Source organism: Mesorhizobium sp. M7A.F.Ca.CA.001.04.2.1 (assembly GCF_003998485.1).
Taxonomy (GTDB): domain Bacteria; phylum Pseudomonadota; class Alphaproteobacteria; order Rhizobiales; family Rhizobiaceae; genus Mesorhizobium; species Mesorhizobium ciceri.
Genome location: NZ_RZQT01000029.1, coordinates 1 through 55951, shown reverse-complemented (window position 1 = coordinate 55951; position 55951 = coordinate 1). Strand labels below are relative to the sequence as shown.

Sequence of the window (55951 nt, the reverse complement as noted above, 5' to 3'; positions counted from 1 at the left end):
ATCGGTTTCGAAGCCGCCGCATTCTGGGGCACGGCTTTGCTTAATCGATTGTAGTGGCCGGGCGGCTTTACCGACGCCTTGCCTTTCGCACTGCAGCATCATATCGCTCCAAGGACGGACCGGCGGAACTTTCCGTTTCGCCAATCTTTCCAATCTCCTGCAACCGGAGAGCGATGCATGACCAAATGGGTTTTCACCTTTGGCGATGGTGCGGCGGAGGGCCGTGCCAGCGACAAGAATCTCCTGGGCGGCAAAGGCGCCAACCTGGCCGAGATGTGCAGCCTGGGGCTGCCGGTGCCGCCGGGCTTCACCATCACCACGGAGGTCTGCAACGCCTACTACGCCAACGGCCGTATTTATCCGGCCGGGTTGGAAGCCGATGTCGCGGTCGCGCTCGATCACATCGGCCGGCTGACCGGTCGTCGGTTCGGCGACCCGTCGAAACTGCTGCTGGTGTCGGTGCGTTCCGGCGCTCGCGCCTCGATGCCCGGCATGATGGACACCGTCCTCAATCTCGGCCTGAACGACGAGACGGTCGAGGCGCTGGCCGCCGATTCCGGCGATGCGCGCTTTGCCTATGACAGCTACCGCCGCTTCATCCAGATGTATTCCGATGTCGTCATGGGTCTCGACCACGAAGTGTTCGAGGAAATCCTGGAGGACCAGAAGGGCGGGCTCGGGCACGAGCTCGACACCGAACTGACGGCGCTCGAATGGCAGGGCGTCATCGCGCTCTACAAGGCCAAAGTCGAGGAAGAGCTTGGCAGGCCGTTTCCGCAGGATCCGCACGAGCAGCTCTGGGGCGCGATATCAGCCGTGTTCTCGAGCTGGATGAACAACCGCGCCATCACCTATCGCCGCCTGCACGATATTCCCGAAAGCTGGGGCACGGCGGTCAACGTCCAGGCCATGGTGTTCGGCAATATGGGCGAAACCTCGGCCACCGGCGTTGCCTTCACGCGCAACCCGTCGACCGGCGAAAAGATGCTCTATGGCGAGTTCCTGGTGAACGCGCAGGGCGAGGACGTCGTTGCCGGCATCCGCACGCCGCAGAACATCACCGAAGCGGCGCGTATCGCAGCAGGCTCGGACAAGCCGTCGCTGCAGAAGCTGATGCCTGACGCGTTCCAGTCCTTCGTCACCATCTCCGATAGTCTGGAGAAGCACTACCGCGACATGCAGGATCTCGAATTCACCATCGAGCGCGGCAAATTGTGGATGCTGCAGACCCGCTCCGGCAAGCGCACCGCCAAGGCGGCGCTGAAAATTGCCGTCGAGATGGCGCGCGACAGGCTGATCACGAAAGAGGAAGCCGTTGCCCGTATCGACCCGGCCTCGCTCGACCAGTTGCTGCATCCCACCATCGACCCCAAGGCCGCGCGCGACGTCATCGGCATCGGACTGCCGGCCTCGCCCGGTGCCGCTACCGGCGAGATCGTCTTTTCCTCAGGCGATGCTGAGGACTTGAAGACGCAGGGCCGCAAGGCGATCCTGGTGCGCATCGAAACCAGCCCCGAAGACATCCACGGCATGCATGCGGCGGAAGGCATCCTGACCACGCGCGGCGGCATGACCAGCCACGCCGCGGTGGTGGCGCGCGGCATGGGCAAGCCTTGCGTCTCGGGTGCCGGCTCGCTGCGTGTCGACTACAAGGCCGGCACGCTGATGGCGATGGGCTCTACCTTCCGCAAGGGCGACATCGTCACCATCGACGGCGGCAATGGCCAGGTGCTGAAGGGCGCCGTGCCGATGCTGCAACCCGAACTTTCCGGCGATTTCGCCGCCATCATGGAGTGGGCGGACGCGGTCCGCCGCATGAAGGTGCGCACCAATGCCGAAACGCCGCTCGACGCGCGCATGGCGCGCTCCTTCGGCGCCGAGGGCATCGGCCTTTGCCGCACCGAACACATGTTCTTCGACGGCGACCGCATCGTCGCCATGCGCGAGATGATCCTGGCGGACACCGAAAAGGACCGGCGCGCCGCGCTGGCCAAGCTTCTGCCCATGCAGCGCTCGGACTTCCTCGAACTGTTCGAGATCATGGCCGGCCTGCCGGTGACGATCCGCCTACTCGATCCGCCGCTGCACGAATTCCTGCCCAAGACCGAGGAGGAGGTGGCCGAGGTCGCCGCCGCCATGAAGGTATCGCCGGACAAGCTCAGGCAGCGCACCGAGGCGCTGCACGAATTCAACCCGATGCTCGGCCATCGCGGCTGCCGCCTGGCCGTCTCCTACCCCGAGATCGCCGAAATGCAGGCGCGGGCCATTTTCGAGGCGGCCGTGGAGGCCGGCAGGAAGGCCGGCGCCCTGGTGGTCCCCGAGATCATGGTGCCGCTCGTCGGCCTTGTGAAGGAGCTCGACTACGTCAAGGCGCGCATCGATGCGGTTGCCAAGAGCGTCATGGAGGAAACCGGCGTCAAGATCGACTATCTCACTGGCACAATGATCGAGCTCCCCCGCGCCGCGATCCGTGCCCATGTCATCGCGGAGTCAGCCGAATTCTTCTCCTTCGGCACCAACGACCTGACCCAGACGACCTTTGGCATCTCGCGCGACGATGCGGCCTCGTTCCTGGAAACCTACCGCCAGAAGGGCATTATCGATCAGGACCCGTTTGTCTCGCTCGACATCGAGGGCGTCGGCGAACTGGTGCGCATGGCCGCGCAAAAGGGCAAGGCGACGCGGCCAGACATCAAGCTCGGCATCTGCGGCGAACATGGCGGCGATCCGGCCTCGATCCGCTTTTGCGAAGAGGTCGGCCTCGACTACGTATCCTGTTCGCCCTATCGCGTGCCGATCGCCAGGCTGGCGGCCGCGCAGGCAGCGGTGCTGGTTGCGAAGACAGGCCGCGCATAGGGTCCATCCAGCTTACCGTTTTGTAAGGCAATTCACGCGAACGTGCTGGCGGCGTCGTGTAATCTCGACATTGTTCCTGCCCAATTTGCGGCCGTCCGCAAATTGCTCCCGGAAACAGATGCTGCAGATTTCTCCCGCGCCGCTCCGCTCGATCCTGGTCATTCAAACCAAGTTCATAGGAGATCTCGTCCTCGCCTCGGCGCTCGCCAAGAACCTGCGGCTCGAGTTCCCCGGCGCCAGCATCGTCTTTCTGTGCGAGGCTCGCTTCGAAAGCTTCGTCATGGCCCATGGTATCGCTTCCGAGGTGGTCGCATTCAGGCGCGACCGCATGCGCGGAACGCCGTTGGAGCGCGGGAAGGAGCTTTACGCGATGGTGCGGGCGTTGCGCCGCTTCCGATTCGACCTGACCATCGACCTGAGCGATTCGAAGACGTCGCGCATCGTCACCGGGCTCGTCAACGCCAAGACCCGTGTCGGTTACAATCCTTCCGAAAGACCTTTGCGTATGCTGGAGCGGCAGCCCGCCAACGTCTTTGCCAAGCCCTACGGCTTTGATGGCGAGCATTTCCTGTACCGCTACCTCTCGCCGCTCGAAGCGCTCGGCATTGAACTTCGCACGGTGATTCCGAACCTTCAGCCGCTGCCATTGGAGACGGCGAAAGCATTGGCGCTGCTGGATAAGCACCATCTGCGGCCAAATGCCTTCATCGCCGTGCATGCGGGTGCAAGCTTCGAGGGGCGACGTTGGCAGCCGGAGCGGTTTGCAGCAGCGATCGTCGAGATTGCCGGCGAGACCGGCCTGGACGTCGTGCTGGTGGGCGGCCCGGACGAGCGCGAGATCGCCGAACGCATCGTCGCCAGGACCGCGCCGTCGGTCGTCAATCTCGTCGGTGACCTTTCGCTTGAAAGCCTGCTGGCGGTGCTGAAACAGGCCCGGCTGTTTCTCGGCAATGAGAGCGGCCCGATGCACATGGCCGCGGCCACCGGGACCCCGGTTGTCGGGCTGTTCGGTCTGACGGAGCCGTCGCGCTGGGGTCCCGTTGGCGTGCCCAGCATCTCGCTCCAGCCGCCGATGCCTTGCGCCTGCATGGCCGAGGACCTTTGCCGCGCGCCGGATCCCAGCAAGGCATGCTGCGTCTGGGGCCTGGAGGTCAAGCCTGTGGTCGACGCGGTGCGCGAGGTTCTTTCGCGCACCGAAATGCAGCTGGAATGCGTCATCTGAGATCATGGGTCGCATGCACGACTCTCGACGCGGTGGAATGACCCCTTCGCCGCAGGCACGGTCACATTGTCGCGTGGAGCGCTTTTCTGCTATGCATCATCCTGATTTCCGCCTTCATGCGGGTCTTTGGGATGCCTGCTTGAAATGACGGGTCAGGAAATCGGTTTGATGCGCCTGCTGCAAAAAAATCTCTGGATGATCGCCATGTCGTTGGCGATGGCATCCGCCGGCCATGCCGCGCCGCTCGTCGAGCCGACGCTGCACATCAGGCCGCAGGCGAGCGGCGCCGGCCGTGTGGCACTCACGCTCGATGCCTGCGGCGGACAGACCGACAGCCGGATCCTTTCGGCGCTGGTGGACAACAAGATCCCCGCCACCATTTTCGTGACCGGCATCTGGCTGAAGCGGAACGCCGCCGCCGTCGAGATCATGCGGGCGCATCCCGATCTGTTCGAACTGGAAAATCACGGCGGTCACCACATCCCGGCGGTCGACACGCCGCGGAAAATCTACGGCATCCGCAGCGCCGGCAGCCCGGATGCGGTGCTGGCCGAGGTCGAATCGGGAGCCGCCGCTCTTGCCGGGACCGGCGAGCCGGCGCCGAAATGGTTTCGTGGCGCAACCGCCGAATACAGCCCGTCGGCAATCGCCATGATCCGCAAGCTTGGCTTCAAGGTCGCGGGATTCTCGATAAACGGCGACGGCGGCTCCTTGCTCGGCGCCAAGGAAACCGCGCGGCGCATCGCGGCGGCCAAGGACGGCGACGTCATTATCTCGCACATCAACCAGCCGACCCATGCGGCAGGCGAAGGCGTGGTGCAGGGGCTGCTGGCGCTCAAGGCCAAGGGCTTGACCTTTGTGCGGCTCGACGATGCCGAGGGCATCGGCAATAACGGCACCACGGAGTGAGTGGCCAGCCGAGCGTATCCCGCTTCGGCGTTGGCTCAGTCCGGTTTGGCTTCGATCGTGACCTTGCTGGCGTAGAATGCGCCGTGGTTGCCGATTTCAGCCATCTCGTCGAAAGGCCGTTCATAGGCCCACATGGCGTTCTGGCCGGTCTCGCCGGCAGGCAGCACGCTCCAATAGCTTGCATCGCCCTTGTAGGGGCAATGGGTCGAGTGGTCGGTGCGGCCAAGCTTGCCGAAATCGATGTCGGCGAACGGAATGTAGAAGGCCGCCGGATAGGGAGCTTCGGTCAGCACCTTGGCCTTCGCTGTTGAAGCGATGACCACGTCTCCGGCGCGCACGGTAACGGTGCCGGCATAGGGCTCGATGGTGATGATTTTGTCCGGGTTGCGTTGGAAACCGGGTGCGGGGTTGGCGATCTGATCCATGCGGCGGCTCTCCTTGCGTCGACTTTGAGATGTGTCGCGCAAACGCATTGTTCAAGGCCTGCCGTCGCCATGCAACACGCAAACACCTCCCCAGGCCGGCACTGCCGGATCGCGCCTCCGAATATCCTCGATACTTGTCGTCAGCTGTCAGGCAGCGGCCTTGAACACGTCCATGAGACCGGCATAGGCGGCAGCGATACCGGCGACCGGGTTGCTGCTTCTCGATACGGTCTCGACCTTCAGGGAACCACCGCCGGTCGGCAAGGTGAGCAGCAGGAACTGGCGGTTTCCGCCATCGCCGACTGACGCGGCTGCGACGTGCTGGTCCTCGCCCTGGTTCTGGACGCACATCTTGAACAGCAACGTGCCGCCGACCGCTTCCAGCGCGCCGCCGACAACTTCAACAAATTCATCTTCGGAAACAGTCTTTGTGTCCGGCACCAGATCGGCCAGACTTTCGGCAAGCGTACTCTCGAGAGCCTTGTCGTCGAGCTGCGCGTCCATGCGAACCTCTTTCAGTCGCCAATCGCACCCCTTTGCCCGTTAACGAAGCTTAACGCCGACGATGGCCGGATTGTGGCGGTTGTTCCCAATGCAGTGCTCGGCCGTATTGGCGGCTGGACAATCCGTCGGTTCGCTCCACAATGGGACAAAAAGCACAACGCAAAAGCGTGAGGGAGGACCGAATGCTGGGACTGATGCAGGAATGGCCGCTGCTTTGCCATAAGCTCATCGACAATGCCGAGCGGCAGCATGGCGTGCGCGAGATCGTGTCACGCTCGATCGAGGGGCCGATCGTGCGCACCACCTACGCCGACATCCATCGTCGCGCCCTGAAGGTCGCCCAGCGGCTGGAGCGCGACGGCTATGGGTTGGGCGACCGCATCGCGACGCTGGCCTGGAACCCCGCCCGCCACATCGAGGCCTGGTACGGCATCATGGGCATCGGCGCCATCTACCACACGCTCAATCCGCGGCTGTTTCCCGAGCAGATCGTCTGGATCATGAACCATGCCGAGGACAAGGCAGTCTTCGTCGACCTGACTTTCGTGCCGCTGCTCGAGAAGATCGCCGGCGCCGTCAAGTCGCTGAAACAGGTGATCGTGCTGACCGACAAGGCACACATGCCGCAGACGACGTTGCCCAATGTGGTCGCCTATGAAGAGTGGCTTGAGGAGGCGGATGGCGACTTCGCCTGGAAGACCTTCGACGAAAGCACCGCCGCAGGCATGTGTTACACCTCCGGGACCACGGGCGATCCCAAGGGCGTCGTCTACAGCCACCGTTCGAACGTGCTGCACGCCATGATCGCCGCCATGCCCGACGCCATGGGGTTGTCGTCGCGCGACACGATCCTGCCTGTCGTGCCGATGTTTCACGCCAATGCCTGGGGCCTTGGCCAGAGCGGGCCGATGATCGGCGCCAAGCTGGTCATGCCCGGCTGCAAGATGGACGGCGCCTCGATCTATGAATTGCTCGATACCGAGAAGGTGACCTTCAGTGCGGCCGTGCCGACCGTCTGGATGATGCTGCTGCAGCATCTGGAGGAGACCGGCAAGAAGCTTCCCTATCTCAATAAGGTCGTCATCGGCGGCTCGTCCTGCCCGCGCGCGATCATGACGAAGTTTCAGCAGAACTACGATGTCCAGGTCATCCATGCCTGGGGCATGACCGAAATGTCGCCGCTCGGCACGCTGTGCACCCTGAAGCCGGACTATGCTGGTCTTGAGGGCGAAGCCCGGCTCGATGTCCAGCAGAAACAGGGCTATCCGCCGTTCGGCGTCGAAATGAAGGTGACCGACGACGACAACAATGCGCAACCCTGGGACGGCAAGACATTTGGCCGCCTGAAAGTGCGTGGGCCGGCCGTTGCCCGTGCCTATTATGGCGGCGCCGGCGTGGAGCAGTTCGACGGGGATGGCTGGTTCGATACCGGCGACGTCGCCCACATCGACGCCGGCGGCTATATGCAGATCACCGATCGCGCCAAGGACGTCATCAAGTCCGGCGGCGAATGGATTTCGACCATCGACCTCGAGAACCTGGCTGTCGGCCATCCCGATGTCGCCGAGGCGGCAGCCATCGGCGTCCACCATTCGAAATGGGGCGAACGGCCGCTGCTGGTCGTCGTCCGCAAACCGGGCAAGGAACCGAGCAAGGCTGATATTCTCGACTTCATGGACGGCAAGGTGGCCAAATGGTGGATGCCGGACGATGTCGCCTTCGTCGGTGAAATTCCGCACACCGCCACCGGCAAGATCCAGAAGATCACCTTGCGCCAGCAGTTCAAGGATTATCGCCTGCCGACGGATTGACGCGATGTCGCATGTTTCGGCTTCATGGCATCGCAAAAAGGTTCTAAGTCTCCGTTCGGGTTGGGGTGGTGCGGCAATCGATGGCAAGTATTCCTGAACGGCAAACGTCGAGGGCGGCCGGATGGTCGCGGCGCACGGCCGCTTTTTCGTTGGTGCTGCTGCTGACGGTCTTTGTCGGCCATCGCTTCGATCTCGTCGAAACACCTGTCTTTCTGTGGGTGCTCGGCATTGTCGCGCTGCTGGCGGCGATGGCGCTGTTGTTTGCCGGGTTTGCCTTTTCGCGGCTCTGGAATTTCGGCGACCGCGGCGGTCGCGACCTGACGGTCGGCGCGCTGCTGGCGCTGCTGGTGCTCGCACCCTACGGCGTCGCCGCCTACTGGGCGACGATCTATCCGCCGCTCAGGGATATCTCGACGGATTTCGACGAACCGCCGGCGCTGGACGTGAGCGACCGCACGAAGGATATGAACGTGCTTGCGCCGTCGACGCCTGGGGAACAGCGGCTGCAGACCGATAGCTATCCGCTGGTCAGCGCACGCAGCTACGACCTGCCGTTCGAGACTGTCGTCAATGCTGTCGAAACCGTACTCGATCGGCGCGACTGGGATCTATCGGAACCCTATCCTGATCTCGCCGGGCAAAGCGAGGTGACCATCACCGCCGTCGCCAAGGGCTTCGTGATCGGCCTTCCCGCCGATGTGGCGATCCGCGTGACGGACGATGGCGATACGGTCATCGTCGACATGCGGTCGGCGTCCCGCTACGGTCGCTACGACCTTGGCGACAATGCCGCGCGTATTGTCGATTTCCTTGCCGAGCTCGACCAGGAAGTCGCCGGTCAGGTTGGCGCCGCGCCGGCAGAGTGAGGCACGGGCACTTGGCAGTGGGCTGCGTTGCCTATCCGGCCGGCGTGAAAATGCCGTCGATGGCCGGTGCGGCATCGGTCACAACCAGACCGCGCGCCGTCAGATCCTCGAGATGGGCAAGCACCGACAATCCGGCGGCGCCATGCAGCCGCGGATCGGTATCCCTGTAGATCGCCCTGACCATGTCGGGAATCGTCCGGTCGCCTTCTCTGACCCGCTGCAGGATGGCGCGCTCGCGCATCTTGCGGTGCGTCTTCAGCCCGCGCATGAAAGCGCGCGGCGCCGTCACCGGCCCGCCATGTCCGGGCAGCAGCAAGCGGTCCTCGCGGTCGATCAGCCGGTCCAGCGAGGCCATGTAATCGGCCATCGCTCCATCCGGCGGGGCGACGATGGAGGTTGCCCAGGCCATGACATGATCGGCCGAAAACAGGATGCCGGTTCCTTCCAGCGCGAACGCCGCATGATTGGCGGTGTGGCCCGGGGTCAGAACCGTCCTGATCGACCAGCCGTCGCCATCGACCGCCTCGCCGTCGGAAAGGGCGATGTCGGGAACGAAAGCCATGTCTGCACTGGCGTCGAGCGCATTGGTCTCGCCGATGTGCAGGGCTCTTGCCGGCCGGTGCGGCCCCTCGGCCAGCACGATGGCGCCGGTGCGCTCTTTCAGCCGGGCCGCCAGCGGGGAGTGGTCGCGATGCGTATGGCTGACGAAGATATGGCTGACCGGCCGGCCTGCGATCACCTCGAGCAGGGTCCGCAGATGCGCCTCGTCATCCGGCCCCGGATCGATCACCGCCAGCGTATCGCGGCCAACAATGTAGCTGTTGGTGCCGTGAAAGGTGAAGGGGCTTGGATTGCGGGCCGTGATGCGCTGGACATCGGGGGCGACGCTCACCCCCTGGCCATAGAGGGGGTCGAAACCGGTATCGAACTTCAGTGCCATGCATCGGTGCCTTGTTTCGGGAAACGGCAAAACCGATTGCCGCATAACACGCAAGCCAATATAGGAGGAGGTGAGGCCGCGAACATCTGATAGCGGCAATCGGATTGGGGAAATACCATGGCAATTGCAACTACGATGCGTCCGCTTGTTTCTCTGGCTCTGCCGCAAAATGGCGCGGCGCGGCTGGCAACGCAGCTTTTCCTGGCCATCGCCGGAACGCTTGTGCTGACCCTGTCGGCCAAGACCAAGGTGATGCTCGGGCCAGTCGACATTTCGATGCAGACGCTGGCCGTGCTGCTGATCGCCGCCGCCTTCGGCATGCGTCTCGGCGTCGCCACCCTGCTGCTCTACATGGCGGAGGGCGCCATGGGCTTCCCCGTCTTCCAGAGCACGCCTGAAAAGGGTCTCGGCATTGCTTACATGCTCGGCTCGACCGGCGGCTATCTCGCCGGCTTCGTGGTCATGGCGGCAATTGTCGGCTGGGCGGCGGATCGCGGCTGGGACCGCCATCCGATCAAGCTTTTCAACGCCATGCTGGTTGGCGAAGTCGTCATGATGGCGATGGGCTTTGCCTGGCTGGCGCTGCTCATCGGTCCGGAAAAGTCGTGGCAGTTCGGCGTCGTGCCGTTCATCGTCGGCGACCTGATCAAGGTGGCTCTCGCGGCAAGCCTGGTGCCGGCCGTCTGGACGCTGCTGAAGCGCGGCTGAAAACTCGCGATCGAGGAAACGGCCAGGGGCAATCAAACCCCTGGCTGGAGCGGCGCGACTGGCGGATTTCGGCCTGATGCCGCCAAGGAGTATCACTCAGGTTTCCGCAAACGGCTTCGGAAACAGCACGTCCATCGTGCACGAGGTGCTGCCTTGAGGCAGCGAACAACCCGCGCGCTATGCCTGCGATGCGCTTGAACGCGAAGGAACTGAACGTTGCCGCCGTGTCGCAACTTACAGTCCGGTTGAAAGACGATCGCCATCTGCCCCTTTGGCCAGCCATACTGGCAAGGCTGCAGGTACGGTTATGGGCCGCCCTTCATTTGCTGGCCAAGGAACATTTTGCAGCAATCCGAAGCTGTTCCTGCCTGAAAGGCGTGAGCTCGACAGAAGCAAGTTATGACGAGGTCGCCGTCACGCCGACGCCAGGATGCGGCAAAAAGACTTGCCATGTCGGGGATTCTGGAGTAGAACATACCATGAACAAAGAGGTGGCTATGAAACTGTCCGGAAAACTCGACTACCTGGAAATGCCGGCTACGGGCGGGACGCTGGACCGGCTGAAGGCCTTCTACAGTGCCGCCTTTGCCTGGTCGTTCACTGACTATGGGCCGACCTATTCGGCCTTTGCCGAAGGCCTGGACGGGGGTTTTCAAGCCGACGCCGCCGAAGCGCCATCAAAGCCGCTGCCGGTGCTCTACAGCAGGGATCTGGAGGCGACCCTCGACGCTGTCGAAAACGCCGGCGGCACGGTCGTCAAGCCGATCTTCGCGTTCCCTGGCGGCCGCCGTTTCCACTTTGCCGATCCGGCCGGCAACGAGATGGCGGTGTGGTCCGAATAGCCAGATCGTGCCCTCTGCGGCGTTGCTTTTGCTGCCCAAACAGGCGTTCTCACCACCCTTCATGGGCATTGTGCTTTTTGGCTGCTCTGCTAATAACGCGCCGCACAAGCGACTCTGACGGCAATTGGGGCGTCGCCAAGTGGTAAGGCATCGGTTTTTGGTACCGACATTCCCAGGTTCGAATCCTGGCGCCCCAGCCAAACTGGATCCCTGTGGATAGTTTCCCCTTGATGGCGCACCAACGGTGCGACTGTATATCCAGTGCCACCTCTTTCTCCAACGCCGATGGGCGGTAGCATGGGTTCTTGTTCAGAGCGCAGGAACGAGAACGTTCGTAGAAAACGCCCTCTCCATCACATCCAGGAAAGCGCGAACCTTCGCACCGACAAGACGCCGCGAGCTTTGCAGCGCCCAGATTTCGACAGACGGACCGGCGTGGGTTCCCCAGCAAACGAGCCGACCCGCCTCGATATCGCCCGCGACAAGAAGCTTCGGAAGCAATGCCGCTCCCGCACCTGCGAGAACGGCCTCGCGCACCATCAGCAGGGAAGAGAAGCGCAGGATGGGCTCGGGTTTGAAAAGGACTTCGTCCTCAACACCGGATTTCATGCGCCAAACAACGTTCAGCGAAGTCGCGCTCAGCAAGACCGCCTTTACGGGAGCCGGTTCACCGCCCGGCGCCGGCTGAGGGAGCGGCATGTCCGGTGGGGCGACAATCAGGCGCTCGTCATTGAGAAAACGGCGACCGATGAGCCGTTCATCCGGTGAAGGATCGATTCGGATAACAAGGTCATAGCCTTCCTCGACCGGATCGACCTTGCGATCCTCGGCAACGATCTCAAGCTTGACCTCGGGATAGGCGAGAGCGAAACGGGTGCCGATCCTGGGAAGCGCCACATGCGCGAAAACCACGGGAGCGCTCACCCGCAGCCTGCCTCTCGGGGTGGACGCACCCAAGACGATCGCCTCCCCGGCTTCCGCGATTTCCGACAGCAATCCATCGGTGCGCTCGTGAAGCGCCCGCCCTTCGTCTGTCAGCCGCAAACTTTGGGATCCACGCTCGATCAGCCTCACGCCAAGGCTATGTTCGAGTTCGCTCACATGGCGCGACAATGTCGCCTTGGATCGCCCGGAGAGGCGACCGGCTCGGCCGAAACCGCCATGGGTGGCAACGAGGTTGAAGTCCGCCAGAGCTTCGAGATCCATAGGATGGGTGTTCCAATATCGAGACAGGCTGTCCCGAACATGGCATCTTCTACTCATGATTGGAACGCGTATCTTTCTCTCGACACGCACAAACATCATAAGGAGTTTTCACAATGGCTATTTTGGTAACCGGCAGCACCGGGACGATCGGCTCCCAAGTCCTGGCCCACCCGCAGGGACGCAACGTCGAGATCCGCGCCTTGACTCGCTCGCCTGAGACGGCACAACTGCCATCAGGTGTAAAGGCGGTGCGCGGTGATCTCGCCGACCCGGATTCGCTACGATCCGCGCTGGAAGGCGTCAGCACATTGTTCCTGCTCGCCCCGAATGTCGCGGACGAATTGACCCAGGCCATGCTTGCGCTGACGGTGGCTCGCGAGGCCGGCGTCAAGGGCATCGTCTATCTCTCGGTATTCGGCGGCGAGCCCTATGCCGACGTTCCGCATTTCGCGGGCAAGTACACGGTCGAGCGGATGATCGAGGCGCTCGACCTGCCGGCGACAGTTCTGCGTCCCGCCTATTTCATCCAGAACGATCTTCGTCAGAAGGACGTGCTTCTGAAGGCCGGCGTCTATGGCGCGCCGATCGGCGCGAAGGGTATCTCGATGGTCGATATCAGAGATATCGGCGAGGCCGCCGCGATCGAGCTGGTTCGCCGTGAGCAGGCAGCGACGCCGCTCGGCCGCGAGACCTATGCGTTGGTCGGTCCGGACAGCCTGACCGGCGAAGGTATCGCCACCATCTGGAGCGAAGCCCTCGGCCGCGCGATCCGCCATGGCGGCGATGATCTTGTCGTGATGGAGCAGCGCATGAAGACCATGCTGCCCGCCTGGCACGCGCTCGACCTGCGCCTGATGTTCAGCCGGTATCAGACAGAAGGCGCGGTGGCGACCCCTGACGACATCGAGCGCTTGACCAAACTGCTCGGCCACGCCCCCCGCTCCTATTCCGCTTTTGCCAGGGATGCCGCGGCGCAGTGGGCGAAGGGCTGAACCTGCATCCCTACCCCCAACCAAGGAGACCAAACAATGACGACGATCCAACCTCTCTTGCCTGAAGATGCACCGGCCGTGACCGCGATGCGACAGGCCGCTTCGGCCCACAAGGGCGAGCCGATGGGCCCTGACGCGCGGCCGATATTCGACGCCATGTTCGCCGCCACACCCGCCGCTGCGGATGTGCGGGTTGAGCCTGCGACGGTCGGGGCATTGCGGGCTTCTGGCTGCGGCTGCCGAACGCACGACCGGGCGCACGCATGCTCTATATTCATGGTGGCGGCTATGTGCTCGGCTCAGCCGAGGCGCTCGCCAATTTCGCGGGCCAGATCGCCGCACGCGTTGGCGCCGATATCTTTGTCCCCGATTACCGGCTCGCGCCCGAGCACCCGTTCCCGGCAGCGATCGACGATGCGGTCGCCGCCTATCGCGGTCTCGTTGCGGAGGGTGCCGAACGGATCGTGGTTGTAGGCGACTCCGCAGGCGGCGGTCTAACGCTGGCGCTGCTGTCGATCCTCGCTGCCGACAAGACAAAGGGCTTGGTGCAACCGGTCGGGGCTGCGGCGATGTCGCCCTGGACCGACCTGGCGCTCACCGGCGACAGCATCGAGACGCGGGCAGAGGCGGATCCGATCTTCACGCGCGGCGTGCTCCAGAGCTTTGCGGACATGTATCTTCAGGGCCAGGATGCCACGAACCCCAAGGCGTCGCCGCTCTATGCGCAGCTCCGCGGCCTGCCGCCGATCCGCATCGACGTCGGCGACGACGAATTGCTGCTCGCCGACTCCATCCGCTACGCCGACCGGGCGCGGGCGGCAGGCGTGGAGGTCACGCTGTCGGTCTGGGAGGGCATGCCGCATGTCTTCCAGTCCTCCCTCGGCCAGTTTCTCGCAGCCGAGCAGTCCGTGAACGCCATCGGTGACTTCATCCGCCAGCGGCTAACCGATTCTTCTCCGTCCATCAGCACGCCTTCGGAGGTTTGACATGAAAATTCTGGTATTAGGCGCCACTGGCGCAACCGGCCGGCTGATTGTGCGCAAGGCCCTCGCAGAGGGTCACGATGTCGTAGCCCTCGTTCGCTCCAAGGCAAAGGCCGAGGACCTCGCCGGAGCCGAGCTCGTCGAAGGCGACGCCCGCGATCCCGCCGCGCTGACCCGCGCCATCGCGGGTTGTGATGCCGTTGTCAGTTCATTGGGCACCGCCATGAGCCCGTTCCGAGAGGTTACCATGCTCTCGACGGCGACGCGCGCGCTGGTCGGCGTCATGGAGCGGCAGAACATCCGTCGTTTGGTGTGCATCACTGGCCTCGGGGCCGGCGACAGCCGCGGCCATGGCGGCTTCTTCTTCGACCGGCTGCTCCTGCCCCTGATGCTGCGGAAGGTCTATGAAGACAAAGATCGCCAGGAAGATGCCATCCGGAGCAGCGCGCTCGACTGGACCATCGTTCGACCGATGGTGCTCAACGACAAGCCGGCGCGCGGCCGCATCAAGGCGGTGACCGACCTTTCAGGCGTACATGGCGGGACGATCGCGCGAGCCGATGTCGCGGATTTCGTCGTTCAGCAACTCACTACGGATACGTGGATGCGCAGATCGCCGCTGATCACTTGGTGAAAGCGCCCTAGCTAGTGCTGTGTCCGTGGCCAGTTGCTTCGCCCAGCTGTTCCACCACCATTTCGATGAAGCTCTTCAGCTTCGGGGTTTGTCGCCGATCAGGGTGGAACAGCAGATGAATTGGACGCGGAGGCGTTTCGTAGTTCGGCAACACTCTGACGAGCCGCCCGGTCGCGAGGTGCGTGCGCACCGCCTCTTCCCCGATGAGCGCCAAGCCGAAACCTGCGAGCGCCGCCTCCAGCAACGAAGCGGGGCTGTTGACCTTGAGACGGCCGTGGACCAGGGCCTTTGAGGTGAGACCGTCCCGTACAAAGAGCCAGTCGCTGAACGTTGGCTCGGGCCAGTTACCGAAGAGCAGGCATTCATGATTGGCCAGATCCGATACGGTCGATGGCATCCCTCGCTCTTTTAGGTATGCAGGCGACCCGCAGGCGATAGTCTGAAAGGGTGCGAGCTCGATCGCTCCGAGGTTGGATTCTCCGAGAGGACCGATCCGGAACACCGCCTCAAACCCGTCGTCGATAAGGTCGACAAAGCGGTCGTTGAGAACCAGGTCGACATCGACACTGGGATGGCTGCTCAAATATCGTGCGACCACAGGTGTCACGCAGTGAGCTCCGAATGAAACCGGCGCGTTGACGCGCAAGAGCCCTCGCGGTTTGCCCCTGGCCTCATCAGCAATTGCATCCGCCCAGTCGACTTCGGCCAGCGCCACTTTGCACCGATCGTAGTAGGACTTGCCGATCACCGTCAGACTTTGCTTTCGGGTTGTGCGATTGAGCAGGCGTGCCCCCAAGCGTGCCTCCAGGTAGGTGACGTGCTTGGCCACCATCTGCGGTGAGATGCCGAGCGCCGATGCCGCCGTTGCAAAGGAGCCGCTTTCTGCCGCCTTCACGAATGCGGCCATGCTGGCGAGACGATCCATTCCACACTCCTGGTTGGGAGAGCCGGTTTCATGACGCCATTTATCGATAAAATGCAAGGGTCCATATAGCTTGTCTGCATTCTCAACCCACATCTTAGAAAGGCACAAACATGAAAATCGGCATTGTTGGCGCTGGCAATATCGGCAGCGCACTCACCCATCTCTTCCGGGCCGCAGGGCACGAGGTCACGATCGCCAATTCGCGCGGACCAGAGTCTTTGGCGGACCTGTCGGCGGAAACCGGCGCGCGGGCAGCTACGATGGAAGATGCTGTCCGCGGCCAGGAGGTCGTGGTCGTCTCCGTTCCTACAAACAAAATCCCTAGTCTGTCCCGCGAACTGTTCGCGTCCACGCCCGCCGACGTCGTCGTCATCGACACGACCAACTACTACCCACAGCAGCGCGATGGTCATCTGGCCGGAATTGAGGACGGGAGCACCGAAAGCGAATGGGTCGAGCAGCACCTTGGGCGTCCGGTGATCAAAGCCTTTAACACGATCGAAGCGACCCATCTCCAGCCGGGCGCCAAGCCGGCGGGCTCCGCGGACCGTATCGCTCTGGCGGTGGCGGGTGATGACGTCCGGACCAAGTCCAAGGCCATGGCGCTGATCGACGGGATCGGCTTCGACGCAGTGGACGCCGGCACTATCGCGGAATCCTGGCGTCAGCAGCCGGGCTCGCCCGGTTATCTCAAGGACTATGGCGTCCAGGGCGTCCGTAGCGCGCTCGCCGAGGCAAACCCCGAACGTCAGCCCGAGTGGCGCGCCACGCCCAACAGCCCCGGCACATACGACTCGCCGGCTTAGACGCCCTTGGTCCGCCACCATCCGCCCCACCACAGATGATCGATATCTGACGACCTCAGGGGGACCTTCGATGTTGTATTCGACTGCCATGGGAGCTTGACCGCCAGGGAAGAGGAGTTCCTTACAAAGCGTTCCGGTGTTGCCGTGGATATCGACCCGACCTTCGGCAATCTGGTCAGATCGATAATTTCATCGCGGCACAGTTTTGTAAGAGGCGTGCCTAGCCTGAGGATACTGCAAAAAATCGTCGACCTGGCCGTCGGCGGGCGGCTGCCGATAACCATCAGCCGTACCGCGCGGCTTTCCGAGGCCATCGCCCTGATCAGCGACCTGGAAGCCGGTAAGCGCGTTCCAGGCAAGGCGGTCATCGTGATGGATCGAGAGAATTGCTGAACGGGCCTTGTTCCGGATAAATTCGGATCAGCGCTGAAGTTTGAAAGGGGCGGCAAGCCTTATCCAGTCTAAGGTCTGGCGGCAAACAATGGCTTCGTACCGCCACAGTTCATCAATTCAGCAAGCCGGGTCGCAGTCACTGAAGCTAGAACGCACCAGTCCTCATTGGCGACACCTCGCCGAACGACGTACGGCCACTTTCGAAATCCCATAACTTCATGGAGAATTCCAATGACGCGAATACTGTTTGTCGGCCAGAAACCAGAAACCGTCGACTTCTCGGACCCGTCCTTGCCGCCCGGCTTCAACGCCGAAAAGATCAATGCCGGGATCGCTTTGGGGGTGGCTAAAATCGAGGAACGGGGCTGGCAGGGTGATACCTGCATGATCACGCCCGATGCCGCCGGATTTACCGCACTCAAAAGAGCGCTGAGCGACGCGACATACGATTGCGTGGTGATCGGTGGCGGCCTCAGGCTGCCGCCCAAGGCCCTACCCTTGTTCGAAACCGTCGTGAACATCATCCACAAGGCGGCGCCCAACGCCGCCATAGCCTTCAACACGAGACCCGAGGACACCGCGGAAGCCGCTGCCCGTCAGCTCCCCATGGGTTGACGGGCGCTCATTTCGGCTGTTCGCCGCGGTGTGAGGCAGAGTTACAAGAGCGGCATCGCGCCCGCGGCCGCGATGCTCTGCGCGAATCTGCCCGACATTCCCTCGTAGGCAGTGTTCGTCATCGAGATGACGGTTCTCTTCCTGGCGAAATCGATACCCCACCAGTTGCCATATGTTCCGCCCCAGGAAACCGATCCTTTGCTCCATTTGCTGCCGGTGGAAGCAGGGTCGATCAGGGCAGCGCCCAGCCAGGAAAAACCCCACCCCGGGCCCATTGCCTGAGCCTCCGCGTCAACTCTTGGCGTCCTCACCGCTTCACGCAGATCCTCGCCCAGGAAAGCGCCGGTGCGATACGCCTCAAGCAAAGTCAGGACGTCGCGCGGACGGCCAGCCATGCCCGCGCCGCCCGATGGCCAGGCTGTCGCGTCCCGAATGCGTTCCGGATCGAAGCGAACGCCGGGGCCCTCGATGTAACGCTGCGGCACCTCGACACCGACGGTCATCCGCATAGGCGCCGATGAACCATCGCGGTAGGGGACGGCAATATCCTCTTGGGGCCAATGAAAAGCGGCACCCAGTTGTAGTGGTTCGGTGACCAGGGCGCTGATCGCGCCGTCAAGCGTCGTGCCGGTGACGGCCTCAATCACGCCGCCCAGCACGTCCGTCGCGATGGAGTAGCGCCAGCCCTCACCGGGAATGCGATCCAACGGCACGCTGGCGATGCGGGCGAGATTTGCTTCGAGTGAGCCCCGGCTCTCATCAAGCCCATCAGACACTCCCGCACGGGCGTAAGGTCCATCGGCAGGTTGCTGGCTGCGGTAGTCCAATCCGGCCGTATGCGCCATCAACTGACCGATTCTGATGTCGGCGACCAAGCCATCGGCGAGACGAGGCGCAAATCCCGGCAGATATTTTGTCACCCTGTCATCAGGCGACAAATGTCGAGCCTCCATCAACTTCAAAGCGGCCATGGTTGTGAAGGCTTTCGTCACGGAAGCGAAGCGGAAGGGCGTCTCGATCTGCATCTGCCTGCCTGTCTCACGGTCAGCAAGGCCCGCCGCCCGCTCGTAAACGATCTTGCCATCTTGGGCGACGAGCACGACGCTACCAGCGATGCGGCCCTCTGCCAGTGCGTCCTCGATCGCAACATCCATGGCGTTTGCCAGGTTGTCCGGCAGTGCCTTCAGGGCCAAATCTTCGGTCATATCTGTAACTCCAAGTTGGAAATATGCCCCCTAGATGCGCCTCCTTGATCGTGAAGTTGAGATGGGCCATGCTTCATGGGTCTTGAAGCAAGAATTGACGATGGGACCCGATTTTTTCTCGCTGCTGCCGGCGTTCCGCATGGTCGCCACGACCGGAGGCTTCACCGCCGCCTCCGGCCGTTTGGGGATAACGCCATCTGCGGTCTCGCAGAAGATTCGCCAGATCGAGGCCCTTGTCGGAGTCCGGCTTTTCGAGCGCACAAGCCGCAGTGTCCGGCTGACCGAGGCGGGCCGCCTCCTGCTTGAAAACACGGACCGAGCGTTCGCCGACATCGCGGACGCACTCGATCGGGTTCGTATGGTTGGAAAGCGGCCGGCAGGAAATTTGCGGATCAACCTGTCACGGCTGGCGGCTCAGGTCTGCATCCTGCCGCGGCTGGCCGCCTTCGTGCGGCACTACCCGGACATCAAGATTGAACTCGCAACCGACGATCGATTGTCCGATATCGTGGCTGGCGGCTTCGATGCCGGCATCCGTTTCCAAGATACATTGGAGATGGATATGATCGCGCGCTCCATCGGTCCACCTCTTCGCCGCTCAGTGCTGGCCTCGCGCTCCTATCTGGAAGCTTCCGGCACCCCCGGCATCCTAACGATCTGCCAGGCCACGACGTTATCCGTTACAGGTTTCCGGGGAGCCAGCGATTGCCGTTGACCTTCAACGTCAACGATCAGGTTGTTCGCCTCGATCCGCCACCGCGCCTGGTGTTCGACGACAATCATCACTTCGACTTTGCCGTTCGCTCGGGCCTGGGTATCGCCCAACTCTACAGAGCGACGGAAATACCGGCTATCGAGGCAGGTGAACTGGTTGAGCTTTTGACAGAATTCGAGCCAGGTCCCGTACAGTTCAAGCTTTACTATCCCACACGCAACCAGCCGCCAAAACTTCGAGCATTCATCGAATGGTTTTGCGGTTAGGTCCGTTGCACCGCAGGAAGCGGGGGACGCAGCGCCGTCGCAGCCTCGGTGGTCGGGCTCATTAACGGCCGGCTCGCACTGTATCTCCCACTGGCAAATTCAGGTCTTGCACATGATCTGGACAGTGTCGCCTTGAACATCTCCTTCTTTCCATACATAGGTCGGCCGGGTGGGTGGCGGCTCAACATGGAACTTCAATGAACCTTCCTATCTTCGCCATCAACCTCGATCGCGAGACCCAGCGCTGGAGCGAATTGCTCGCCAGCGCCGAAGCGGCAGGCCTGACCTTGCAGCGCATTGCCGCCGTCGACGGCCATGCGCTTGCCAAAGAGGCCTGGACGGAGATCGATCTGCCAGCCGCACGCAAGCTGAGCGGGCGCGACATCCTTTCCGGCGAATATGCCTGTTACCGCAGCCATATCCAGGCGCTGGAAACGTTCGTGGCCGGTGGCAGCGCCCATGGCCTGATCGTCGAGGACGACGTCCTCTTCAGCGAAAACACCATGCGGCGCATCGAGGCCATCATCGCGGCGGTGCCGGATTTCGACGTCATCAAACTGGTCAACCATCGCATCAGCTTCTTCATGCGCGCCGTCGAGACGGCGGAAGGCGACGAGATCGGTCGTGCGCTGCATGGCCCGCAAGGCTCGGCCGCCGCCTATCTGGTGACGCGGGAGGGCGCGCAGGGTCTGTTGTCGGCGCTCGCCGTCATGAAAATGCCGTGGGACGTCGCGCTCGAACGCTTTTGGGATACCGGCCTGAAGGTCTATTCCGCCCGCCAAAACGTGCTTGGCTTCGCCGCCAGCAGCGAGATCTCCGGCATAGCCGGTCCCTCGGGAAGCTACAAATCCGCAAGGTTGGGCGGGCCGAGCCGGCTACGTGCCGGGGTGTTGCGGGCCGGTGACGAGCTGCGCCGCCTGCATCACGTCCTGCTGCGGCCCCCTTTGCCGCGAGATACCCTGGACTGTGCCAAGGACAACGCGCCGCGCCACACCTTGCTTCTGTTGCTTGCGGCACTCGCCGTTCTCGCCATGGTTTCCGCGGTGTGGCGCGAGGCAGACACCTACCGCTATGCGGGCCTGGCGCTGGCCCTGGTCGCGGTCATCCGCTGGTTCAGGGTGGATTTGTGGACCTACAGCAAACCACTGATCGGTTGGGTCGGCTTCCTGTGTCTGGGCTGGTCGCTCTATGTCTTCATCCGACTGGCGATCGTCTATTTCGGCACCCACCAGTTGGGTGGCGCCGAAGGCATTTACATGTTTCCGCTGTTCTATGCGACGACCGGATTCGCCTTTCTGCTGTTTGTCAGGCAGCCCGCACGGCTGGTCCTCTGGTTCATGATCCTCAGTCTTGTCTTCCTGGCGGCGGACACCGCCTGTTCGAACATGTTTCAGGATATCCAACCGGCCCCGTGGCTTTTCAACAATCCCATCCACGCGTCGGTGGCGGCCGGTTTCATCTTCCTCTGCACGCTGCAATTCATGGCTTACACGGCCCAGAGAACGGACCTCGGGAAAGCAACCAAGAACCTTTATTGGGCGCTGTCGACAGCCGTCCTGCTGCTTGCCGTCGTCAATATCATCGAGATGCGGTCAAAGGGCGTGTGGCTTGCGCTTGCGCTTGCGCTGCTCCTGTTGACGGTCATGACCCTGGCGAGAGGCCATCGCCGCGAACTGTTGGTTTCGGGTGGCGTGCTGGCGATCGTGGCGGCCGGCATTGTCGCAACACACAACATCTTCTCGTCCACCGCCGGCGACACCATGACCTTCGTCAATACCCTGGTTCCGGATGTGTTCAGGCATGGCGTCCTTCCCGCATTCGACCGCGCCATCGCGAGCGATGCGGTTCCGCTTGCAGCCAAGGAAAGGCTGATGCTGTGGGCGGATGCGATCGATATCTGGAAACGCCACCCGATCTTCGGAGCCAGTTCCAGCTGGCTGACCGAGTGGGAGAACAGAACCTATCATCCCATGATCTTAAACGTCTTCCACAATGGTTATCTGGAAATTGCCGTGCGCTATGGTCTGGTCGGACTGGCGTTCTTTGCCTTTCTCTACACCTGGTCGGCCAGGCAGGTTCTGCTGGCCATGCGAGCCAAGCTTGTCGCTCCGGCCGCATGGTCCTGCTACATCTCCACACTGGTTTTCTTCGCCCTCAGCATCCTTACCAATTCCAACAACCGGCTGGCCATGGGTGAGGCCTTCATGTGGTTTGCCGCGGCGTTCGGCTTCTATTGTTTTTATGTTCGCCAGCAGAAGAACCTTGTCGCGCCGCGAACCTATTTTTAGGGCCTAACGGCGCAGCACGTATCTGATCAGCCGGTTGCGGCCAATGCACCTTTGAGGCCCCGCTCAATTTCCCGATAATCGGGAAAGTCGATGCCAAAATCCACGGCTTATCGCCGGCAACCCGTTTGTTACGATCGACACAGATCACAGACGGGGGTTGTCACGGATATGCTGACGGACAGGCAGGCACGCGAAGCGGTGGAGCAGTACCGCGAGGAAGGATATGCGGTCGTTCGACAATTCGTCGACGGCGACGAGATGATCCGGCTGAAGAAGGAAACCGATGCGGTCTATGCCGAAGGCCTCAAGCATCACGCCACCTTCCGGCACGGCAACCTGAATTTCCAGATCCTGCCTGAATCGGACTTTGGCCAACGCTATGTGCTGCAGGCTTACTGGTTTTCCTGGATCAATTCCTATTTCGAGCAATTCCGCCGCAATCCCGACTATCTGAAGCTGCTCGAGGGTCTGATCGGCCGCGACATAAAACAGATCGCCCAACAGCTGCACTGGAAGCCGCCCGGCGCCAATGTCACGGGTTATCGCTTCCACCAGGATCTGCGCTTTCGTAACCAGGCCGCCTTCGACAATGTCGCCGACGCCACCGTGACAACAGGCCTCGCGGTCGATCGGGCGACGCTGGACAATGGCTGCCTTCAGGTCGTGCCCGGCAGCCACAAGCTCGGCTATCTCGGCCTGTCGGACGAGGGAACCGGCGAGCTGATGAAGGGTCTGACCGCCGAAGAAGAGTTGCGCAAGGTCGGCATCGACCCGGCGACCATCGTTCCGCTGGTGCTGGAGCCGGGCGATCTTGCTTTATGGGGGCTGCTCACCGTGCACGGCTCCTCGCCCAATAGGTCACAGCACGACCGCGCCTTTGCACTGTCCAGCTATGTGCGGGCGGATACGACGCAACGTGGCGAATGGGCGTTCAGGGACGGTGTTTCGGTGCCGCTCGGCAAGACGCCGGCACTGTGCAAATACGAAAAGCTCTTCGAGGAGCCGGGACCGATGTACGACACCACCGCCTGGTGGAAATGACGCTGCCGCGTCGGGCGACGGGGGCAGCAGGAGCCTGGCGTTCGCGCCAGGCCCCTGACGGCGTTGGCCGGCAATCGGGCAGCATTTCAGGCGGTGAAGTCGGCCGACAGTTCGCGGATCAGGAAATCGACGAACGCGCGCACCTTGGCCGCAATATAGGTGCGGTGCGGATAGAGTGCGTAGATCGGGCTGGAGCCGGGGCGAAACTCATCCAGCTGCACTTCCAGCCGGCCGTCGCTGATCGCAGCATCGACCAGCAGGCTGGGCAGATTGCCGATGCCGAAACCGGCGGTGGTCATCTGGTAGGCGGCCTCGACGCTGTTGGTCGAGATGCGCCCGCCGACAGCCGCATCGAAAGGGCCGTCTGGTCCGATGAAAGGCCATGTGCCAAGCCGCTTGGCGAAATTGCTCAGCACGCAGGAATGGCTTGCCAGCTCATCCGGGTGGACCGGGCGGCCGTTTGTGTCCCAATAATCGGGCGTGGCGCAGACATAGTTGCGAACTTCCCCAAGCCGGCGGGCAATCAAGGCGGAATCGGCCTGACCGCCGAAGCGGATGGCGACATCGTAGCCTTCCTCGACAATGCCGACGACATAACGCGCGGTGAGGTCGAACTCGATCGTGGTGAGCGGGTTCTCTTCGAGGAATTTCGGCACCAGCTTGGTTATGCGCGTGTGGCCCAGAACATTGGAGCAGGAAACCCGGATCAGGCCGCGCGTCTCCTTGTGAAGGCCGCGCGTCGAATCCTGCAGTTCGGAAATGTCGTCGAGCAGGATGCGGGCACGCGGAGCATAGTCGCGGCCCGCCTCTGTGAGGCTGAGGCGCCTTGTGGTGCGATTGATGAGCCGGACGCCGAGGTCGTCTTCCAGTTCCTTGATGGTGCGGCTGACGGCCGTCGTCGACATGTTGAGATCGCGCGCCGCCGCCGACAGGCTGCCCAGCAGGCAGACCCGATCGAACACCCGCATCGCCGTCAGAAGATTCATCTTGCCTTCCCCTCGCCGTCGCGGCCCCGCCGCCATCGGCTGCGTCTTGTAGAAAACAGCGCCCAGCAACGACGCGGCAAGGGCATTCCACCGAATTTGGGCGTAAAATCAACAATGGGAGAACCGATATGACATCCAGACCTCTTCATCCGGCGATCGGCGCATTTGCGAAAGGCGCGAAGAGCGGCGCGCTTGGCCGCCGCGAGTTCCTGGCGTTGGCCAGCGCCTTCGGCGCCAGCACGGCGATTGCCTATGGGCTCATCGGTCAACCGGTCCCGGCGCGGGCCGAGGAAGCCGCCCAACCCAGAAAGGGCGGCGTGCTGCGTGTTGCCATGCAGGTGATGGAGCTGGAAGACCCGCGCAAGTTCAAGGTTTCGCAGATGGGCAACATCGCCATGCAGTTTCTCGAACCGCTGGTGCGCTGGAAGCCGGATTTCACCTTCGAGCCGGTGCTGCTGCAGAGCTGGGAGATCAATGCGGACGCCACGGAATATGTGCTCAAGGTGCGCCCAGGGGTGAAGTGGTCGAACGGCGACGATTTCACCGCCACGGATGTCGCCTTCAACATCACGTGCTGGTGTGAGAAGGATGCCGCCGGCAACTCGATGGCGGGGCGCATGACCGCCCTGATCGATCCCGACACCAAGGTGGCGCGCACTGGTGCCATCGAAGTTCGCGACGACCACACCGTGGTCCTGAAACTGTCGCAGCCCGACATCACCATCATCCCTGCGATGACCGACTACCCGGCATTGATCGTCCACCGCACGTTCAATCCGAAGGCAGCGCCACTGTCGGCCAACCCCGTTTCCACGGGTCCGTTCGAGCTTAAAAAACTCGATGTCGGCGTTGCTGCCTCGGTGCGCAAGCGGCCGGACGGGTCCTGGTGGGGCGGCGAAGTGTTCCTCGACGGCATCGACTGGACCGACTACGGCACCGACTCGGCCGCCACCGTCTCCGCTTTCGAATCCGGTGAGATCGACCTGAACGGCCAGACGCAGTCCTATGACGTCGCCATGCTCGACAGGCTGGGCCTGAAGAAAAGCGAGATCGTCACTGCCGCCACCCTGGTCTCGCGCTGCAACGTCAACGCCAAACCCTATGACGACAAGCGCGTGCGCAACGCCATACAGCTTGCGGTCGATAACGAAGCGGTGCTGCAACTGGGCGCCGACGGCATGGGCATCGTCGCGCAGAACGATCATGTCGGACCGATGCATCCCGAACACGCCGACCTGCCGCCGATCAAACGTGATCCGGCCCGGGCCAGGGCATTGCTCGAGGAAGCCGGCCAGCTCGATTTCGAGTTCGATCTGATCTCGGTCGAAGCCGACTACCGCAAGGAAAGCTCCGATGCCGTCGCCCAGCAGATGCGCGACGCCGGCTTCAAGGTGAAACGCACCGTCATCCCGGAATCGGCGTTCTGGAACGACTGGACGAAGTATCCCTTCGCGACGACCAATTGGAACGCCCGACCGCTCGGCATCCAGACCTATGCACTTGCCTATCAGACCGGTTCGGCATGGAACGAGACGGGGTTCGCCGATCCAGACTTCGATGCCAAGGTCCACAAGGCCAATTCCATCGCCGATCCGGAGCAGCGCCGTGTGGTAATGAAGGAACTGCAGGTCATGCTGCAGGATTCCGGCATCATCGTTCAGCCTTACTGGCGAAAGCTGTTCTGCCATATGAAACCTGCCTTGATGGGCTACCAGATGCATCAGGCCTATGAGCAGGATTTCACACGGGCCTGGCTCGCCGCCTGATCGCGGACGACCCCTCCGACAGGGCGGCGCATTTTCTGGCGCCGCCCTTAGAGCAGTTCACCGTTTCACGGAAACGGCGAGCTGCTCTAACTCTTTGTTTTGAGGCAATTTTGGCCGGAAAACCGCTTCACACTTTTCCTAGAATTGCTCTAGCCTGCTCACCGGGGACGTTGCGCCGAAGCGTCGGCCTCAAGGGCGTTCGAGGGGCAGTGCGGGCTTTGTATCGGGCATGATGCGCAGACGCGCCCACACATGCCCTGCCTTGTCAGGTCGGCCGGGATTGCAGGCCGCCACACCGGACCGGCTGGCACATCAAGCGTGTGAAACATTCTGGTTTCTGCCTCTGTCATCATCTAGCTCCGGTTCATGGCTGGAGCTTACTTTTGACTGGGGGAAGCGAAACCCGCTTTCCCGGGCAACGACCTTCCCGAAAACCGGGAGAATTCGTGCTCTTGGTGCCGAGAGGGACCCGAAGCAGCAAGACGACCGCATGAGCGGTCTGCCGCACCGGGTGCTATTGCCGGATCTCGACAGGTCTCTGCCGCTCAGTTGAAGTGAATTCGCCTGCCTATTGTGCGGAACTCTAGCCTGTCTTGGACGTTGGACCCGACATCTGAAAGATATTTCCTGCTGACGCGATAGGCAGTATTACGAAGCGGGTGGGACGCCCCGAGCCACACGGCCTGTCGGATATGAAGCAATTTTGCGGTTGAGATCGCGGAACATGCAGCGTTATTTCCATCCGATCTGGAGATCTTAAATTGCCAGCTCGAATATGCTGCGTCTTTGGCAGCTGGCAATTGCTCAGCCTGGTTGCCTCACTTCGCCAATCAACAATGGATGGAAGCTCCCCGGCGGATCAGGAGCATGAGGACTATCTCCTGCTTTATGAAACGGCCGGCGTTTCCGAGCATTTCAAGACCGGTCTTGCTGAACTTGCGTCTAAAGTATGGACCTGGAGACGGATCATATGGGCGTACGACCTTCTGACGTCCGAGCGTAAATATGGGCAACTGCAAATTTTCCGGATCCATCGTCTGATCCGAGACACAATTGGTCTCGACGCGAGTTCCGTAGCTGAAATTTGGGCCTGCTTCGTTAACCGGCCGTCGGAAAAAATACTGCTGGACTCATACCCAGAAGCCAAGATCGTTTTGTATGAGGATGGCTTGACGTCATACCTTCCATTCGAGATGGCAACCATGTCACGGCCGCCGGGCACAAGGTTTCGACGACGCATCACCGCGGCCTTGATTGCAGGACTCTCTACAATTTCACCGGCGTTCCGATTGAGGAAAGCGGCCGACAGGATAGAAAGACACCATCTGAGACGGGTGACGAAGTTTTATTCTTTGCTTCACGAAATCCCCATTCACGATGCACTGGAGAACGTACCGAGATTTCAGGTCGGCGCTTCGCTGATGCGCGACGTAATAGATGAAGCCTGCAGGGATGCGCTTTCCGGCGGCGATGAACATTGCCGTGCGTCAGCCAACCCACGGATCCTGCTGCTCGGCCAGGCATTGTCGCGAAACCGCATAATGTCGTACGCGCAAGAGGCGGCGATCTATAGACGAATTGCGGAGCAGATCGTCGAGAGGGGATACGACGTCGTCTGGAAGGAACATCCCAGAATAAGCAAGCCCTTCTTCCCCGAATTGCTGGATGCAGTTGGCAATGTGACGGCCGACGCCAACACCAGGATCATGGCAGCTAACCTGCCACACATATATCCGATAGAGCTTGTCGTATCCCGGATGAACATCGTTGGCTGCGTCTCCGGCACGTCAGCTGCCCTTCTTTACCTGAAGTGGCTTTACGGCATCAAAACATACACATTTGCGGAAACCCTGATCCCCCTCATGACTGGCGCGGATATTCTAATGAGCGAAATGGTAAAAGCCCATGCGGAGCCCTTTTCAACGCTCCAATCTTTGAACGAGACGCAGAAAGGGATCCGTTGAAAGGCGGTAACCCAGCTTGAACACGATCCTCGCTGTCCAAATTCGGACAAACTCGATCTGGGACACCATCGATGTCAAAGCCGCTTTCAGTCCTTCAACGAGCCACCAAGGCCGACGTTCGATCGGAGCCGTTTCCACACATCATCCTGCGTGACGCCCTTCCCCTCGATCTCTACCAGGAATTGGCCGGCACGTTTCCCGCTCCGGAAACGCTCGAAATCGATACACGCCGCAACAACACCAGGTGGGATTATGAGGCCCACCGCGTTCGGTCGAACGAAGCCGTGCCGCAAATATGGCGCGACTTTATCGCCTACCATGTATCGCAAGCATTTTTCGGCGAGGTCGCCGACCTGTTCTACGACGATATTCACAAGTTCTACCCTGATTATTACCCCAATTATGAACGCCTCAAGAATATGAAAGCGGGCATCAGGTTTAGTGACACCTATGCAACGCGCGACATACTGATGGATGCGATGCTCAGCGGGAACACGCCGGTGACCAATGCCGGATCGGTGCGGACAAGCCACATCGACAATGGCGACAAGCTATTTTCTGGCCTGTTTTATATGAGGCCGGAAGATTATGATGCCGTTGGCGGGGACCTGACAATTAGTCGTTTCCAGTCCAAATACGCCACGCTGAAAGCCAAAGCGACACTCTTCAATGATGCCTATGTCGACGACACCCATTTGGAATGCGTCGAAACAGTTCAATACGACAAGAACATTCTTGTATTGTTCATCAATTCGATTGAATCGGTCCACGGCGTCACAGTCCGCCAACCCACCAACAAATCCCGGCTTTTCGTCAATCTGGTTGGAGAAGTCGAAAAGCCATTCTACATCAAAGGAAAAAAGATACGGCCGCGCTACGTCCCGGCGCATCAAAATCAGGATGAGGCGGAACAGACCTGGCTGAAAAAGCTCAAGCAAAAATTGCGGCTTTAGAAGAACAACGCCGTCGATCCGAGTTTCAGCCTGAACTGCCAATACCGAGCCGGATTCGACTTTCCCGGCGGCCAGGCAAAGATTGGAACAGAATGAGATTTTATCCAGCCGTCGAACGGATCGCCTTTTTCGCCACGCTTGCCGCTGTTCTTGCCCTTGCACTGCTGCCTATACCCCGACTCGAAGAGTACGGGATCGATATCGGTTTCCGTTCCGACAAGCTGAACCACGCCAGCGCCTTTGCCGTCATGACTTTCCTTGGAGGGCTCGGCTGGCCCGATCGAAAAACAAGACTAATCGTCTTCCTGGCCATGATTGGAGCGGCGATCGAGGTCCTGCAGGGCACGGCGCTGATACGGCGCGATCTGGATGTGTTCGACTGGTTTGCCGATTGCGCCGGCATCGCATGTGGCCTCGTGGCCGTGATCTGTGTGAACTGGATCTTGCGGCGCAGAGGTTGAGCCCGCTCTCAAGCCTTATCTGCACGGCGCCGATAGCCACAGGAGTTCGCCCTCGGCTCCATTGACTCAGCGAAATCGGATTGCAACGATCCGATCCGAGAGTGAGCGATTTTTCTAACTTGGCCGGACAGATATTTTGGGCGCGGCACCCAGGAAGTGCGCCATCAGTATTGAGGGACGATGACGATCAAGATCAGGCTTCCGGGCGGTGTATTGAAGGTCAAGCAACGTTATGAGTTGCGGCGGCGAGAGCACAAGGGCGAAGTCCCGGTCTGGCAGTTTGGCAAATATTTCGTCATCTGGTGGCCCAGTACAATTCCTGATCGCCCCTCCAGGAGCTCGAATACTGATGAGGAACTTGAAATGAATCTTCCATCGTCTGGAGAAAGCACGTAAGCTCTATGCATCATGGCTTTGCGAATCAGATTGCCGGGGGGCACACTGAAGGTGAAGACCTACCGGGAACTGCGTGATCGCGAGCGGGATCGCAGGGTGCCTGTGCTGAAACTGGGCTCGCTCTATTTCGTCTGGTCCCCGGCCAAACATCATTCGCACAGGCACAGTCCGCGGCCCTGACATTTTTTGCCGAGCGAGAACCGCTTGCACCCTTTTCCTGAAATTGCTCCGGTGCGGCCCATTCCAGCCAGCGCGACCTGGGTCAGCTTGCCTCGCGCATGGCCTCGGCCGCCTGCAGGTCGACCGACACCAATTGGCTGACGCCCTGTTCGGCCATGGTGACGCCGAACAGCCGGTTCATGCGCGCCATGGTGATGGGATTGTGGGTGATGATGACGAAGCGCGTCTCGGTGGTGGCGGCCATTTCGTCCATCAGGTTGCAGAAGCGCTCGACATTGTGGTCGTCGAGCGGGGCGTCGACTTCGTCGAGCACGCAGATCGGCGCCGGATTGGTCAGGAACACCGCGAAGATCAGCGACATCGCCGTCAACGCCTGCTCGCCGCCCGACAGCAGCGTCATGGTCTGCGGCTTCTTGCCGGGCGGGCGGGCGAGGATTTCGAGGCCGGCCTCGAGCGGATCGTCGGATTCGATCAGCTGCAATTCCGCCGTGCCGCCGCCGAACAGATGCGAGAACAGCCGCTGGAAATGGCCGTTGACGACATCGAAGGCGGCAAGCAGCCGCTCGCGGCCTTCGCGGTTGAGGCTCTGGATCGCCTGCCTGAGCTTGCGGATCGCCTCGATGATGTCCTCGCGCTCCGACACGATCGCCTCCAGCCGGTCGGAAAGCTCCTTCTGCTCTTCCTCTGCGCGCAGATTGACGGCGCCCAGCCGTTCGCGCTCGATCTTCAGCCGGTCCAGCTGACGCTCGATCTCGGGCATCTCAGGCATCGGGCTGTCAGCCTCCAGACCGGTATGGCGAATAACCAGATGCGGCGGTGTGTTCAGCGTTTCCTGGATGCGCGCCTCGACCTCCAGCCGGCGTTCGTCGGCCGCGGTCAGCCGCTCTTCGGCGCGAACGCGGGTCTCGCGAGCCTCGGCCAGGAACTGGATGGCGCCGGTGGCGGCCTTGTCCAGTTCGGATTGCCGGTTCTCCGCTTCCTGCAGACGGTCGGCCGCCGCCTTGCGCAAGGTTTCGGCCTCGGTGAGCTGCGACAGCAGGGCGCGCCGCTTGGCGTCGATTTCATCGGGCGCATCCGCCAGCCGCTCGCGTTCGGCCTCGGCCTCGGCCTTGCGTTCGCCAAGCGAGGCGATCTGCGTCGAGGCGTTTTCGGCCCGCTCCAGCCAATTGCTGCGCTCGGCGCCAATGGCATCGAGCCGGCGCGCGCGCGCCTCGGCTTCGCGGCGCAGCCCCTCATGCACCGCACGCGCATCGGCAAGCGCGGCGCGGTCGCGCGCGACATTGGCCGAGGACTGTTCGAGCTGCAATTGCAGATCGCCAAGATCGGGCGCGTCCTGCAGCAGCATTTCCGCCTCGGCGAAGGCGGCCGAAATCTCCTCATGGCTGTCAACGATGCGGGCGCGCGCTTCATCGAGTGCTGCGCGCCGGCTCTGCAATTCGCCGCCGGCCCTCTCGGCCTCAGCCAGTGCATTGCGGGCGGCGTCCAGCCGATGCTGTGCGTCACGACCGGCCTGGCGCGTGTTGCGCTCGGCCTCGCTTGCCAGGCGGAGCGCCTGTTCGGCCTCCCCCAGCGCCTCCTCGGCCTGGCGCAGGACGAGCGTCGCCTGTATCGCCTCGGCATCGAGCTCAGCCAGCCGGTTCTTCTGCGCCAGCCGTTGCGCCGCGGCGGTCGGCGCGTCGGCACTGGCGGTAAAGCCATCCCAGCGCCAGAGCGCGCCTTCACGGCTGACCAGCCGCTGGCCGGGAGCAAGCAGCGGCTGCAACCGGCGGCCATCGCCGGCGGCATCGACGATACCGATCTGCGCCAGGCGGCGGGCGAGCTGTGCCGGCGCGTGGACCACGCTGGCAAGGCTCTTCACGCCTTCCGGCAGAGCCGCGTCGCCGGGTTGGATCGCGCCTTCGCCCCAATGCACCGGCGCGCTGCGGTCGAGCGGCACGTCGAGGTCTTCCCCAAGGGCTGCACCCAGCGCCGTTTCGAAACCGCGATCGACGCTGATCTGCTCCAGCACGGCCGGGAAGAGATCGCCGCTGGCGGCATTGAGGATTTTTGCCAGCGTGCGCGCTTCGGTTTCGATCCGTGCCAGCTCGGCCCTGGCATCCTGGAGCGGTGGCCGGGCAGCGCTTTCGGCAGCACGGGCATCGATGACCGACTGCTCGGCCTCGGACACGGCAGCCTCGGCCTCCTCCAGCAGCGCCATGGCCTGTTCGACCAGCACGCGCTTCTCGGCCGGATCGGGCAGGCCAGCGACCTTGGAGAGTATCTCCGACAATTCCCGGTCGACATCGGCAAGCTGACGCGCGAAGCGGTCGCGGCGCTCGGCGGTGTCGCGCAGCGTCCGTTCGATCTGGTTGCGCGAGGCGGCAGCCTCGGCCCGCTCGGCAGTCAGCGCGGCGAGTTTGGCTTCGCTTTGTGAAAGCGTAGATGCCGCTTGTTCGAAAGCCGCGCGGGTGGTGGCCTCGCGCTCGGCGGCACCAGCATTTTCCGAATTGAGTGCCGCCTCTTCAGTGCGCAGGCGCTCGAGAATGTCCGCATTGTCGCGGACCATGCGCTCCTCACGCGCGATATCGCCGTCGAGCTGCTGCAGCCGGCGCTCGAGTTCGCTCTGACGGGCGCGGATGCGGTGGGCTTCCTCTTCGATCTGCGACTTGGCGATCGAGAGGCGCTGGAAGGCAGCGGCGGCGGCGGCTTCCGCGTCGCGCAGGTCCGGCAGCCGATGGGCGCCTATGCCTTGCTCCCTGGCGGCGGCCATCTGGGCCGCGGCGCGGTCGCCGACCAGTGCCGTGGCAACCGCCAGCGCCGAACGCGCCTCGCCTTCCTGGGTTTTGGCCAGCGTCCAGCGCAAATGCAAGAGCGTCGCTTCTGCCTTGCGGATATCGGCCGACAGGTTCTTGAAGCGGGACGCCTGGCGCGCCTGGCGCTTCAGGCTTTCGATCTGGCTTTCCAGCTCGCCGACGACGTCGTCCAGCCGTTCCAGGTTCTGTTCGGCCGCCTTCAGCCGCAGTTCTGCCTCGTGGCGGCGGGTGTGCAGGCCGGAAATGCCTGCCGCCTCTTCGAGCAGGGCGCGGCGTGCCTGGGGCTTGGCCTGGATCAGTTCGCCGATGCGGCCCTGGCCGACCATCGACGGCGAACGCGCACCGGTCGACTGGTCGGCGAACAGAAGCTGCACGTCCTTGGCGCGGGCCTCCTTGCCGTTGATACGGTAAAGCGAGCCGGCCTCGCGCTCGATGCGGCGCGACACCTGCAGTTCGTCGGCATCGTTGAAGGCAGCAGGCGCCGAGCGGTCGCTGTTGTCGAGGAAAAGCGTGACTTCGGCGGTGTTGCGCGCCGGACGCGTGCCCGAGCCGGAGAAGATGACGTCGTCCATGCCGGACGCGCGCATATTCTTGTAGGAGCTTTCGCCCATCACCCAGCGCAACGCCTCGACAAGGTTCGACTTGCCGCAGCCATTCGGTCCGACAATGCCGGTCAGGCCGCGTTCGATGACGAACTCGCCGGGCTCGACGAAGGACTTGAAACCGAGGAGGCGAAGGCGCGAAAACTTCATTCGCGCCGCCCGCTAAGCGGATTTCGGTGGTTTTGCGAAAGGAAGTCGCGGCACGACGAGAAGCCGCGCACGCCGAAGCGCCGCCGCCTCAGGGCTGACTGGACGTCAGAGCAGAGGGTCGATGATGGCCGACATTTCCTCAATCGACATCGCCCCCTTGTAGGTCTTACCGTTGATGAAGAAGGTCGGTGTCGAGTCGACCTTGAATTCATTGGCGCCGCGCTTCTGGACCGATCTCACATCGTCCAGAAGTTTCTGGTCCGTCAAGCAGGCCTCGAAGGACTCCTGTGTAAAACCGGCGAGCTTCGAGATTTGCAGCAGCGCATCCTTGGTATTCTGGACGCCAACCCAGTTCGCCTGCTGCCGGAACAGGACGTCGACCATGGGGTAATAGTTATCCTTGGCGCAGCGCGCCAGCATAAAACCGGCTTCGGCGCTCGGGTCGAACGGGAATTCGCGCAGGATGTAGCGAACCTTGCCGGTGTCGATGTACTTGGTCTTCAGGTCCGGAAAGGTGGTCTCGGCGAAATGCGCGCAATGCGGGCAGGTCATCGAGGCGTATTCGACGATGGTGACCTTGGCGTCGTCCTTGCCAAGCTGCTTGTCGGGCAGCGCGCCCGGCTTCATCAGTTCCGTCATGTCCACGGTGCCCTGGGCTTCCGGCGCGGTGGCGGCGGCCGGCGTGGCCGGCTTTGCGGGAGCGGCCGGCTCAGCGGGCTTCACATTCGCAGCCTTCGCCTCCTCGCCAGAGTCGCTGCAGGCCGCGAGCAGGGCCACCGCCGGAATGGCGGCCAGCGAAGACAGGACGTTTCTGCGAGACAAGCTTTGGCCAAACGGGGGACGGTTCATACGAATCACCTGACAAGGGTTGGATTTTGCAATGCAAAGACACGAAAAGGCGAGAGTTGGCGCGAATTAAGGCATCTCGATCCCCAATCCAATCGCGAAACCTGACAAGGGCGATCACGAATGCGAGATATAGACGACGAATCCATGACTTTCTTCAAGACGCTTATGATTTTCTCTCCCCAATAATGGTCGCGCCAAGTTTCTCCAGCGAGGCGCGCAGTCCTTCATTATCGACCAGGCCGACAGTCCCCGACAATTTCGTCTTCTCAGCCGCGGTCAGCGGTCTCAGGGCCGGTCTGCGCTTTCCTTTGTCGGCTGTCACCGGCTTCTGCAGGATCCTGATGCGGTTGATGGCGGTGAAGCCGAGGAAGGCGTTGACCCGGTTGATGATCTCGCCCGTCTCGTGCTGCAGATGAAGTGCCGCCATGCCTTCGCAGGCAATGACCAGCACGGCCGGCTCGAACGGATCGTCCTCATGCATACGGCGCGGCCACTGGATTTTTTCGGGGCGCGAGTGGCTGGCCAGCCGTGGGCCGGCGATCTCGTCCCATGACTGGACGAGGCCGATCGAAATGCCGGCCCGCTTGCGCAGCACCGGATCGAGGATCCTGGTCGCGAGATCGCTGACCGGGACGGGATTGCCGTAGGGCGTTCTCCCTGCCATGTACGTCCTCCAGCCACGACCCCAGCAGATACCGGCCAGGCCAATACAAGATCAATGGCACCAGCAGACCAGACCCGCAAGACCGCATCCTGGGATAGTGGCAAAGCCACATCCGGAGATAGCAGCATAGCTGCATCTGGAGATAGCAGCACAGCTGCATCCGGTGTCAGCGACGATATCGCATCCCGCCTGCTCGGCTGGTATGATGTGCATCACCGTGAATTGCCGTGGCGCATCACGCCCCGTGAGCATGCACGCGGCGTGCGGCCTGATCCCTACCGCATCTGGCTCTCCGAGGTCATGCTGCAGCAGACCACCGTCGAAGCAGTGAAGGCCTATTTCCGGGTATTCGTCGAGAAATGGCCCGATGTCGAGGCGCTGGCCGCGGCGCCGACCGAGGACGTGATGAAGGCGTGGGCGGGGCTCGGTTACTACTCCCGCGCCCGCAATCTCAAGGCTTGTGCCGATCTTGTGGCCGAGCGTGGCGGCCGGTTTCCCGACACGGAGACGGGTTTGAGAGAGCTGCCCGGCATCGGCGCCTATACGTCGGCGGCCATCACGGCGATTGCCTTCGATCGCCCCGCCGCGGTTGTCGACGGCAATGTCGAACGTGTCATCTCCCGGCTGTTTTCGATCACAACCCCGCTCAGCGAAGCCAAGCCCGAGATCCGCGCCCATGTCGAGCGCATGGTGCCCGGGATAAGGCCTGGCGACTTCGCCCAGGCGATGATGGATCTCGGCGCCACCATCTGCACGCCACGCCGGCCACGCTGCATGCTGTGCCCGCTGCGCGAAGACTGCGACGCCGTCGTTTCAGGCGATCCCGAGCACTTCCCGGTGCGCCTGCCCAAAGCCGACAAGCCGCAGCGGCACGGCGCGGCCTTTGTCGCCGTGCGGGCCGACGGCGCCATCCTTCTGCGCAAACGGGCGGAGAAGGGCTTGCTCGGCGGCATGACCGAGGTGCCGACGACAGGCTGGACCGCGCGCATCGATGGGGCAACCACGCAAGCGGCCGCGCCGTTTCCCGCCGATTGGCGGCATGCGGGCCGCATTGCGCATGTCTTCACGCATTTCGCTCTCCAACTCGAAGTCTTTCACGCTCACATCAAAGGTGATGTGCCAGACGGGCATTTCTGGTCGCTGGCCCACGAGATTTCCGGCGAGGCGCTGCCCACTGTCATGAAAAAGGCAATCGAGGCTGCGATACCCGGCGCGACGAAAAAGCCGTCGCCACACAGTGCAAAGAGGCCTCATGACTGAAATACGCCACATCGTTTTCGACATCGGCCGCGTGCTGATCCATTACGATCCCAACATTCCGTTCAGCCGCCTTATTCCGGATGCCGAAGAGAGAAAGTGGTTTTTCGACAATGTCTGCACGCATGATTGGAACATCGAGCAGGATCGCGGCCGGACCTGGGAAGAGGCCGAGGCGCTGCTGATCGCGGACCATCCCGATCACGCGGAAAACATCCGCGGTTTCCGCCGCCACTGGCACGAGATGGTGCCGCATGCCTATAAGGACAGCGTCGCCATCATGGTCGGTCTGATCGAGAGCGGCCACGACGTGACCATGCTGACCAATTTCGCCAGCGACACGCTGGCCGAGGCCCGCGAGCGCTTCGATTTCCTCAATCGTCCGCGCGGCGTGACGGTGTCGGCCGATATCCGCCAGATCAAGCCCGACCGAGCCATCTACGATCACCACGTCGCCGCATTCGGCCTCGAACCGGCCGCGACGCTGTTCATCGATGACAGCCAGAAGAATGTCGACGGCGCCAAGGCGGCAGGCTGGCAATCGGTGCTGTTCACCGACGCAAGGACGCTCCAAGCAGACCTTGAACGTCTCGGAATCAAGGCCTGATTTGAATCGCTTCGCGCGATCCGTTGAGCCTTTGAATCAACGGCATTCGAAGCAATTGGCAGGGGCTCAGGCCCCTGCCCGCTCCATGCCGAGCCGCGCGATGCGGCGAAGCTCGTCGATCGGGGTCAGGCCACCGCTGCGCTCATAGTGCCAGAAGGTCCAGCCGTTGCAGGCATCCAGCCCCTGCACTTCGGCGCCGACCTTGTGGATCGAACCGGCGCTGTCGCCGATCGCCACCGTGCCGTCGGCCCGCACCTTGGCCGCCCAGCGCTTCTTGGCATCGTAGAGCGTCGCACCCGGCATCATCAGGCCGGTGTCGATCAGGCTGACGAAGGCAACGCGCGGCTCGGCGCGCTTGCCCGTGAGAACGGTGAGATCGGCACCATCCAGCGGCCGCACCGCGTCGATGCGCTCGTTGGCGGCGTCGATGTAGGCCTGCTCGCGCTCGATGCCAACGAAATGGCGGCCGAGACGCTTGGCCACCGCGCCTGTGGTGCCGGAGCCGAAGAAGGGATCGAGCACGATGTCGCCCGGTTTGGTCGAGGCCATCATGATGCGGGCAAGCAGCGCTTCCGGCTTTTGGGTCGGATGCAGCTTGTCGCCATTGTCGTTTTTCAGCCGCTCGCCGCCGGTGCAGATCGGAAACAGCCAGTCGGAGCGCATCTGGATGTCGTCGTTGGACGCCTTCATCGCTTCGTAGTTGAAGGTATAGCCCTTGCCCTTCTGGTCGCGCGTGGCCCAGATCATCGTCTCATGCGCGTTCTGGAAACGGCGGCCGCGGAAATTCGGCATCGGGTTGGTCTTGCGCCAGACGACGTCGTTGAGGATCCAGAAGCCGAGATCCTGCATCTTGGCGCCGACACGGAAGATGTTGTGATAGGAGCCGATGACCCAGATGGTGCCGTTGGGCTTCAGCACCCGGCGCGCCGCCAGCAGCCAGGCACGCGTGAAAGCGTCATAGGCCTCGAAACTCTCGAACTGGTCCCAATCGTCGTCAACGGCGTCGACCTTCGACTGATCAGGGCGGTGCAGGTCGCCGTCGAGCTGCAGATTGTAGGGTGGGTCGGCGAAGATGACGTCGATCGACTTTTCGGGCAACCGGTCGAGTGCTGCGACGCAGTCGCCCTTGAGGATCGTGTCCAGCCATTCGGATTGCTGGGGAGCGTGGGATAGCTCGTCGAGAAGACGCACGGCAGACATTCTGACACCCAAGGCACGCGTTACTGTTTACTCTCCGTTATGGTTACCGATCAGCGTAAATATTCCGTGAAGGCCGCTGAATTTGCGAAGGTGGCCCTGTTGGTGTATGCCGCGCCGCCTGAGCCTCCCGAGGCCCCTTCATCCTCCCATTGTCCGGATCACCATGCCCCAGCCAGACCTTGTCATCTTCGATTGCGACGGCGTGCTCGTCGATTCCGAAATCATCGCCGCCCGCGTCGAGGCGGAACTGCTGACCCTGGCCGGGTACGAAATATCGGCTGAAGAGATTTCCGAGACCTATGCCGGACTGACCTTCAAGGACATCATGATGCGGGTCGAGGAGAAATCCAGCATTCCGTTCCAGGCTTCGCTGATCGACCGTGCCGAGGACCTGGTCGACCGCAAATTGCGCAGCGACGTCCGCGCCATAGATGGGGTTCGCGAGGCGGTCGCCGCGGTAACGGCGCCGCGCTGCGTCTGCTCGAATTCTCGCTCGGAGCGGATCGAGTTCATGCTGGAGAAGGTGCATCTGCTGCCGTTTTTCGCCGGCCGTATCTTTTCGGCGCTGGAAATACCAAGCAAGAAGACCAAGCCGGCGCCCGACGTGTTCCTGTTCGCGGCGGAGACGCTCAACGCCAACCCGGCGAACACTTTCGTCATCGAGGATTCCGTGCACGGCGTCCACGGCGCCAGGGCGGCAGGCATGCGGGTGATCGGCTTCACCGGCGCCGCCCACAGCTATCCCGGCCATGCCGACGCGCTGACCGAAGCCGGCGCCGAAACGGTCATCCGCCGCTGGGCGGAGCTGAAAAGCGTGATCGCGGCACTGTCGGAGTGGTCGGATGCCTGAGAAGCGTGCGCCGCGACGCACGCCTCATGCAACTGCCGAGACCTAGTTCGTCGCGGCAGCCCTCTTGCGGCGGGTCTTCTTCGACTTGTCGGCCGTTGCCTGATGCGCGGTTTCGTCATAGCCGGCAAAGGCCTGATAATCCTGGGCCGTCGGCTCGGGCACGACGACATTGGAATCGGTGAAGACGAACTGCGTGGCAACCGAAGGATCGGTGACCTGGACCTGATACTGGTGGAGCTGCGAATAGAGGACCTCGGTGCCGTGCATCACCGCCGTTCGGATCGGCATGGTGATCGTGCCTGGAGAAAACTTCGGTCCGGGGACAATCTTGCCGGCGACCGCAATCTTCATCGTCAACTGGCCGTTGGCACGGCTGCAGTCGCGTGTCACGTCGCTGACCGACGCCTGGTAGATGATGTTGGCCGAATCGTCGGGCGGCGTTGCAGCAGCGGCGTCAGCCTCGGCCTGGGCCGCGGCATCCTGCGCGGCATCGCCGGTCTTCTTGATCCTGGGCTTGGGCTTCTGAGCTTCCCTGGAATAGGTGTTGAAGAAGGCCGTGCCGTCCCGCACCGTCACCCTGGGACAATAGGCCTGCAACTGGCTGGCCAGGATCTTGGGATCCTGCGGCGGCGGTGGCGCCGTCGGGTCCTCCTTCTTGCCGATGCCGAGGTTCAGGATGCCATTGTCGCCCGATTGGCAGCCGGCGGCGGCAAGCATAAAGCCGGTGAGCGCAAGACCCGCCAAAAAGCGACCACTGAATGTACGAAACGCCATGAAACTGCACTTCCCTCTCGCAAAGCTGGTGACGTATATCAACCGCGCGGCAAAAATGCGACTGAGCCAGCGCAGAATTAACCACCTTGCGGTGGACGGAAAAAGCCAGGCAGTAACGGAATTGTGACATGCACTATGTGAGTACCCGCGGGGAAGCCCCCGTTCTTGGATTTTCCGACGCCGTGCTGGCTGGGCTGGCGCGCGACGGCGGGCTCTACGTGCCGCGCGAGTGGCCACAGTTTTCCGCCGCCGAGATCCGCGCCATGCGCGGCCTTGCCTATCCCGACCTTGCCATCCGCGTGCTGTCGCCGTTCCTTGGCGGCGAAATCCCGGCGCCCGTCTTCGAGCGGCTGGTCCGCGAAGCCTATGCCACCTTCCGCCACGAGGCCGTCTGCCCGCTGGTGCAGACCGGCCCCAACACCTTCGTCCTGGAACTCTTCCACGGGCCGACGCTCGCCTTCAAGGACGTGGCGATGCAGCTTCTGGCCCGGCTGATGGACCATGTGCTTGCCGAACGCGACCAGCACGCCACCATCGTCGGCGCCACCTCGGGCGATACCGGCGGGGCGGCCATCGATGCCTTTGCCGGTCGCAGCCGGACCGACATCTTCATCCTTTTCCCGCATGGCCGCGTCTCGCCGGTGCAGCAGCGGCAAATGACGACGTCGACGGCTGCAAACGTCCATGCGCTGGCGATCGAAGGCAATTTCGACGATTGCCAGGGCCTGCTCAAGGACATGTTCAACGATCACGGCTTTCGCGACCGGGTGGCGCTTTCGGGCGTCAATTCGATCAATTGGGCCCGCATCATGGCCCAGATCGTCTATTATTTCTCCTCGGCGCTGTCGCTCGGCGCGCCGGACAGGCAGGTTTCCTTCACCGTGCCGACCGGCAATTTCGGCGATATCTTTGCCGGCTATGCCGCCAAGAAGATGGGCTTGCCGATCGATCGGCTGGTCATTGCCACCAATGACAACGACATCCTGGCGCGCACTTTTTCGACCGGCGAATACCGCACCAAGGGCGTCTTTGCGACCACGTCGCCGTCGATGGATATCCAGGTGTCGTCGAATTTCGAACGCTTGCTGTTCGAGGCCTCCGGCCGTGACGCCGCGACCGTGCGGCGCTACATGGACGGCCTGAAGCAGTCCGGTGCTTTCACCATCGAACCCCACCAAATCGCCGGGATGCGGTCCGAATTCGACGCCGGCCGCGCTGATATGGACGAGGTCGCCGCCACCATCCGCTCGACGCTCGCGACCAGCAACTATCTGCTCGATCCGCACACTGCGGCAGCCGTGCATGTCGCCGCAGGCAAGGCGTCAGGCGCCGTGCCGATGGTGGTGCTGGGTACAGCGCACCCGGCAAAATTCCCGGCCGCCGTCGAAGCCGCCAGCGGCGTGTCGCCCGCACTGCCCGCGTGGCTAGGTGGGTTGATGACATCGGAGGAAAAATACACGGTACTTCCATCCGACCTGAAAATGGTGGAAGATTACGTCGGCCGCCGCGCGCGGGCGGCGCGTTAGGGAGTAGTAGCCATATGGGTGTTGAGGTAAGCCGTCTGTCGAACGGCCTGACAGTCGCCACCGAAACCCTTCAAAGCATCGAATCGGTTGCCCTTGGTGCCTGGGTCAAGTCGGGTGCCCGCAATGAACGTGACGACGAGCATGGCATGGCCCATCTGCTCGAGCACATGGCGTTCAAGGGCACGAAAAGGCGGAGCGCCTTCGAAATCGCCTCGGAGATCGAGGACGTCGGCGGCGAAATCAACGCCGCCACCAGCGTCGAGACCACCTCCTACTATGCCAGGGTGCTCTCCGACGACGTGCCGCTGGCCGTCGACATTCTTGCCGACATCCTGCAGGAGTCCGAATTCGACCCGCAGGAACTCGAACGCGAACAGCATGTGATCCTGCAGGAGATCGGCGCCGCGCACGACACGCCCGACGACATCGTCTTCGACCGTTTCACGGAAACCGCCTATCGCCATCAGACGATTGGGCGCTCCATTCTCGGCACGCCCGAAACGGTCAAGTCCTTCACCTCGAAACAACTTCACGACTTCATAGAGCGGCAATATGGCGCCGAGCGCATGGTGATTGTCGCCGCCGGCGACATCAAGCATGACAATTTCGTGCGCGAGGTCGAAAAGCAGCTCGGCGGCTTCCGCAGCAAGGCCGACAGCACCATCCCGCAATATGCGCAATATGTCGGCGGCGACTTCCGCGAGGACCGCGACCTGATGGACGCGCAGATCGTGCTGGGGTTCGAAGGCCGGGCCTATCATGTGCGCGACTTCTACGCCTCGCAGGTGCTGTCGATGATCCTCGGCGGCGGCATGTCGTCGCGCCTGTTCCAGGAGGTCCGCGAGAAGCGCGGCCTGTGTTACTCGGTCTATGCCTTCCATTGGGGCTTTTCCGACACCGGCGTCTTCGGCGTCCATGCAGCGACCGGCCAGAGCGACATCGCCGAACTGGTGCCTGTCATCATCGACGAACTGCAGAAGGCCGGTGAGAAGATCCTGCAGGAAGAACTCGACCGGGCGCGCGCCCAATATCGCGCCGGACTGATCATGTCAGCCGAAAGCCCGGCCAGCCGCGCTTCGCAGATCGCACGGCAACTGCTTCTGTTCGGCCGGCCGATCGCCAAGGAGGAACTGATGGAACGGCTGTCGGCGCTGACGATCGAGCGGCTGACCGATCTATCGTCGCGTTTGTTCTCGACCAAGCCGACGCTTACCGCTGTCGGGCCTGTGGGCACACTGGCGCCCTACGAGGCGATTCTCGAATCGCTCGCGGGCACGCAGACCGCGGCCCGCAAGCTCGCCGTCTAAGCCCCTCAAAGCGCCATGTTCGCGCTCCCTTTCTTTCGCCGTGACCTGCCGGCACTGAAGGGCGACCGTGTCACGCTGCGCGTGCCGTTCACCAACGACTATCGCGAGTGGGCGGCGGTGCGCGGGGAAAGCCGCGCCTTCCTCGAACCATGGGAGCCACGCTGGACTCCCGATGAACTCGACCGCAACGCATGGCGACTGCGCATCAGCCGCTACCGCGAGGATTATGCTCAGGGAACCGCTATCGCCTTCTTCATTTTCGAGAGGAGCAGCGGCAAGCTTGCCGGCGGCATCACGCTCGGCAACATACGCCATGGTGTCTCGCAGAGCGGCCATGTCGGCTACTGGATCGGCGAGCGCTTCGGCGGCCGCGGCCTGATGACCGACGCGGTCAAGGTGGTGACCCGCTTCGCCTTCGATACGCTAAGGTTGCACCGGATCGAAGCGGCCTGTATTCCCGACAATATCAGGTCGATCCGGGTGCTTGAAAAAGCCGGATTTCGGCGCGAAGGACTGCTGCGATCCTATCTCAGGATCAACGGCATCTGGCAGGACCACTACCTCTACGCCCGGATCGCGGACGATCCGCCGGGCGTTGGAACGAAGGACTGATTTTGACGAAATTCCTGCGCAACGGGCCGCTGTTCGCCATTGTCCTCGCGACACTCCTGACGCTGTGGGCGGCATCGTCGGCCTTCGCCGTCGAGCCGATCAAGATCGCCCGCGACGACGTCGCGCTCGACCTTTCCGGCGCCGTCGAGATCTACCGCAACCAGGGCGAGAATTTCCAGGTGTCGACCGCGCCGGGTCCGGACGGCATCGTGCGGCGCATCGAGGTCGAGGCCAATGATGCCCGTTCGACCGGCGACTGGGCTGTCTTCGCGCTCGCCAACACCACCGACCAGCAGCTCGACCGGCTGATCGTCGCACCGCATTTCCGCCTGGTGAATTCCGGCATCTTCTGGCCGGATCTGGGCTCGACCCGCATCGCTGCCATCACGCCCAGCGAAGGCTTCGCGCTCGACCGCCAGACCAGTCCCGACGCCGACGTTTTCCGGGTGACGCTGAACCCCGGCACGGTGATCACCTTCATCGCCGAACTGGCCTCGCCGAAGCTGCCGCAGGTCTACCTCTGGGATCCCGAATCCTACAAGGACTCGGTCAATTCCTACACGCTGTTTCGCGGCATCGTCATCGGCATTGCGGGCCTGCTGGCGCTGTTCCTGACCATCCTTTTCGTGGTCAAGGGGACCTCGATGTTCCCCGCGACCGCCGCGCTTGCCTGGGCGGTACTGGCCTATATCTGCGTCGATTTCGGCTTCCTCAACAAGGTCATCGAGATCTCGCCCGGCAATGAGCAGATGTGGCGGGCGGGAACGGAGGTGGCGCTGGCGGGAACCTTCGTGGTGTTCCTGTTCGCCTATCTCAACCTCAACCGATGGCACGGCCATTTCAGTTATGGCGCGCTGGTCTGGATACTCGGGCTGGTGCTGATCGCCGGCGTCGCGATCGTCGATCCCGCGGTCGCCGCCGGCATCGCCAGGCTGTCCTTCGCCGCCACCGCACTGACGGGGCTTGGCCTGATCATCTTCCTCGGGATTCGTGGTTATGATCGTGCGATCATGCTGGTGCCCAGTTGGGTCATGGTGCTGTTGTGGTTATGCGGGTCGTGGATGGCGATCACCGGCATGCTCGACAACGACATCGCCCAGCCGGCCCTGGGCGGCGGGCTGATCCTGATCATCCTGCTGATCGGCTTCACTGTCATGCAGCATGCCTTTGCCGGCGGCGCGCTGCATCAGGGCCTGTTCTCCGATCTGGAGCGGCAGGCGCTTGCTGTCGCCGGATCGGGCGACACGGTGTGGGACTGGGACGTGCTGCGCGACCGCGTCGTCACCAAGCCCGATGTCAGCATCCAACTCGGGCTGGCGCCGAACAGCCTCGGCGGTGCGGCGCGTAACTGGCTGCCGGTGCTGCATGCCGACGACCGCGACACGTTCCGCACGACGCTCGACGTCGTGCTCGAGCACCGGCGCGGCCGGGTGTCGCAGAACTTCCGACTGCGCGGCGCTGACGGCCACTATCACTGGTTCTCGCTGCGTGCGCGCCCGGTCATCGGATCCGACGGCGAAGTCATCCGCTGCGTCGGCACCATGGTCGACGTGACGGAGCAGAAAAAGTCCGAGGAAAGGCTGCTGCACGATGCCGTGCACGACAACCTGACCGGCCTGCCGAACCGCGAACTTTTGATGAACCGGCTGGAAGCGATCATCTCGATCGCGCGCACCGAAGAGAAGGTGCGCCCGACCGTCTTCGTCATCGACATCGACCGTTTCAAGCAGGTCAATGACGGACTCGGCATCTCGGCCGGCGACACCATCCTCTTGACCATCGCCCGTCGCCTGCACCGGCTGCTCAAGCCGAAGGACTCGCTGTCGCGCTTTGCCGGCGACCAGTTCGCGCTGATGCTGTTGTCCGAACAGGACCCGGCCCGCATCGCCGCCGTGGCGGATGCCATCAAGCATGCCATCAACAATCCGATCACCTTTGCCAAGCGCGAGATCGTGCTGACCGCCTCGATCGGATTGATCACCTGGAATTCGCCACAGATGTCGGCCGAGGACATGGTCAAGGATGCCGAGCTTGCCATGCATCAGGCCAAGCGCTTCGGCGGCGACAGGATCGAGCCGTTCCGTCCGGCTTTCCGCACTGTCGGCACCGACAGGCTGCAGTTCGAATCCGACCTGCGCCGCGCCATCGAGCGACGCGAATTCACCCTTGCCTACCAGCCGATCGTGCGGCTCGAGGACGGCAGCGTCGCCGGCTTCGAGGCGCTGCTGCGCTGGGACCACCCGCGCCGCGGCATGATCCCGCCGGCGGATTTCATCCCGGTCGCCGAAAGCTGCGGACTGATCGTGCAGCTCGGCCTGTTTGCCATGCAGCAAGCGGCGGAAGACCTCGCCAGCTGGCAAAAGCAGATCGGCGACGCGCCGCTGTCGGTCTCGGTGAATTTGTCCAGCCGCCAGTTGATCCGCCGCGACCTGGTCAGCGACGTCCGCTCGGTCATCGCTCGGGCCAATCTGAAGCCGCGCTGCTTCCGGCTCGAACTCACCGAATCGCTTGTCATGGACAATCCCGAGCAGACCGCCCATGTGCTGACCAAGCTGAAGCAGCTCGGCATCGGCCTGTCGCTGGACGATTTCGGCACCGGCTATTCCTCATTGGCCTATCTGACGCGTTTCCCCTTCGACACCATCAAGATCGACAAGAGCTTCGTCGACGACAACACGCCCAAGCGCGCGGTGCTGCTGAAATCGATGGTCAACATGGCGCATGAACTCGGCCTGTCCGTCGTCGCCGAGGGCATTTCGGACGAGAGCGACGCGCTGGAACTGCGCCAGATGGGCTGCGAATATGTCCAGAGCTTCATGTTCGGCGCGCCGATGCCGGGCGACCAGGTGCTGAAGACGCTGAAAGAGCAGTATCCGCTGACGCAAGCGTAAACGGATCAGGCGTGTCCGGCCGCCAAGCTGAGATGGGCGAGGTCGATACCGATCGAGGCGAGGATCCGGTCGTATTTGCGCTCGATATCGGTGTCGAACAGAAGCTCGGCACTGGCCGGACAGGTCAGCCAGCCATTTTCTGCGATCTCGGTCTCCAGCTGGCCGGCGCCCCAGCCGGAATAGCCGAGCGCCATCAGCGCATGACGGGGTCCGCGGCCGGACGATATGGCGCGCAATATGTCGACGGTCGCCGTCAGGCAGATGTCGTCGGAAACGGTCAGCGACGATTCCACCCGATAGTCGCCCGAATGCAGGACGAAGCCCCGGCTGCGATCCACGGGGCCGCCATTGCGCACGACGAAATCGCGGGCCTGAGCCGGCAAGCGGATTGCCTCCTGCTCGTTCATGATGCCCAGTTGCACGAGCAAGTCCGGAAACAGCATCTGCTGCGTCTGGTTGATGATCAGGCCCATGGCGCCTTCATCGGAATGGGCGCAGACATAGATGACCGAGCGCGTGAAACGGTCGTCCTTCATGCCGGGCATGGCAATCAGGAACTGATCGTCGAGAAAGCCGCGACTGGCGACCGTCTTCTTGTGGCGCAACAAGTCCATGAAGGGAGCGTAACGCGTTTCCAAAGCGTCGAAAAGATGCGCCGTGCTGGATTCGACCAAAGCCTGTGGCGGCGGCTCGAACATTCTTCTCCCTCGAAGTCACGCAAATATGATACCGGCAAGGCCATGAAATCATTGCGCGGCCACGAACGGACGATCAAATCACCGCCATGCGAACCTTGAAAATCCTGCTGCTCGGCGCCGCCATCGGATCGGCCACCGCTCTTCCCGCCGCCGCCTCTTCGTCGGCGTGGTACAACAGCGAAGGCGGCAAGGTCCGGCTGGTTACATCAGGCAAAGCCGACGATGCCGGCCGCATACAGGGCGTTCTCGACATAGCGCTCAAGCCCGGCTGGAAGACATATTGGCGCGATCCGGGAGACGCGGGCGTGCCGCCGCAACTCGACATTTCGGCCAGCACCAACATCGCCGACGCCGCTCTGTCGTTTCCGGCGCCGCAGCGCCATGACGACGGCTATGGCAAATGGGCGGGCTACAACTATCCGGTCTCTCTGCCGGTGACATTCACGCTGGCGACGCCGAACCAGCCGGCGGTGATCGATGCCGACATCTTTCTCGGCATCTGCGAAACGATCTGCATTCCGGTGCAGACGCGGCTGACCGTCGACCCCGCCTCCGATCCGGACAATGCCGAGGACGCGGCGCTGGTGAAGGCGAGTTTTACGGCACTGCCTGCGCCCGCGAGGTCCGATTTCGGCATCAATGTGCTGCCGGGCGACCATGAGACGCTGATTGTCGAGGCGAGCTTTCCCGGCGATCCGGCGGCGGCGGACTTCTTCGTTGCCGGCGAGCGGGACTACATGTTCGGCACCCCGGCCCGCAGCGAAAAGGACGGCAAGCTGATTTTCACCGTGCCGATCCTCGACCGCCCCTCGACGACGCCGACCGATGGCGGGCTTCACTATACGCTGACGAGTGCGGCGGGCGCTGTCGAAGGGGTTCTGCCTTTCCCTTGATCCAGCCCATCGCAACGGTTGCAGGAAGCCGTTGGGTTCGCTACGCAAAGACACGTCCTTCCCCATTTTCCCAAGCGAGGAATCCATGACCATTTCCGTTGGCGACAAGCTGCCTGACGTGACCTTCAAGACGATGACCGACGACGGCGCCAAGCCGATCACCGGGGCCGAGATCTTCCCGGGCAAAAAGGTCGTTCTGTTTGGAGTTCCCGGCGCCTTCACGCCGACCTGCAGCAACAACCACTTGCCCGGCTATCTCGAGAACCATGACGCCATCCTGGCGCGCGGCGTCGACACCATCGCCGTCGTTTCGGTCAATGACGTCCATGTCATGGGCGCCTGGGCGCGCTTCACCGGCGGCGAGAGCAAGATCCTGTTCCTGGCCGACGGCAGTGGCGATTTCGCCAAGGCAGTGGGCCTCGACAATGACCTTTCCGCCAGCGGCATGGGGCTGCGTTCGAAGCGATTTTCGATGATCGTCGACGACGGCAAGGTCACCGCGCTCAATGTCGAGACCAAGCCCGGTGTCGACGAGTCCGGCGCGGCCCATATTCTGGGACAGCTCTGAACTTCAGTGCGCCTTCGGCCGTAACGGCGATGGCGCTTGTGGTTCATGGGTTGCTTTGGGGGGATCCTAGCGATGTTTGACATCTTCTGGCGCGCTATCGCGATCGGCGTCGGCGCCACCGTGCTGATGGATCTCTGGGCCATCTTCCTGCACAAGGCGTTCGGCCAGCCACGGCCGAACTGGGGGCCGGTCGGCCGCTGGGTCTGGCATCTCCGTGACAAGGTCTTTCACGACGATATCGGCGATGCAGCACCATACGCGCATGAAAAGGCGCTGGGTTGGGCCTTTCACTATTTTGTCGGCATCGCCTACGGCATCATCCTGGTGGTGCTGGCCGGAGCGGGCTGGCTTGCCGCGCCGACATTTCTGCCGGCCTTCATCCTCGGCATTGTCACCGTCGGCGCCGGCTGGTTCCTGCTGGCACCCGGCATGGGCGCCGGCTGGGCCGCCTCGAAGCGGCCCAACCCGATGCGGATCCGGGCGTTGAACCTGGTGTCGCACACGGTGTTCGCACTTGGGCTTTGGGGCACGGCGCTGCTGATACGATAAGCGCTTACGGCTGTGTCGGCCTGTCGATCGGCTGCCAGCCGTAGACAACGGAATGCGCGCCGATATCGTAGTAGTTGCCGCCGCCCGCTGGCTGATCCGCTTCTTCGTACCCGAGCCGCGCCGCTCCTGAAATTCAATAGCTCTGGGTCGAGCGCCGCACCTTCGCGATTGCCGGCGCAGCAGGCTTTGGCGCTGCTGCAGGCTTGAACGGGCCTTTCTTGAACGGCGCCATGCCTTCGCGCGCGAGTTCGTCGGCGCGCTCGTTCTCGACATGGCCGTCATGGCCCTTGACCCAGTTCCAGGTGACCTTGTGGCGCTTGTTGGCCTCGTCGAGCGCCTGCCAGAGTTCACCGTTCTTGACAGGCTTCTTGTCGGCGGTCTTCCAGCCGTTCTTCTTCCAGCCGTGGATCCACTTGGAAATGCCGTCCATGACGTATTTGCTGTCGGTGTGAAGCTCGACCGTGCACGGTTCCTTCAGCGCGTTCAGCGCCGAGATAGCAGCCAACAGTTCCATCCGGTTGTTGGTCGTCTCGGCCTCACCGCCGGAAAGCTCCTTGGTGCTGCCGTTGAAGCGCAGGATCGCGCCCCAGCCGCCAGGGCCGGGATTGCCCGAACAAGCGCCGTCGGTGAAGATCTCAACCTGTTTGCTCATGATATCAGGCCAATCCATATTCCGAAGGAGATTTGATCGCCCGGTGGAACCGCATCCTTCTGATGTATTCGGTCGGATCGCGTTTCATCACCAGCCCGCCATCGGGGACGGTCAGCCAGTCGTATAGCCGGGTCAGCATGAAGCGCAACGCCGAACCGCGCGCCAGCATCGGCAGCGCAGCCTTTTCCTGGTCGCTCAGGGGCCGGACGCTCTGGTAGCCGGCGAGCAGCGCCTTGCCCTTGGTCAGGTTGAAGGAAAAATCCTTCTCGAAGCACCAGGCGTTGAGGCAGGTGGCGACATCGTAGGCATAGAGGTCGTCGCAGGCGAAATAGAAGTCGATCAGGCCGGAGAGCTTTTCGCCGAGGAAGAAAACGTTGTCCGGGAAAAGATCGGCATGAATGATGCCTTGCGGCAGGTCTTTGGGCCAGTTGCGCTCAAAATCGGCAAAGTCGGCATCAACCTCGGCCGCCAGGCCCGGCTCGACCTCGTCGGCCCGGTCGCGCGCTGCGTCCCAGAGCTTGCGCCAGCCGTCGATGGCCAGGGCATTCGGACGCGTCATCGAAAAATCGGCGCCGGCCAGATGCAATTGCGCCAACGCCTTGCCGACCTCGGCACAATGCGTGGCTGTGGGCCGCCGCAACGAAAGCCCTTCCAGGAAGGTGATGATGACCGCCGGCCGGCCGGCGAGCGTGCCGATGACGCTGCCGTCATGGGCGGTCACCGGCAGCGGGCAGGACACGCCCTTGTAGGCGAGATGGCCCATCAGCCCGAGGAAAAACGGCAGATCCGCCTTCTCGACGCGTTTCTCATAGAGCGTCAGGATGTAGGAGCCGCTCGAGGTGTGCAGCAGGAAGTTCGAGTTCTCGGTGCCTTCGGCGATGCCCTTGTAGGACAGGAGATCGCCGACCGGATAGTGCTTCAGGAATGCGCCGAGTTCGCCTTCCGCGACGTCAGTGTAGACCGCCATGTGCCTTACGCGGCTCCATTGACGAAGGCCATGTCGGCCCGCGTCAGTTCGACATCGCGCAGTACCCGCATGACCGGAAAATCCTCCGTTTCCGTGGCCGTGATGGCCAGATCGATCGTGACATCGAAGCGCTGCCGGAACGCGTCGATGATCTCGTCGACGATGATTTCGGGCGCCGACGCGCCGGCCGACAGGCCGAGCGTCGAAATGTTGCCGATGTCATTCCACGGAATCTCGGCGGCGCGCTGCACGAGAAGCGACATGGTGGCGCCTGCACGCTCCGCCACTTCGACAAGTCGTCGCGAATTGGATGAATTCGGCGCGCCGACGATCAGGTAGAGATCGGCGCCCGGCGCGGTGTCCTTGACGGCTTCCTGGCGGTTGGTGGTGGCATAGCAGATCGATTCCGCCGCTGGCGCCTGCAGCGCCGGAAAGCGATCCTGCAAGGCGCGGATGATGCCGGCGGTGTCCTCGACCGACAATGTGGTCTGGGTGACGAAGCCTAGCGCCTGCGGATCGACGGGCGAGAGCTTTGCGGCATCGGCTTCGGTTTCGATCAGGGTCACCGCTCCGTCCGGGAGCTGGCCCATGGTGCCGATCACCTCGGGATGTCCGGCGTGACCAATCAACAGCACATGACGGCCGAGCCGCTGATGGCGCATCGCCTGCTTGTGGACCTTCGACACCAGCGGGCAAGTGGCATCGAGATAGAAGAGATTGCGCGCCTTCGCATCCGCCGGCACCGATTTCGGCACGCCATGCGCCGAGAACACGACGGGCGACTGCCGATGTTCGGCCGGGATCTCGGAGAGTTCCTCGATGAAGACGGCGCCAAGGCTTTGCAGCCCCTCGACGACGTAGCGGTTGTGCACGATTTCATGGCGGACGTAGACCGGCGCGCCATATTTCTTCAGCGCCAGCACGACGATCTGGATGGCACGGTCGACACCGGCGCAAAAACCGCGCGGCTGGCAGAGCCGGATCGTCAGAGGTGGTTTGGTGGTTGTCTGAAGCATTAAATCCGGGCCGGTTGATCAAAGCCGAAATGAGGTGCGCACCCCTGCCCTGTCAAGGGCATCGGTAGAAAGGGGGCGTCGCTCGCGTTCATTCCTTTTTCGCGGGGCGACGAAGCCGCAGGATGAGCACGGCGGCGAGCGCTGCGGCAAGCCCGTACCAGGTGACGGCATATTGCAGATGGCTGTTCGGCAGGTCGATGATGGTGACGCCGCCAACCGGCAATCCGCCTGGATTTGGAGTCTTGTCTGCGTCGATGAAGATCGGCACCAGCGTGAACCCAGCCGGCAGGCCCGCGCTCGCCGCCATGACGTCGCGGTCCTTCCAGTAGAAGATGTTCTTCGCCACATCGTTGTCGGGCAGCATCATCGACGGCTTTGCTGGCAGGGGGTTGCGGGCGAGCCCCGTGACCGTCACTCTGCCAGTCACCTGTCCCTTGGCGCGCTTGGCGGCATCCTTCAGATCGTAAGGCACGAAGCCGCGATTGATCAGGACGAAGCGGCCGTCGTCGAGCGCCAGCGGCGTGTAGACATTGAAGCCGGCATCGCCTTCCCAGGTCGCGTAAAAATGCCGTTCGCCTTGATGCAGGAACGTCCCGGTGACGGCGACGGGCGTATAATCGACGTCCCCGGTGGCTGCGAATTCTTTCTCGACCTCGGCCAGCGGCCGCGGCGCTGAATGAGTGCGCTGGTCGATGGTCTGCAGAAGGCCTTCCTTCCAATAAAGGCGCTGGACCTGCCAGGTGCCGAGCGCCAGCAGGATCAGGATCAGCACAAGGCCAAGGCCGAGCAGCAGTGCCGTCCTAGGCCGCGATCGGCCATCGGCTTTAACGGTTGCCTCGCTCATTCGCCGCGATCCAACCGGCCTTCGGCCGCCTTGTTGCGGTATTGCAGCGTCAGCAGCACGCCTTTGATCAGCCGCAGCGCCGCCAGGCACAGCACGACAGCCAGCGGAATCCAGACCAGCAGATGCAGCCAGAGCGGCGGGCTAAGCGTGACTTCAACCCAGAGCGCCAGGCCGACGATAAGGAAGCCTATGATCAGGATGACGAACACCGCCGGCCCGTCGCCGGCATCGGCGTAGGAATAATCGAGGCCGCAATTGACGCAGCGCTTGCCGACAGTGAGGAAGCCGGAGAACAACCGCCCCTCGCCGCAGCGCGGGCAGCGGCCATGCAGGCCGGCCGAGATCGGATCGATCGGCGGCCAGATCGCTCTGTCTTCACTCATGGGAGCGTCGTCGCTCATTGCTTACCGCTCGATTTCGATCGGTGTGCCATCGGCCACCAGCGCCCAGATTTCGTCCATGTCGGAGTCCGTAACCGCAATGCAGCCGTCGGTCCAGTCGACCAATTGAAGCAGCCAGCCCCACCAGCCATAACCATTCGGCTGGCCGTGGATCATGATCATGCCGCCCGCGCCGACATTGCGCGCCTTGGCGGCGGCCTCATCATCGGCATTGGGGTACGAAATATGGATCGATTTGTGCGCGATGCTGTTCGGGTTGCGCCAGTCGAGGACATAGTTCCCCTCGGGCGTGCGCTGATCGCCCTCCTGGTGCTTGTGCCCGACGGGATCGCCGCCGAGCGCGATGCCGTAGTTTCGCAGGACCTTGCCGTCGCCGATCAGTTCCAGCCGGCGTTCGGCCTTGTGAACACGCACCAGGTCCACCTTCTCGCCGGCAAAGGCTGGGAGTGCCGCGATCATCAATGCGCAAATAGCCCGGAAGATTGTCAGTCGCATCGGCTATCGATCAGCGATCATTGCGCCAAAAAGAAGAAGGCGGCCACGTTGCCGCGGCCGCCTCCAGAAATGAAAATCCCTCAGGCCTGGATCAGTGGCCCTCGATCACCGCGCCGACCGATCCCCAGACGTAGATCGAGGCGAACAGGAACAGCCAGACCACGTCGACGAAGTGCCAGTACCAGGCGGCCGCCTCGAAGCCGAAATGCTGCTTGGGGGTGAAATCACCCTTCATCGCCCGGATCAGGCAGACCAACAGGAAGATGGTGCCGATGATGACGTGGAACCCGTGGAAGCCGGTCGCCATGAAGAAGGTGGCGCCATAGATGGAATCCTTGAAAGCGAACGGAGCGTGCATGTACTCGTAGGCCTGCACCATGGTGAACAGCATGCCGAGGCCGACGGTCAGCACCAGGCCGTTGATCAGCCCCTTGCGGTCGCCGTGAAGAAGCGAATGGTGCGCCCAGGTCACCGTGGTGCCCGACAGCAGCAGGATGACGGTGTTGTAGAGCGGCAAATGGAAGGGATCGAGAACCTCCATGCCCTTCGGCGGCCAGACGCCACCAGTAAATGTGGCGCGCGCGTAGTTCTGTGCCTCACCGGCAAAAAGGCTGGCATCGAAATAGGCCCAGAACCAGGCAACGAAGAACATCACCTCCGAGGCGATGAACATGATCATGCCATAGCGCAGGTGCAGCGACACGACCCGCGTATGATGACCCTCATGCGCTTCCTTGATCGTGTCCGACCACCAGGCGAACATGGTGTAGAGGACGATCACGAGGCCGATGAAGAACAGCCACGGATTGGCGATGTTGAAGCCGAAGATCGGGAACGACCCGCCCTTCAGATATTCCATCAGGGCGACACCGCCAAAGGCCATGACGAGCGCCCCTACCGAGCCTAGGAAAGGCCATGGGCTCGGGTCGACGAGATGATAGTCATGCTGTGGTTTTGCGTGCGCGTCTGCCATATCAACCCCCGAGATTTGCTTCGGTATTCGAAATTGTCTTGCTGTTGCCATCGGTCGGCGCCGACGAGGCGACCGGCTTGGTCTTCTCGACCGGGAACATCGTGTAGGACAGCGTGATCGTCTTCACGTCCTTGAGCTCCGGCACATTGACGATGTCGGGGTCCACGTAGAACAGGACCGGCATGTCCAGCGTCTCGCCGGGCTTCAGCGTCGTGTCGGTGAAGCAGAAGCACTCGACCTTGTTGAAATAGGGGCCCGCCAGTTCAGGCTGCACGTTGAAGGTGGCGCGGCCGGTCACGGAACGATCGAACTTGTTGGTCGCCTGATAGTGCGCCTGCACGGTCTCGCCGATCTTCATCGTCATCGAGCGCTGGACCGGCTGGAACTCCCATGGCACGCCAGCGATGTTGGCATCGAAGCGGACGGTGATCTCGCGGTCGAGCACGCGGCCGGCATACTGCTTCTCGGCACGTTGCGTCGTGCCGCCATAGCCGGTCGCCTGGCAAAACATCTTGTAGAGCGGCACCGCGGCATAGGCCATGCCGATCATGCCGGTGAAGAAGGCGAGGCAGACAGCCGCGACGATGACGTTGCTGTTCTTGCCCGCCGCTTTCCTGGACTTCTCGACGCTCATCACATCGTGCCCAGATTGTGGCCGAACTTCACGATCGTCGCGATGTAGAAAATGACCACCAGCAGCGCCAGCGCCACGCCGATGGCGATGGAACGGCTGCGCTGCGCCTTCTTCTGACGCTCGGTCAACGTGACGGTCTCGAGCTTTTCCTCGATCATGGTCATGCTCCACCCATGGCAAGCGCGCGTTCGACAACGCTGTCGGCCAGATAGGCAGCGAAGATGGCGAAGAGATAAAGCAGCGAATAGGCGAACAGGGCCTTGGCCGGTTTCATGACGCGGTCATCGTCGGCCATGCCAAGCACTTTCCACGCGTACCAGGCAAAACCGACCCCGAGCAACAGGGCGGCCACGCCATAGAAGGGCGTGGTGTAGCCGAGCATCCACGGCAGCACGCCGACCGGGGCAAGCACCAGCGCATAGGCGAAGATCTGGCGGCGCGTCGAAGCGTGGCCGGCGACGTTGGGCATCATCGGAATGCCGGCCTTGGCATAGTCCTCGGATTTGAAAAGCGCCAGCGCCCAGAAATGCGGCGGCGTCCAAAGGAAGATGATCAGGAACAAGACAACGCTTTCGAGGCTGACCGTCCCGGTCACCGCGGCCCAGCCGATCACGGGCGGAATGGCACCGGCGGCCCCGCCGATGACGATGTTCTGCGGCGTCCAGCGCTTCAGCCACATCGTGTAGACGACGGCGTAGAAAAAGATGGTAAAGGCCAGCAGCGTCGCCGCCAGCCAGTTGACCAGCACGCCGAGCGTCATCACCGACAGCACCGACAGCACCAGCCCGAAGGTCAGCGCTTCGTGCGGCTGGATGCGACCGGCCGGGACCGGGCGGCTGGCGGTCCTGGTCATCACGGCATCGATATCGGCATCGTACCACATGTTGAGCGCGCCGGAGGCGCCAGCACCTATCGCAATAGCCAGGATGGCGATCACCGCCAGCAGAGGGTTGATGGTCACGGGGGCGGCGACCAGGCCGACAAAGGCGGTGAACACCACCAGCGACATGACGCGCGGCTTCAGCAGCGCGAAGAAATCGCCCGCCGTCGCTTCCGACATGCGAAAGCCCGCTTCGTCAATCAATGGGTCGTCGACAAGGGCCATGCGTACTTAAGTCCATCATCCGTTGGCCAAAACCGCCGGCGGACCGGCGGTTTCGTATTCGAGCGGGCAGCCGCCTTACTTGATCTTCGGCAGCTGTTCCCACTGGTGGAAGGGCGGCGGCGAAGGCAGCTGCCATTCGAGCGTCGTTGCGCCCTCGCCCCATGGGTTGGCGCCGGCGATCCGCTTCTTCTGGAAGGCCTCGAACACGCCATAGAGG

General features: G+C 62.5%; 56 protein-coding genes and 1 tRNA gene. 34 read left to right on the top strand and 23 right to left on the bottom strand.

Features of this window, described 5'->3' with window-relative positions; translation table 11 throughout:
• Nucleotides 1–177: 177 nt before the first annotated feature.
• From ppdK to EN955_RS12175, 3 genes are all read left to right on the top strand, one after another.
• Nucleotides 178–2856, top strand: coding sequence for a pyruvate, phosphate dikinase (gene ppdK, locus EN955_RS12185; protein WP_024503647.1), 2679 nt, complete (start codon nt 178–180; stop codon nt 2854–2856).
• Nucleotides 2857–2974: 118 nt separating this feature from the next.
• Complete coding sequence (locus tag EN955_RS12180) at nt 2975–4078, top strand: glycosyltransferase family 9 protein (RefSeq protein WP_024503646.1); 1104 nt, start codon at nt 2975–2977, stop codon at nt 4076–4078.
• A gap of 168 nt (nt 4079–4246) precedes the next feature.
• Nucleotides 4247–4987: a polysaccharide deacetylase family protein gene (locus EN955_RS12175; RefSeq protein WP_013532742.1), complete on the top strand. Its 741-nt coding sequence runs from the start codon at nt 4247–4249 to the stop codon at nt 4985–4987.
• 35 nt (nt 4988–5022) lie between these two features.
• Here EN955_RS12175 and EN955_RS12170 read toward each other — a convergent pair whose 3' ends face one another.
• Nucleotides 5023–5412, bottom strand: coding sequence for a DUF427 domain-containing protein (locus EN955_RS12170; RefSeq protein WP_013532741.1), 390 nt, complete (start codon nt 5410–5412; stop codon nt 5023–5025).
• A gap of 147 nt (nt 5413–5559) precedes the next feature.
• Nucleotides 5560–5916 carry a hypothetical protein gene (locus EN955_RS12165; protein ID WP_013532740.1) on the bottom strand — a complete coding sequence of 119 codons (357 nt, stop codon included), beginning with the start codon at nt 5914–5916 and terminating at the stop codon, nt 5560–5562.
• A gap of 182 nt (nt 5917–6098) precedes the next feature.
• Here EN955_RS12165 and EN955_RS12160 point away from each other — a divergent pair, with 182 nt between their 5' ends.
• Both EN955_RS12160 and EN955_RS12155 read left to right on the top strand, forming a co-directional pair.
• The gene (locus tag EN955_RS12160) at nt 6099–7727 is read left to right on the top strand and encodes a fatty-acid--CoA ligase (RefSeq protein WP_127223421.1); all 1629 of its coding nucleotides are present in this window, start codon (nt 6099–6101) and stop codon (nt 7725–7727) included.
• A gap of 80 nt (nt 7728–7807) precedes the next feature.
• Entirely contained in the window at nt 7808–8593 is a 786-nt protein-coding gene (locus EN955_RS12155; RefSeq protein WP_024503644.1) for a DUF1499 domain-containing protein, read from the top strand.
• 31 nt (nt 8594–8624) lie between these two features.
• On the opposite strand, the gene EN955_RS12150 is transcribed toward EN955_RS12155, so the two are convergent.
• Complete coding sequence (locus EN955_RS12150) at nt 8625–9533, bottom strand: MBL fold metallo-hydrolase (protein ID WP_024503643.1); 909 nt, start codon at nt 9531–9533, stop codon at nt 8625–8627.
• 117 nt (nt 9534–9650) lie between these two features.
• Between EN955_RS12150 and EN955_RS12145 the strand changes: the two genes are divergently transcribed.
• The 3 genes from EN955_RS12145 to EN955_RS12135 all read left to right on the top strand — a co-directional run bounded on the left by EN955_RS12145 (nt 9651) and on the right by EN955_RS12135 (nt 11283).
• On the top strand, nt 9651–10241 hold the full coding sequence (locus tag EN955_RS12145; protein ID WP_023808554.1) for a biotin transporter BioY: 591 nt from the start codon (nt 9651–9653) through the stop codon (nt 10239–10241).
• Between the two features lie 497 nt (nt 10242–10738).
• The gene (locus EN955_RS12140) at nt 10739–11083 is read left to right on the top strand and encodes a VOC family protein (protein WP_024503642.1); all 345 of its coding nucleotides are present in this window, start codon (nt 10739–10741) and stop codon (nt 11081–11083) included.
• A 125-nt stretch (nt 11084–11208) separates the two neighbouring features.
• Nucleotides 11209–11283: transfer RNA gene (locus EN955_RS12135), tRNA-Gln, on the top strand.
• Between the two features lie 109 nt (nt 11284–11392).
• On the opposite strand, the gene EN955_RS12130 is transcribed toward EN955_RS12135, so the two are convergent.
• A complete protein-coding gene (locus tag EN955_RS12130) occupies nt 11393–12289 on the bottom strand; it encodes a LysR family transcriptional regulator (RefSeq protein ID WP_024503641.1) in 897 nt (298 codons plus the stop codon).
• A 113-nt stretch (nt 12290–12402) separates the two neighbouring features.
• Between EN955_RS12130 and EN955_RS12125 the strand changes: the two genes are divergently transcribed.
• The 3 genes from EN955_RS12125 to EN955_RS12115 all read left to right on the top strand — a co-directional run bounded on the left by EN955_RS12125 (nt 12403) and on the right by EN955_RS12115 (nt 14898).
• The gene (locus EN955_RS12125) at nt 12403–13281 is read left to right on the top strand and encodes an NmrA/HSCARG family protein (protein ID WP_024503640.1); all 879 of its coding nucleotides are present in this window, start codon (nt 12403–12405) and stop codon (nt 13279–13281) included.
• Nucleotides 13282–13544: 263 nt separating this feature from the next.
• Nucleotides 13545–14267: an alpha/beta hydrolase gene (locus EN955_RS12120; RefSeq protein ID WP_196815399.1), complete on the top strand. Its 723-nt coding sequence runs from the start codon at nt 13545–13547 to the stop codon at nt 14265–14267.
• A 1-nt stretch (nt 14268) separates the two neighbouring features.
• The gene (locus EN955_RS12115; RefSeq protein ID WP_024503639.1) at nt 14269–14898 is read left to right on the top strand and encodes an SDR family oxidoreductase; all 630 of its coding nucleotides are present in this window, start codon (nt 14269–14271) and stop codon (nt 14896–14898) included.
• Nucleotides 14899–14905: 7 nt separating this feature from the next.
• On the opposite strand, the gene EN955_RS12110 is transcribed toward EN955_RS12115, so the two are convergent.
• Nucleotides 14906–15823 carry a LysR family transcriptional regulator gene (locus EN955_RS12110; protein WP_032809833.1) on the bottom strand — a complete coding sequence of 306 codons (918 nt, stop codon included), beginning with the start codon at nt 15821–15823 and terminating at the stop codon, nt 14906–14908.
• Between the two features lie 110 nt (nt 15824–15933).
• Between EN955_RS12110 and EN955_RS12105 the strand changes: the two genes are divergently transcribed.
• The 3 genes from EN955_RS12105 to EN955_RS12095 all read left to right on the top strand — a co-directional run bounded on the left by EN955_RS12105 (nt 15934) and on the right by EN955_RS12095 (nt 17637).
• Nucleotides 15934–16629 carry an NADPH-dependent F420 reductase gene (locus tag EN955_RS12105; RefSeq protein ID WP_024503637.1) on the top strand — a complete coding sequence of 232 codons (696 nt, stop codon included), beginning with the start codon at nt 15934–15936 and terminating at the stop codon, nt 16627–16629.
• 96 nt (nt 16630–16725) lie between these two features.
• Nucleotides 16726–17022, top strand: a complete 297-nt coding sequence (locus EN955_RS12100) for a hypothetical protein (protein ID WP_127223420.1) — start codon at nt 16726–16728, stop codon at nt 17020–17022.
• 231 nt (nt 17023–17253) lie between these two features.
• A complete protein-coding gene (locus EN955_RS12095) occupies nt 17254–17637 on the top strand; it encodes a hypothetical protein (RefSeq protein ID WP_024503635.1) in 384 nt (127 codons plus the stop codon).
• A gap of 41 nt (nt 17638–17678) precedes the next feature.
• Here the strand turns inward: EN955_RS12095 and EN955_RS12090 are convergent, their stop codons facing one another.
• Complete coding sequence (locus EN955_RS12090; RefSeq protein WP_024503634.1) at nt 17679–18842, bottom strand: serine hydrolase domain-containing protein; 1164 nt, start codon at nt 18840–18842, stop codon at nt 17679–17681.
• A 34-nt stretch (nt 18843–18876) separates the two neighbouring features.
• On the opposite strand from EN955_RS12090, the gene EN955_RS12085 reads away from it, so the two are divergent.
• From EN955_RS12085 to EN955_RS12070, 4 genes are all read left to right on the top strand, one after another.
• A complete protein-coding gene (locus EN955_RS12085; RefSeq protein WP_081714304.1) occupies nt 18877–19557 on the top strand; it encodes a LysR family transcriptional regulator in 681 nt (226 codons plus the stop codon).
• On the top strand, nt 19500–19823 hold the full coding sequence (locus EN955_RS35080; protein WP_127219155.1) for a LysR substrate-binding domain-containing protein: 324 nt from the start codon (nt 19500–19502) through the stop codon (nt 19821–19823). Before EN955_RS12085 ends, EN955_RS35080 begins: the two co-directional genes overlap by 58 nt.
• A 197-nt stretch (nt 19824–20020) precedes the next feature.
• Nucleotides 20021–22111, top strand: coding sequence for a glycosyltransferase family 25 protein (locus EN955_RS12075; protein ID WP_024503633.1), 2091 nt, complete (start codon nt 20021–20023; stop codon nt 22109–22111).
• Between the two features lie 168 nt (nt 22112–22279).
• The gene (locus EN955_RS12070; RefSeq protein ID WP_024503632.1) at nt 22280–23152 is read left to right on the top strand and encodes a phytanoyl-CoA dioxygenase family protein; all 873 of its coding nucleotides are present in this window, start codon (nt 22280–22282) and stop codon (nt 23150–23152) included.
• 86 nt (nt 23153–23238) lie between these two features.
• On the opposite strand, the gene EN955_RS12065 is transcribed toward EN955_RS12070, so the two are convergent.
• On the bottom strand, nt 23239–24138 hold the full coding sequence (locus EN955_RS12065; protein ID WP_013532748.1) for a LysR family transcriptional regulator: 900 nt from the start codon (nt 24136–24138) through the stop codon (nt 23239–23241).
• Nucleotides 24139–24266: 128 nt separating this feature from the next.
• Here EN955_RS12065 and EN955_RS12060 point away from each other — a divergent pair, with 128 nt between their 5' ends.
• From EN955_RS12060 to EN955_RS12040, 5 genes are all read left to right on the top strand, one after another.
• Complete coding sequence (locus tag EN955_RS12060) at nt 24267–25904, top strand: ABC transporter substrate-binding protein (RefSeq protein ID WP_024503631.1); 1638 nt, start codon at nt 24267–24269, stop codon at nt 25902–25904.
• Nucleotides 25905–26665: 761 nt separating this feature from the next.
• Nucleotides 26666–27868: an alpha-2,8-polysialyltransferase family protein gene (locus tag EN955_RS12055; RefSeq protein WP_245265334.1), complete on the top strand. Its 1203-nt coding sequence runs from the start codon at nt 26666–26668 to the stop codon at nt 27866–27868.
• 71 nt (nt 27869–27939) lie between these two features.
• Nucleotides 27940–28821 (top strand): hypothetical protein, encoded by an 882-nt coding sequence (locus EN955_RS12050; RefSeq protein ID WP_024503629.1) that lies wholly within the window; start codon nt 27940–27942, stop codon nt 28819–28821.
• Between the two features lie 92 nt (nt 28822–28913).
• Entirely contained in the window at nt 28914–29282 is a 369-nt protein-coding gene (locus tag EN955_RS12045) for a hypothetical protein (RefSeq protein ID WP_024503628.1), read from the top strand.
• A 180-nt stretch (nt 29283–29462) separates the two neighbouring features.
• Nucleotides 29463–29678, top strand: a complete 216-nt coding sequence (locus EN955_RS12040) for a hypothetical protein (RefSeq protein WP_081714302.1) — start codon at nt 29463–29465, stop codon at nt 29676–29678.
• A gap of 262 nt (nt 29679–29940) precedes the next feature.
• Here EN955_RS12040 and smc read toward each other — a convergent pair whose 3' ends face one another.
• The 3 genes from smc to EN955_RS12025 form a co-directional block, all read right to left on the bottom strand.
• A complete protein-coding gene (gene smc, locus EN955_RS12035; protein WP_024503627.1) occupies nt 29941–33402 on the bottom strand; it encodes a chromosome segregation protein SMC in 3462 nt (1153 codons plus the stop codon).
• A gap of 105 nt (nt 33403–33507) precedes the next feature.
• Nucleotides 33508–34251, bottom strand: a complete 744-nt coding sequence (locus EN955_RS12030; RefSeq protein ID WP_013532754.1) for a DsbA family protein — start codon at nt 34249–34251, stop codon at nt 33508–33510.
• A 163-nt stretch (nt 34252–34414) separates the two neighbouring features.
• Complete coding sequence (locus EN955_RS12025; protein ID WP_013532755.1) at nt 34415–34915, bottom strand: DUF721 domain-containing protein; 501 nt, start codon at nt 34913–34915, stop codon at nt 34415–34417.
• Between the two features lie 54 nt (nt 34916–34969).
• Here EN955_RS12025 and mutY point away from each other — a divergent pair, with 54 nt between their 5' ends.
• Both mutY and EN955_RS12015 read left to right on the top strand, forming a co-directional pair.
• Complete coding sequence (gene mutY / locus EN955_RS12020) at nt 34970–36175, top strand: A/G-specific adenine glycosylase (RefSeq protein ID WP_024503626.1); 1206 nt, start codon at nt 34970–34972, stop codon at nt 36173–36175.
• A complete protein-coding gene (locus EN955_RS12015; protein ID WP_024503625.1) occupies nt 36168–36779 on the top strand; it encodes an HAD family phosphatase in 612 nt (203 codons plus the stop codon). The genes mutY and EN955_RS12015 overlap by 8 nt, the downstream gene beginning before the upstream one ends.
• A gap of 66 nt (nt 36780–36845) precedes the next feature.
• Here EN955_RS12015 and EN955_RS12010 read toward each other — a convergent pair whose 3' ends face one another.
• Complete coding sequence (locus tag EN955_RS12010; RefSeq protein ID WP_013532758.1) at nt 36846–37979, bottom strand: site-specific DNA-methyltransferase; 1134 nt, start codon at nt 37977–37979, stop codon at nt 36846–36848.
• A 163-nt stretch (nt 37980–38142) separates the two neighbouring features.
• Here EN955_RS12010 and EN955_RS12005 point away from each other — a divergent pair, with 163 nt between their 5' ends.
• On the top strand, nt 38143–38829 hold the full coding sequence (locus EN955_RS12005) for an HAD family hydrolase (RefSeq protein ID WP_024503624.1): 687 nt from the start codon (nt 38143–38145) through the stop codon (nt 38827–38829).
• 42 nt (nt 38830–38871) lie between these two features.
• Here the strand turns inward: EN955_RS12005 and EN955_RS12000 are convergent, their stop codons facing one another.
• Nucleotides 38872–39603: a hypothetical protein gene (locus tag EN955_RS12000; RefSeq protein WP_024503623.1), complete on the bottom strand. Its 732-nt coding sequence runs from the start codon at nt 39601–39603 to the stop codon at nt 38872–38874.
• On the opposite strand from EN955_RS12000, the gene EN955_RS35860 reads away from it, so the two are divergent.
• Genes EN955_RS35860 through EN955_RS11980 form a run of 5 tightly spaced genes read left to right on the top strand, consistent with a single transcriptional unit; the run spans nt 39602 to nt 45939 of the window.
• On the top strand, nt 39602–39730 hold the full coding sequence (locus tag EN955_RS35860; RefSeq protein ID WP_255337193.1) for a hypothetical protein: 129 nt from the start codon (nt 39602–39604) through the stop codon (nt 39728–39730). The genes EN955_RS12000 and EN955_RS35860 overlap by 2 nt on opposite strands.
• Before the next feature lies 1 nt (nt 39731).
• On the top strand, nt 39732–41129 hold the full coding sequence (gene thrC / locus EN955_RS11995) for a threonine synthase (protein WP_024503622.1): 1398 nt from the start codon (nt 39732–39734) through the stop codon (nt 41127–41129).
• A 14-nt stretch (nt 41130–41143) separates the two neighbouring features.
• Nucleotides 41144–42436, top strand: a complete 1293-nt coding sequence (locus EN955_RS11990; protein WP_013532762.1) for a pitrilysin family protein — start codon at nt 41144–41146, stop codon at nt 42434–42436.
• A gap of 15 nt (nt 42437–42451) precedes the next feature.
• The gene (locus EN955_RS11985) at nt 42452–43048 is read left to right on the top strand and encodes a GNAT family protein (protein WP_013532763.1); all 597 of its coding nucleotides are present in this window, start codon (nt 42452–42454) and stop codon (nt 43046–43048) included.
• Between the two features lie 2 nt (nt 43049–43050).
• Complete coding sequence (locus EN955_RS11980) at nt 43051–45939, top strand: EAL domain-containing protein (protein WP_013532764.1); 2889 nt, start codon at nt 43051–43053, stop codon at nt 45937–45939.
• 5 nt (nt 45940–45944) lie between these two features.
• Here EN955_RS11980 and EN955_RS11975 read toward each other — a convergent pair whose 3' ends face one another.
• Nucleotides 45945–46553 (bottom strand): YqgE/AlgH family protein, encoded by a 609-nt coding sequence (locus tag EN955_RS11975; RefSeq protein ID WP_013532765.1) that lies wholly within the window; start codon nt 46551–46553, stop codon nt 45945–45947.
• Nucleotides 46554–46723: 170 nt separating this feature from the next.
• Between EN955_RS11975 and EN955_RS11970 the strand changes: the two genes are divergently transcribed.
• The 3 genes from EN955_RS11970 (at nt 46724) to EN955_RS11960 (ending at nt 48647) form a co-directional block, all read left to right on the top strand.
• Nucleotides 46724–47530 carry a protein-disulfide reductase DsbD domain-containing protein gene (locus EN955_RS11970; RefSeq protein ID WP_013532766.1) on the top strand — a complete coding sequence of 269 codons (807 nt, stop codon included), beginning with the start codon at nt 46724–46726 and terminating at the stop codon, nt 47528–47530.
• 85 nt (nt 47531–47615) lie between these two features.
• Nucleotides 47616–48098, top strand: a complete 483-nt coding sequence (locus EN955_RS11965; RefSeq protein WP_013532767.1) for a peroxiredoxin — start codon at nt 47616–47618, stop codon at nt 48096–48098.
• A 72-nt stretch (nt 48099–48170) separates the two neighbouring features.
• Nucleotides 48171–48647 carry a DUF2938 domain-containing protein gene (locus tag EN955_RS11960; protein WP_024503621.1) on the top strand — a complete coding sequence of 159 codons (477 nt, stop codon included), beginning with the start codon at nt 48171–48173 and terminating at the stop codon, nt 48645–48647.
• 133 nt (nt 48648–48780) lie between these two features.
• Here EN955_RS11960 and rnhA read toward each other — a convergent pair whose 3' ends face one another.
• The 10 genes from rnhA to EN955_RS11905 all read right to left on the bottom strand — a co-directional run bounded on the left by rnhA (nt 48781) and on the right by EN955_RS11905 (nt 55734).
• Nucleotides 48781–49299: a ribonuclease HI gene (rnhA, locus tag EN955_RS11950; protein ID WP_024503620.1), complete on the bottom strand. Its 519-nt coding sequence runs from the start codon at nt 49297–49299 to the stop codon at nt 48781–48783.
• Nucleotides 49300–49303: 4 nt separating this feature from the next.
• On the bottom strand, nt 49304–50266 hold the full coding sequence (locus EN955_RS11945; protein ID WP_024503619.1) for a homoserine kinase: 963 nt from the start codon (nt 50264–50266) through the stop codon (nt 49304–49306).
• A 5-nt stretch (nt 50267–50271) separates the two neighbouring features.
• Complete coding sequence (gene ispH / locus EN955_RS11940) at nt 50272–51282, bottom strand: 4-hydroxy-3-methylbut-2-enyl diphosphate reductase (protein WP_013532771.1); 1011 nt, start codon at nt 51280–51282, stop codon at nt 50272–50274.
• 88 nt (nt 51283–51370) lie between these two features.
• A complete protein-coding gene (locus EN955_RS11935; protein ID WP_024503618.1) occupies nt 51371–52126 on the bottom strand; it encodes an SURF1 family protein in 756 nt (251 codons plus the stop codon).
• Nucleotides 52123–52509: a DUF983 domain-containing protein gene (locus EN955_RS11930; protein WP_024503617.1), complete on the bottom strand. Its 387-nt coding sequence runs from the start codon at nt 52507–52509 to the stop codon at nt 52123–52125. Before EN955_RS11930 ends, EN955_RS11935 begins: the two co-directional genes overlap by 4 nt.
• A 21-nt stretch (nt 52510–52530) precedes the next feature.
• Entirely contained in the window at nt 52531–53022 is a 492-nt protein-coding gene (locus EN955_RS11925; RefSeq protein ID WP_024503616.1) for a L,D-transpeptidase family protein, read from the bottom strand.
• Nucleotides 53023–53113: 91 nt separating this feature from the next.
• Nucleotides 53114–53995 (bottom strand): cytochrome c oxidase subunit 3, encoded by an 882-nt coding sequence (locus tag EN955_RS11920; RefSeq protein ID WP_024503615.1) that lies wholly within the window; start codon nt 53993–53995, stop codon nt 53114–53116.
• Between the two features lies 1 nt (nt 53996).
• Nucleotides 53997–54629 (bottom strand): cytochrome c oxidase assembly protein, encoded by a 633-nt coding sequence (locus tag EN955_RS11915; protein ID WP_024503614.1) that lies wholly within the window; start codon nt 54627–54629, stop codon nt 53997–53999.
• A complete protein-coding gene (locus EN955_RS11910; protein WP_013532777.1) occupies nt 54629–54787 on the bottom strand; it encodes a hypothetical protein in 159 nt (52 codons plus the stop codon). The genes EN955_RS11915 and EN955_RS11910 overlap by 1 nt, the downstream gene beginning before the upstream one ends.
• Nucleotides 54788–54789: 2 nt before the next feature.
• Nucleotides 54790–55734: a heme o synthase gene (locus EN955_RS11905; protein ID WP_024503612.1), complete on the bottom strand. Its 945-nt coding sequence runs from the start codon at nt 55732–55734 to the stop codon at nt 54790–54792.
• Nucleotides 55735–55951: the final 217 nt, after the last annotated feature.

Bases quoted from the DNA above. Each gene is read 5' to 3' on its own strand.
- EN955_RS35860 (WP_255337193.1), top strand. From the start codon at position 39,602: ATGAAACTGCACTTCCCTCTCGCAAAGCTGGTGACGTATATCAACCGC.
- EN955_RS12050 (WP_024503629.1), top strand. From the start codon at position 27,940: ATGTCAAAGCCGCTTTCAGTCCTTCAACGAGCCACCAAGGCCGACGTT.
- EN955_RS11970 (WP_013532766.1), top strand. From the start codon at position 46,724: ATGCGAACCTTGAAAATCCTGCTGCTCGGCGCCGCCATCGGATCGGCC.
- EN955_RS12045 (WP_024503628.1), top strand. From the start codon at position 28,914: ATGAGATTTTATCCAGCCGTCGAACGGATCGCCTTTTTCGCCACGCTT.
- EN955_RS12085 (WP_081714304.1), top strand. From the start codon at position 18,877: ATGCGCCTCCTTGATCGTGAAGTTGAGATGGGCCATGCTTCATGGGTC.
- EN955_RS11945 (WP_024503619.1), bottom strand. From the start codon at position 50,266: ATGGCGGTCTACACTGACGTCGCGGAAGGCGAACTCGGCGCATTCCTG.
- EN955_RS12130 (WP_024503641.1), bottom strand. From the start codon at position 12,289: ATGGATCTCGAAGCTCTGGCGGACTTCAACCTCGTTGCCACCCATGGC.
- EN955_RS11960 (WP_024503621.1), top strand. From the start codon at position 48,171: ATGTTTGACATCTTCTGGCGCGCTATCGCGATCGGCGTCGGCGCCACC.
- EN955_RS11965 (WP_013532767.1), top strand. From the start codon at position 47,616: ATGACCATTTCCGTTGGCGACAAGCTGCCTGACGTGACCTTCAAGACG.
- EN955_RS12175 (WP_013532742.1), top strand. From the start codon at position 4,247: ATGCGCCTGCTGCAAAAAAATCTCTGGATGATCGCCATGTCGTTGGCG.
- EN955_RS12015 (WP_024503625.1), top strand. From the start codon at position 36,168: ATGACTGAAATACGCCACATCGTTTTCGACATCGGCCGCGTGCTGATC.
- EN955_RS11975 (WP_013532765.1), bottom strand. From the start codon at position 46,553: ATGGACTTGTTGCGCCACAAGAAGACGGTCGCCAGTCGCGGCTTTCTC.
- EN955_RS11930 (WP_024503617.1), bottom strand. From the start codon at position 52,509: ATGAGTGAAGACAGAGCGATCTGGCCGCCGATCGATCCGATCTCGGCC.
- EN955_RS12005 (WP_024503624.1), top strand. From the start codon at position 38,143: ATGCCCCAGCCAGACCTTGTCATCTTCGATTGCGACGGCGTGCTCGTC.
- EN955_RS12105 (WP_024503637.1), top strand. From the start codon at position 15,934: ATGAAAATCGGCATTGTTGGCGCTGGCAATATCGGCAGCGCACTCACC.
- EN955_RS12030 (WP_013532754.1), bottom strand. From the start codon at position 34,251: ATGAACCGTCCCCCGTTTGGCCAAAGCTTGTCTCGCAGAAACGTCCTG.
- EN955_RS11905 (WP_024503612.1), bottom strand. From the start codon at position 55,734: ATGGCCCTTGTCGACGACCCATTGATTGACGAAGCGGGCTTTCGCATG.
- EN955_RS12170 (WP_013532741.1), bottom strand. From the start codon at position 5,412: ATGGATCAGATCGCCAACCCCGCACCCGGTTTCCAACGCAACCCGGAC.
- EN955_RS12115 (WP_024503639.1), top strand. From the start codon at position 14,269: ATGAAAATTCTGGTATTAGGCGCCACTGGCGCAACCGGCCGGCTGATT.
- rnhA (WP_024503620.1), bottom strand. From the start codon at position 49,299: ATGAGCAAACAGGTTGAGATCTTCACCGACGGCGCTTGTTCGGGCAAT.
- EN955_RS12060 (WP_024503631.1), top strand. From the start codon at position 24,267: ATGACATCCAGACCTCTTCATCCGGCGATCGGCGCATTTGCGAAAGGC.
- EN955_RS12165 (WP_013532740.1), bottom strand. From the start codon at position 5,916: ATGGACGCGCAGCTCGACGACAAGGCTCTCGAGAGTACGCTTGCCGAA.
- thrC (WP_024503622.1), top strand. From the start codon at position 39,732: ATGCACTATGTGAGTACCCGCGGGGAAGCCCCCGTTCTTGGATTTTCC.
- mutY (WP_024503626.1), top strand. From the start codon at position 34,970: ATGGCACCAGCAGACCAGACCCGCAAGACCGCATCCTGGGATAGTGGC.
- EN955_RS12140 (WP_024503642.1), top strand. From the start codon at position 10,739: ATGAAACTGTCCGGAAAACTCGACTACCTGGAAATGCCGGCTACGGGC.
- EN955_RS11935 (WP_024503618.1), bottom strand. From the start codon at position 52,126: ATGAGCGAGGCAACCGTTAAAGCCGATGGCCGATCGCGGCCTAGGACG.
- EN955_RS11985 (WP_013532763.1), top strand. From the start codon at position 42,452: ATGTTCGCGCTCCCTTTCTTTCGCCGTGACCTGCCGGCACTGAAGGGC.
- EN955_RS11990 (WP_013532762.1), top strand. From the start codon at position 41,144: ATGGGTGTTGAGGTAAGCCGTCTGTCGAACGGCCTGACAGTCGCCACC.
- ispH (WP_013532771.1), bottom strand. From the start codon at position 51,282: ATGCTTCAGACAACCACCAAACCACCTCTGACGATCCGGCTCTGCCAG.
- EN955_RS11920 (WP_024503615.1), bottom strand. From the start codon at position 53,995: ATGGCAGACGCGCACGCAAAACCACAGCATGACTATCATCTCGTCGAC.
- EN955_RS12000 (WP_024503623.1), bottom strand. From the start codon at position 39,603: ATGGCGTTTCGTACATTCAGTGGTCGCTTTTTGGCGGGTCTTGCGCTC.
- EN955_RS12120 (WP_196815399.1), top strand. From the start codon at position 13,545: ATGCTCTATATTCATGGTGGCGGCTATGTGCTCGGCTCAGCCGAGGCG.
- EN955_RS12110 (WP_032809833.1), bottom strand. From the start codon at position 15,823: ATGGATCGTCTCGCCAGCATGGCCGCATTCGTGAAGGCGGCAGAAAGC.
- EN955_RS11915 (WP_024503614.1), bottom strand. From the start codon at position 54,629: ATGAGCGTCGAGAAGTCCAGGAAAGCGGCGGGCAAGAACAGCAACGTC.
- EN955_RS12075 (WP_024503633.1), top strand. From the start codon at position 20,021: ATGAACCTTCCTATCTTCGCCATCAACCTCGATCGCGAGACCCAGCGC.
- EN955_RS12065 (WP_013532748.1), bottom strand. From the start codon at position 24,138: ATGAATCTTCTGACGGCGATGCGGGTGTTCGATCGGGTCTGCCTGCTG.
- EN955_RS11910 (WP_013532777.1), bottom strand. From the start codon at position 54,787: ATGATCGAGGAAAAGCTCGAGACCGTCACGTTGACCGAGCGTCAGAAG.
- ppdK (WP_024503647.1), top strand. From the start codon at position 178: ATGACCAAATGGGTTTTCACCTTTGGCGATGGTGCGGCGGAGGGCCGT.
- EN955_RS12180 (WP_024503646.1), top strand. From the start codon at position 2,975: ATGCTGCAGATTTCTCCCGCGCCGCTCCGCTCGATCCTGGTCATTCAA.
- EN955_RS12040 (WP_081714302.1), top strand. From the start codon at position 29,463: ATGACGATCAAGATCAGGCTTCCGGGCGGTGTATTGAAGGTCAAGCAA.
- EN955_RS12160 (WP_127223421.1), top strand. From the start codon at position 6,099: ATGCTGGGACTGATGCAGGAATGGCCGCTGCTTTGCCATAAGCTCATC.
- smc (WP_024503627.1), bottom strand. From the start codon at position 33,402: ATGAAGTTTTCGCGCCTTCGCCTCCTCGGTTTCAAGTCCTTCGTCGAG.
- EN955_RS12025 (WP_013532755.1), bottom strand. From the start codon at position 34,915: ATGGCAGGGAGAACGCCCTACGGCAATCCCGTCCCGGTCAGCGATCTC.
- EN955_RS12095 (WP_024503635.1), top strand. From the start codon at position 17,254: ATGACGCGAATACTGTTTGTCGGCCAGAAACCAGAAACCGTCGACTTC.
- EN955_RS12010 (WP_013532758.1), bottom strand. From the start codon at position 37,979: ATGTCTGCCGTGCGTCTTCTCGACGAGCTATCCCACGCTCCCCAGCAA.
- EN955_RS11925 (WP_024503616.1), bottom strand. From the start codon at position 53,022: ATGCGACTGACAATCTTCCGGGCTATTTGCGCATTGATGATCGCGGCA.
- EN955_RS12155 (WP_024503644.1), top strand. From the start codon at position 7,808: ATGGCAAGTATTCCTGAACGGCAAACGTCGAGGGCGGCCGGATGGTCG.
- EN955_RS12145 (WP_023808554.1), top strand. From the start codon at position 9,651: ATGGCAATTGCAACTACGATGCGTCCGCTTGTTTCTCTGGCTCTGCCG.
- EN955_RS12090 (WP_024503634.1), bottom strand. From the start codon at position 18,842: ATGACCGAAGATTTGGCCCTGAAGGCACTGCCGGACAACCTGGCAAAC.
- EN955_RS12150 (WP_024503643.1), bottom strand. From the start codon at position 9,533: ATGGCACTGAAGTTCGATACCGGTTTCGACCCCCTCTATGGCCAGGGG.
- EN955_RS12125 (WP_024503640.1), top strand. From the start codon at position 12,403: ATGGCTATTTTGGTAACCGGCAGCACCGGGACGATCGGCTCCCAAGTC.
- EN955_RS12070 (WP_024503632.1), top strand. From the start codon at position 22,280: ATGCTGACGGACAGGCAGGCACGCGAAGCGGTGGAGCAGTACCGCGAG.